Here is a 54729-nt window from a genome sequence, read left to right as displayed (position 1 = left end):
CGGCGCTGTTCGCGCTCTTTATCGTCACGCAGCGCGTGCAGCGCCGGCCGATGCTGGACCTGTCGCTGTTCCGTAACCCGCGCCTGATCGGCGCGCTGCTGGCGATGGCGGCCTACGCCGGCTGCGCGCAGGTGATGATGACGCTGATCCCGCTCTACCTGCAGACCGGGCTGGGCTTCTCGGCCATCGCCTCGGGCGCGGCGATGTTGCCGTTCGCGCTGACCATGCTGGTCTTTCCGCGCATCGGCGTGCGCCTGTCGCACCGGATCGACGCATCCACCATGCTGGTGACCGGCCTGGTGCTGGTCGGCCTGGGCAACCTGCTGAGCGCGTGGGCCGCCACCACCATGAGCTACCTGCCATTCGCGCTGGCAATGGCGGTCACCGGCAGCGGCGCGGGCCTGCTCAACGGCGATACGCAGAAGAACATCATGGCCTGCATCCCGCGCGAACGCTCGGGCATGGCGTCGGGCATCAGCACCACCACCCGCTTCAGCGCCATCGTGCTGTCGTTCGGCCTGCTCGCCGGCCTGCTGGCCTGGCACATGCAAGCGCTGTTCGATGCGGCCTTGCGCGCCCTGGCGCCCGGCGCCTTGCCGCAGGACGCCGCTGCCCGCGTCGTGGCGCGCGTGGCGGCCGGCGACCTCGACGGCGCGCTGGCCGCCTTCGCCCCGCCGCTGCGCGACACGCTGGCGCCGCTCGCGCGCGGCGCGTTCGCGGGCGGCTTTTCGTGGGTGCTGTGCGTGGCCGCGGCGGCGGCGCTGACGAGTGCCGTGCTGGTGCGCCTGCTGATGCGCGACAACACCGTGCGCCAGCCGGCGCGCGAAAAAGTGGCGGCGGAGGTAGCGAGTGATGCCGGCTAGTCGATGCGCATCTGCGCATCGTGCACGATCTTGCCCAGGCGCGCTTTCTCCTGCTGGATAAAGCGCGTGAACTCGACCCGCGTGCCGGCCACGGGCCGGTAGCCATAGGTCTCGAACTGCGCGCGCAGGGCCGCGTCGCCCTGGAACGCGGCCTGCGTGGCCTGCGCGATTCGGTCCAGCACCGGCCCCGGCGTGCCCCGGGGCGCGTAGATGCCGCCCCAATGCTCCATGCGGATGCCGGCAAAGCCCTGCTCCACCGTGGTGGGCACATCGGGCAGCGACGGCGCCCGCTGGTCGTCGGCCACCGCCAGCGCGCGCAGCTTGCCACCGCGCACGAAGCCCATCACGCCCACCGGCGCTTCCGAAGCCAGGTCGATCTGGCCGCCGATCACCGCGTTGAGCGTCTCCGATCCGCTCTTGTAGTGCACCAGCGTGACCGGCACGCCCAGCGCCGCCTGCACCATCTCCGCGACGAAATGCCCGGTGCTGCCCGCGCCCGCGGTGCCGAACGTGATGCCGCCCCTGGCCTTGCCATAGGCCCGCAGGGATTTGAGATCGCTGAACGGCGCGGCGCTGCCCGCCACCATCACCGACGGCGCGGCGTTGGTGCTGACCACGGGCACGAGGTCGCTGTCCGCATAGGGCATCTTCGGGCGCAACAGCGCGTTGGCCACCGCGCCGTTGCCGGCGATCAGCAGCGTGTAGCCGTCCGGCGCGCTCTTGGCGACGAACTCGGTGCCGATGATGCCGCCCGCGCCCGGCTTGTTGTCCACGATCACGCTCTGGCCCAGCTGCGCGCCAAGCGCGCGCGCGATCATGCGGGTGGTGATGTCGCCCGGACCGCCGGCCGCGAACGGCAGCACCAGGCGGATTGGCCTGGCTGGCCACCGTGGCTGCGCAAAGGCGGGCAGGCCCGCCAGCGCGAGCGCCAGGCACGCGGCGGCGCGCGTCATTGCGGCGCGCCGGTCGGTTGAATGCTTCATGTCTTGCTCCTGGTCGTTGCCTTGCCGTGCGGCATGCCTACTCGAACGGGTAGCGCTTGACCAGCGCGCCGAGTCGCTCGCTGTCCTGGCGCACCTGGGTCGCGAACTCGGCGGGCGAGTTGACCACCGGCTCGGCGCCGGCGGCGGCGATGGTCTTCTGCACGTCCGGGTCCTTCACGGCTTCGCGTAGCGCGGCCACCACGCCCTGCGTGACCGCGGCCGGGGTGCCCTTCGGCGCGAACAGGCCGTACCACGTGACCGACTGGAACTGCGGGTAGCCGGCCTCGGCGGTGGTGGGCACTTCCGGCAGCGCGGCCGCGCGCTTTTGCCCCTGGGTGGCCAGGATCCGCAGCGTGCCGGCCTTGTAGTGCGGCAGCGCCGCGGTGATGCCGGTAAACGACAGGTTGACGTTGTTGGCGATCAGGTCCGTGACGATGGGTCCGGTGCCGCGGTAGTTGACGATGATGAGATTGGGCAGGCCGGTTTCTTCCGCCAGTTGCCTGCCGGAGATGCGCGCCACGCTTTCGCCGGTGCCCAGCGAGCACGCCCTGCCCACTGCCTTGCAGTACTGCACGAACTCGGCCATGGTCCTCACCGGCAGCTTGCCGCTCGCCACCACGGCGGCGGGCGACTGCGAGATGGCCGTGACAGGCTCCAGCCGCGCGAGCGGGTCGATGCCTTTCAGGCCCGGCGTGTATTTGGTGACGACGATGGCGGGCACCTGCAGCAGCAGGGTGTAGCCGTCGGGCCTGGCTTCCATCACGCGGCGCGTGCCGATCAGGCCGTCGGCGCCGGGCAGGTTCTCCACCACCACGGGCTGTCCCCACAGCACGCCGAGCTGCTTCGAGACGGCGCGCGCGGTGGCGTCGGTGCCGCCGCCGGCGGCGTAGGGCACCACCAGGGTGACAGGTCGCTCAGGGCGCCAGGCTGCCTGCGCTGCGGCGGCCATCGCCGGTGCCTCGGCGCAGGCCAGCAGCCATGCCGCGCAGGCGAGTGCTGCCGGCGCCGGCCCCGGGCGCCGGCGGCCGGCTTGTTGTTCGGTACTGGGTTGCATGTCGTCTCCTTGTGTTTTTGTCGGGTACATCCGGGCGCTCACGGCAACGCCGCGGCCGGCGCCAGCACGCGGCCGCGCCAGTCGCGCTGGAACACGCCGTCGAGGCGGCCACGCGCGACGGCGTGCCGGCGCAGCCACGCCACCAGCGTGGCGCGCTCCAGCGCCGCGGGCGGCGAAGCCGACAGCGCGTAGAGCTGGAACACGTAGCGGTGCGGGCCGTGCCCGTGCAGGGGACGCGGGCCGTCATAGCCCGCCGCGCCCAGGCCGTTGAGCGCCAGCGTCACGCCTGCCGGCGCCTGCCCGCCGGCGAGCGCGCCTTCGGCCAGGCCGCGCCGCGCGGCCGGTCCCCACGCCAGCGCATGCACCAGCGCGCGGGCCAGCGGCACGTCCGGGTCTTCCACCAGCAGCAGCCAGTGCGTGGCGGCTCCCGGCAGCGGGTTCCAGTCCAGCGCGGGCGAACGGTTGGCGCCGACGCCGGTGCCGGCGCTGCGCAGCGGCATCGCGCCGCCATCGGAAAACGCGGGGCTGCGCAACGCCAGCGTGGCGGGCAGCGCCGCTAGCGATGCATCGTTGCAGGCCAGCGCGGTATCGCCGGCATGGCGCCCGCGCAGCAGCAGGCCGATCCAGCGCACTACCCAGGGGGGCGGCATCCGGCTTGTCATGGCGCGCTCTTGCGTTCCACCGTCCACGCCCATGGCCTGCGCGCGCGGTCCGCCTGCTGCCAGGCGCGGATCAGGTGATCGTCCTTGAGCGTGAGGCCGATATCGTCCAGGCCGTGCAGCAATGCTTCGCGCCGCAGCGGGTCGATCGGAAAGGCGATGACAGTGCCGTCGGGCGCGGTCAGCGTGGCTGTCACCAGGTCCACCCGCAGCGCAGCGCCGCGCGCGCACTGGGCGGCCAGCGCCTGCACCGCCTGCGCCGGCAGGTGGATCGGCAGCATGCCGTTCTGGAAGCAGTTGTTGTAGAAGATGTCGCCGTAGCTCGGCGCGATCACGCAGCGCACGCCCATGGCCATCAGCGCCCACACCGCGCCCTCGCGCGAGGAGCCGCAGCCGAAGTTGGCGCCGGCCAGCAGCACCGGCGCGCTCCGGAACACAGCCCGGTTGAGCACGAAGTCCGGGTCCTCGCTGCCGTCGGCGCGATAGCGCAGCGCCTCCAGCGCGTACGGACCCAGCGCCTCGCGCGACAGGCTGGTCAGGCGCTCGATGCGGATGATCACGTCGGTGTCGACGTTGGCCCGCATCAGGGGCGCGGCGGCGCCCGTTACCACGGTGAAAGGTTGCATTGTCATCGGAGGTTGCGCACATCGGTGATGCAGCCGGTCACCGCAGCCGCGGCGGCCATGGCGGGACTGGCGAGGTGGGTGCGGGCGCCCGGTCCCTGGCGCCCGACGAAGTTGCGGTTGGAGGTCGACACCGAGCGCTGCCCCGGCGGGACCTGCTCGCCGTTGGCGGCCACGCACATGCTGCAGCCCGGCTCGCGCCACGCGAAGCCGGCGTCCTCGAACACGGCGCGCAGGCCTTCGGCCTCCGCCGCGCGCTTGACGTTCTCCGAGCCCGGCACCACCCAGGCGGTCACGCCTGGCGCCACGCGGCGCCCGCGCGCCACGGCGGCGGCGGCGCGCAGGTCGGACAAGCGCGAGTTGGCGCACGAGCCGATGAAGACCCAGTCGACCGGCGTGCCGGCAATCGGCGCGTTGGCTGCCAGGCCCATGTATTCGAGCGCGGCATCGATGGCATCGCGCGCCGGCTGGTCGGCCGCGGTGGCCGGGTCCGGGATCGTGCCGCCGACCGGGATGGCGTGCTCGGGGCTGGTGCCCCAGGTGATGGTGGGCGCCACCTCGCTGGCATCGATCGCTTCCTCGTGGTCGAAGACCGCGCCGTCGTCGCTGACCAGCGTGCGCCAGTAGGCGGCGGCGGCCTCGAAGGCGTCGCCGGCCGGGGCATGGGGGCGGCCGCGCAGCCACTCGATGGTGCGTTCGTCCGGCGCCACCATGCCGAAGCGCGCGCCCAGCTCGACGCTGAGGTTGCACAGCGTCAGGCGCCCTTCCACATCGAGCGCGTCGATGGCCGTGCCGGCGAACTCGATGGCATGGCCCACGCCGGCGGCCGTCCCGAGCCTGGCGATGATATGCAGCGCCAGATCCTTGGCGGTGATGCCCTCGGCCAGCACGCCGTCGCAGCGGATGCGCATGCGGCGCGGCTTCTGCTGGCGCAGCGTCTGCGTGGCGAGCGCATGCGTGCTCTGCGACGAGCCCACGCCGAACGCCATCGCACCCAGGCCGCCGTTGGTGCAAGTGTGGCTGTCGCCGCAGATCACGGTCAGGCCCGGCAGCACGATGCCCAGCTCGGGGCCCATCACGTGGACGATGCCCTGCCCCGGCTGGCCGAGATCGAACATCGTCACGCCGGCCGCGGCCGACTGATCGCGCAGCGCGGTCCACAAGCGTCCGCCCAGGGGGAAGGTATGGCCGTCGCGCCCCGGCTGGCTGGATACCGCGTGGTCCGGCGTGGAAAACACCAGCGCCGGATCGTGCAGCGGCAAGCCGCGCGCGGCCACCTCGCCCAGCGCGGGCGGGCCGGACAGGTCGTGCAGCAGGTGGCGGTCGATATGCAGCAGGGCCCAGCCGTCCCCCAGTTCGCGCACGACATGCGCATCCCAGAGCTTGTCGAACAGAGTGCGGGCCATGGTCAGGCTGCCCTGGCGCCGGCCGGCGCGTCGGGGCTGGTGGCGCGCGCGCCGGCGTTGAAGCGCTGGCGCAGGCCGTCCCATTCGTCGGCGCCGAAGCGGCGGAAGGTCTGGCCCACGCTGGCCGATACGGCCGGCGCGGTGAAGCTCGACTTGAGTTCGGCCAGCGCGGCGTCCCCGGCCTCGATGGCCGCCTTGAGCATCAGGCCGGGCAGTATCGCCAGCTTGTAGCCCATCGCCTCGGCCTCGCGCAGGTCGAAGATCGGCGTGCGGCCGCCGGGCACCACATTGAGCAGGCAGGGGCCGCGCACCAGCCTTGGTACCGCGGCCACTTCCTCGAGGGTCTGCGCGGCCTCGACGAAGGCCATGTCGGCGCCGGCCTCGAGCGCGGCGTTGGCCCGCCACACGGCTTCGTCCAGGCCCAGCACGGCGCGCGCATCGGTACGCGCGATGACGACGAAGTCAGGCGTGCGGCGCGCTTGCACCGCGGCCCGGATCTTGGAGACGAACGCCTCGCGCGACACCACTTCCTTGCCGTCGAGGTGGCCGCAGCGCTTGGGCGCGACCTGGTCTTCGATATGGATTGCCGCCACGCCGCGCGCCTCGTACTCGCGCACGGTCCGGGTGACGTTCAGTTCATTGCCGTAGCCGGTGTCGGCGTCCGCGATCAGCGGGATGCCCGTGGCGCGCGCCATCACCGCGGCATTCTCGACCATCTCGCTCATGGTCAGCAGGCCAAAATCGGGAAAGCCGCGCGCGGCCGAGGTGCCGGCGCCGGTCATGTAGCAGGCGGCAAAGCCGGCCTGCTCGATCAGGCGTGCGCCGATGGCGTCATAGGCGCCCGGGGCGATGATCATGCCGGGCGCCTGGAGGCGCTGGCGGAGGGTGGCTGCGGGAGTCATCGGGTGGATCCTGTTCTGCCGTTCGGTGGGTGACGGATCAGCGGCTGCTGTCCGGTTCGTGTTTATGTGTTTATATTCTAGATACAACTACTCGGGTGCGTCAAGGAGGGGAAAAACCCGCAAGGTCCTTGTGCTATGCTCCCCACGCCACCCATCCGCCATCCCATGTCGCGCACCACCTCTACCGCCTCGCCGCTGGGCCATGCGCCCGGCACCTCGCTGCATCGCCAGTTGTTCATCGTGTTGCGTGACGAAATCACGCGCGGCGTCTATGCGCAGACCGGCGCGCTGCCGAAGGAAGAAGCGCTGTGCGAGCGCTTCGGGGTATCGCGCATCACCGTGCGGCGCGCGCTGGCGGACCTGGCCGCGCTGGGTATCGTCGAACGCCGGCACGGCCTGGGCACCTTCGTGCGTCCCGATGCGCCGGTGGGGCGCAGCAGCCCCAGCCTCAGCGTGATCGACGGCCTGCGCAAGGCCGCGCTGGAAACCGATGTGGAAGTGCTCGGCGTGAGCACCGCCGTGCCGCCGCCGGATATTGCCGGCCTGCTGCAACTCCAGCCGGGCGAGAGCGCCGTGCACGCGCTGCGCCTGCGCAGCATGGCGGGCACGCCGGTCATGCTGACCGATGCCTGGGTGCCCGCCACGCTGGGCAAGCGCGTGACGGCCGCGGCGCTGCGCAAGCACGCGCTCTACGAGATCCTGCAGGCCCAGGGCGTGAAGTTCGGCCGCGTGGTGCAGGAGATCACGGCGCAGGCGGCCGATCCCGCCTTCGCCGGCTGGCTGCGTACCGAGGTGGGAGCGCCGCTGCTAAAGCTGGTGCGGCTGATGCATGATCCCGAGTCGCGGCCGGTCCTGTACATCACGGTGCAGATGTCGCCTGAGCGAAGCCGGATCCTGATGGATATTTCGGCGGACCAGGTCAACACGCTCAGCGCCGGCCGCTTTGTTCACGACGCGCCCGGGCAATAGCGCCCCGGCGTCTTGGCGCCTTGGCGGCGCCAAGGAATCAAGGAATCAAGGACTCAGGAACGCAAGGGTTCAGGGTCCAGGGCTTGCAGGCTGCGGGCAACCCACCGCCCGCCGCAGCGCCGCCCTTGCGAGCAAGCGTGTCGAGTCCAGCGTGGGCAGCGGCGAGTTGGCGTCGTTGACGATCAGCGGGATCTCGGTGCAGCCGAGCACGACCGCGTCGCATCCCTTCGCCTTCATGTTTGCGATCACCCGCAGGAAGCAAGCGAGCGCTTGCGGCGTGACGACGCCGTTCACCAGTTCATCCATGATGATGCGGCCGATCTCGTCGCGCTCGGCGTCATCGGGCAGCATATGGCGCATGCCGCGCGCGGCGAGCTTCCCGGGGTAGACCTCGCTGTCCATGAGCCACGCGGTGCCGGTGATGCCCAGACAGGAAAAGCCGCGCTCGGCCGCGCTGGCGGCGACCACCTCGGCGATATGCAGCCAGGGCAGCGGCGAGCGCGGCGCCACGTACGCCATGGCCTGGTGGATGGTGTTGTCGGGGCAGATCAGGAAGTCGGCGCCCATGCCGGCGAGCTTGCTGGCGGAGGTGAGCATCAACTCACCCACGGCCTCCCAGTCGCCGCGCCCGAGGTGTCCGACGTATTCGGCCAGCGATGGCGTGTGCATCGAGATCTCGGGATGCGCGTGCGGCCCGAGCAGGGCCGCGCCCTCCATGCAGATAGTGCGGTAGCACAGCGCGGCGCCTTCGGCCGAGCAGGCGACGATTCCGATATGGCCAGGCATGGGGATCGGCTCCGTGGGAAGGTGCGGCATATCCTGTGCGCGGCGCGCCCGCGCGCGGTGCGTCGCGCGTGCGGCCCGTCAGCCGGCGATGCGGGGCTTGACGCGGCTGGCCGCGTCCTTGGCGCGGGCACGGGCGGTCTCCACGTCGGCGTCGTAGGCCAGCGCCACGCCCATGCGGCGCTTGGCGAAGCTTTCCGGCTTGCCGAACAGGCGCAGCTCGGTCTGCGGCACGCGCAGCGCCTCGTCCACGCCATCGAAGACCACGCCGGCGGCGTCCACGCCGCCATAGATCACGGCGCTGGCGCCGGGGCTCTTGAGCGCGGTGCTGACCGGCAAGCCGAGGATGGCGCGCGCGTGCAGTTCGAACTCGTTCTGCCACTGGGTGATCATGGTGACCATGCCGGTGTCGTGCGGGCGCGGGCTGACCTCGCTGAACCAGACCTGCTCGCCCTTGACGAACAGCTCCACGCCGAACAGGCCCTGCCCGCCGAGGTTGGCGGTGACGGCCTGCGCGATCTGCTGGGCGGTCTCCAGCGCGGCCGGGTGCATGGGATGCGGCTGCCAGCTCTCCACATAGTCGCCGCTCACCTGCACATGGCCGATGGGCTCGCAGAACTGCGTCTGGACCTCGCCGCCGGCGCCGACGGCGCGCACCGTCAGCAGCGTGATCTCGTAGTCGAAATCGATGAAGCCTTCCACGATCACGCGGCCGTGGCTGACGCGGCCGCCGGCCATGGCGTAGTCCCATGCCGCCTTGACGCCTTCAGGGCCGTCGATCTTGCTCTGGCCCTTGCCGGAGCTGCTCATCACGGGCTTGACCACGCACGGGTAGCCGATGCCGCCGTCGATGGCGGCCTGCAGCTCTTCCAGCGAGTCGCAGAACTTGTAGGGGCTGGTCGGTACGCCAAGGGTTTCCGCGGCCAGGCGGCGGATGCCTTCGCGGTCCATGGTCAGGCGCGCGGCGCGGGCGGTGGGAATCACGCGCACCGCGCCGCCGGCCTCCAGCGCCTCGAGCATCGGCGTGGCGATGGCTTCGATCTCCGGCACCACCAGGTCAGGCTTCTCGGCTTCGATCAGCGCCTTGAGCTGCTCCGGATCGCTCATCGCGATGGTGCGGGCGTGGTGGGCCACCTGCTGCCCGGGGGCGTTGTCGTAGCGGTCCACCGCAATGGTCTCGACGCCGAGCCGTTGCAGCGCGATCAGGACTTCCTTGCCGAGTTCGCCGGAGCCCAGCAACATGACTTTGGTCGCGTTGGGCGAGAGAGGGGTGCCGAGAGTGGTCATGTGAGAGCGTCGAAAGCGAGTCAAAAGCGGAATTGTACGTCGGCGTGGGCCGGCGCCCGCCGATCTGCGGATGCGCTTGCGGACTTCCTGCTGCCAGGATGGCTCGCCGCACCCGGACGGGTTCGCCGGACCGAGCGGCGTGACGTAGCCCCGGCCCCGCATGCACGCCGCATGGCCAGCCATCGTTCAACGCAGCCGAAAGGTGCTTTGTCCGGCGCTGCCTTGGAGGAAGGGCATGTGGCAAATACACTGTGTCAGACGGCTTCCAACCCGGACGCCACCAGACCAGGAGTTTCCATGAAGATCGACCTTTCGGGCAAGATCGCCCTTGTTTCTGGCTCGACCGCCGGCATCGGCTTCGCCGCGGCCAAGGGGCTCGCCGAGGCGGGTGCCCGCGTCATTATCAATGGCCGCAGCGAGGCCGGCGTCGACAAGGCGCTGGTAGCCTTGCGCGGCGCGGTGGCCGGCGCGGACGTCACCGGCTTCGCGGGCGACCTCGCGGACGCGGACGTGTGCGCACGGCTGGTGGCGCAACAGCCGCACGTCGATGTGCTGGTCAACAACCTGGGCATCTTCCAGTTGCAGGACTTCTTCGAAACGCCGGACAGCGAATGGACGCGTTTCTTTGAAGTCAACGTATTGTCCGGCGTGCGGCTGTCGCGCGCCTACGCGCCTTCCATGGTCGCGCACAAATGGGGACGGATCGTGTTCATCTCGTCGGAATCGGGCCTGAACATCCCCGCCGACATGATCCACTACGGTTTCTCCAAGACCGCGCAACTGGCCGTCTCGCGTGGCCTGGCCAAGCGGCTGGCCGGCACCGGCGTGACGGTCAACGCCGTGCTCCCGGGCCCGACCCTGTCCGAAGGCGTCGCGCAGATGCTCAAGGACGAGGTGCAGAAGACCGGCCATTCGCCCGAGCAGGTCGCCGCGGATTTCGTCAAGGCGCACCGCTCGACGTCGATCATCCAGCGCGCGGCGACCGTGGAAGAAGTCGCCAACATGATCGTCTATGTCTGCTCGCCGCAGGCTTCCGCCACCACCGGCGCCGCGCTGCGCGTCGATGGCGGCGTGGTGGACACCATCGCCTGACAAGTATCGACGAGGGGCCCGGTGCGCTTGCGCCGGGGATGCCTGCCGGGAATCCGCTACCATCATGGACTCGGATTCCGGCGAAGAAACCATGGACAGACTGGACGCGCTGCGCCTGCTGGTGGACGTAGCGGAGGCTGGCAGCTTCTCGGCTGCGGCACGCAAGCGCACGCTCGCCACGTCCACCGTGACGCTGGCGGTGCAGCAACTCGAGGATGAGCTCGGCGCCAGCCTGATCACCCGCTCCACCCGCCGCCTGGCCTTCACCCACGAAGGCGAGCGCTTCCTCGCGCATGCCCGCCGCCTGCTGGCGGACTGGGATGCCTCGGTCAGCGCCATGCATGAAGATGGCCCGTTGCGCGGGCCTATCCGCCTGACCGCCACCAATGATTTCGGCCGCGCGCACGTCGTTCCCCTGCTGGACCGCTTCCTCGAACTGCACCCTGCGGTCAGCATCACCCTGCTGTTCGACGACAGCGTGGTCGACCTGATCGACACCGCGAACTCGCGTCCGGCGAACTGGAAAGCGCGCTCGACGAGTTTATCGCCGAGCGCGTGGATCTCTATGCCGTGTATCCCGGCACCGCGCCGAGCCGGCGCGTGGCGGCCCTGATCGACTTCCTGGCCGCCGGGCTGGCGGGCTAGAGGCCCGTCGCATCCGGCCAGGGCGGATCCCCGTCCCGGCGCGTTGCGCAAACGGACTCGATGTGTTTCGCCCGGCGGAGCGCGCCGCACATCGCTGTGCTCGGGCAGGCCCCTTGTCGCCTGCGGTCTTGCCCTTTGCCCCGATTCCGTATAGGCTTAAACTACGATTCAATTCATCTTAGTTAAGCCATGTCATTCATCAGCACAGGGGTCGAGTACGGGCTGCATTGCATGCTCTTTCTTGCCGATACCCCCGCCGGCGTGAAGGAAGCCAGCGTGCGCGACCTCGCCGAGTTGCAGGGCGTGCCGGTCGAGTACCTGGCCAAGCTCTTCACCAAGCTGGCCAAGGCCGAGCTGGTGGTCGCCACGGAAGGCATACGGGGCGGCTTCGCGCTGGCCCGGCCCGCGTCCAGGATCACGGTCCAGGACGTCGTGGAAGCCATCGACGGCGACAAGCCGCTGTTCGACTGCCGCGAGATCCGCTCCCGCTGCGCCCTGTTCGACCCCGATGCGCCGCCTGCGTGGGCGACCCGCGGGGTCTGCTCCATTCACGCGGTCATGCAGTCCGCGGAAAAAACCATGCGGCAGGAGCTGGCCAGGCACACGCTCGCGGATCTTGCCGACAAGACGCTGGCCAAGGCATCGGCCGGCTTCGGCCCGCATGTGGTGCAGTGGTTGACCGACCGCTCGGTCAACCGGCGGGGGGACCGCGCGGAAGCGGCCCCCAAGGCAAGGAAGTAAGACCCGCTTGGTGCGGCGCCGGCAAGGGCCGGCCCGCACACCCCGCTGCCGCTACGCGGCGAAAGCGCCATGAACACGAAAGCCGGCCAGTCCACGCAAATGGACCGGCCGGCTTTTCTACTTGCTTCGCCCGCGGCGGCGCGAAGGCTCTGCGCACCGCCGCGGGCGAACACCCAACCCGCTACACAAGCACCCGCGCTCAGGCAACCACGATGCGCAGGGGATCCGCCGCCTCGAACACGTCGGCGCGGTTGGCGCTGGGCGGGTAGATCCATTCGGTGTTGATCCTGGTCTTGAGTTGCTTGGCGTCGGCGCCGGCCATCTTCACCTCGCGCTCCCATCCTTCGGTATAGACCGCCCCCCACGGGCCCAGGTCCAGGCAGGTCACGTACTTCGGCTGGCTGTAGGGAATCGGCTCGACACCGAGCAGGTCGGCGGTCACGTTGTGACCTGCCGAGCGTCCGAGGTTCATGGCGTGCTGGCACGACATGGCGGCGTAGTTGCCCTCGTCATCGGTGGCGGCGTAGGCCACGTCGCCGGTGGCGAAGATGTTCTTCACACCCTTGACCTGCAGGTTGCGGTCCACGTGCAGGCGACCGAAGTTGTCGCGCTGCGCGGGGATCTGCTCGGTCAGCGAGCTGGCACGCACGCCGGCCGTCCAGATCACGGTGCTGGCGTCGATGCGCTCGCCGTCGGCCGTGGTCAGGCCGGTGGCATCGACCGACGCCACCGCGGAGCCGAGCTTCCACTTCACGCCGAGCGCTTCCAGCGCTTGCGAGATGACGGGTCGCGGGCCGGCGCCGAGTTCGGCGGCGACTTCGGTATTGCGGTCGACCACGATCACGTTCACGTCGGCGCTTGCGCCCAGCGCGGCACGCAGGCGCGCCGGCATTTCCGCCGCGGTCTCGATGCCGGTGAAGCCGCCGCCGGCCACCACGATGGTGTTGCGCGCCGGCGTGTCAGGTTGTTCGCCGAGGGCCTTGATATGGGCTTCGAGCTCCGCCGCTTCATCGACCTGGTCCACGCTGAACGCATGCTCCTTCAGGCCGGGGATGCCCGGGCGGAACAGGCGGCTGCCGGTGGCCAGCACCAGGCGATCGTAGGCCAGGACCGACTTCGCCTGATCCGCGCCGACGACTTCGACTTCGTTGCGATCGTGGTGGACGCGTTCCACCGTGCCCTGGATGAAGCTCACGCCAACCGAGTTGAAGATATCCATCAGCGGGGCTTTCATCTGGCCGGGGGCTTCCTCATACAGGCGCGGGCGGACGTGCAGTTCCGGCGCCGGCGCGATCAGCGCGACTTCGACGTCCGTCCGCTTCTGCTGGTCGAGCAGACGCGCCGCGCTCAGTGCGGCCCACATGCCGGCGAAGCCGGCGCCAATTACCAGGATACGTTTGCTCATATGCATCTCCATTGATGTTTGCAAGTGTCACTGCGCCGGACCTGCAGCCGCGCCTCGCGCATGCCCGATCCGCCTTGGAAGGGTGTTGGGGATGGGCCGCACCGGTTTCGCGCCTGCGTCCGTAGCCTTCCCTCGTCCGGGCAGCCGGTGCGCCGGCCGCCCTTCGGACTCTGGCCCGGAACACTGCTTTGCCGCGGGCCCTTCCATAACTCCGATTCTAATTGTCGTAGTTTAAAGATTCAAGAATTTTTTTGCACCCCGCATGAAGGTGGCGCGTCCTGCTCGCGATCCCGGTGATCCGGTGGGCCCACGCGCCGACAGCACGCAAGAAAATCGCCTTGCGCGGTCCGCAGAAACGGACTACGCTCCATAACTACGATACCTCGAGTCGTAGTTATGGAGCAGCCGAACCCGCTTCAAGGCTGCAGCAAGGAGCCGAGACCATGAAATTCCAACCCGTGACGCTGGCGAATGTGCTGGCAATAGTGCTGGCCGGCTACGGCCTGGGCGGGACGCCCGCGCCCGCGGCCGCCGCGCCGGAGGTCGCCGCGCCGCGCGAGACCATCGCCCCGGCGTTCCGCTATCCGATCGCCAACGTGCAGGGCAAGACCATCACGACCATCGTGGTGGACTACCCGCCGGGCGGCAAGACGCCCGGCCACCGCCACGGCGGTGCCTTCGTGGTGGGCTATGTGCTGCAAGGCGCCATCCGCAGCAAGATCGACGACGGCAAGGAGCACGTCTTCCACGCCGGCGAGAGCTGGACGGAAACACCGGGCGTGGACCACCGCATGAGCGAGAACGCCAGCGACACCGAGCCGGCGAAGATGCTTGCCATCTTCATTGCCGACACCAAGGAAACGGACCTCGTGAAGTTCGGCAAGAAGAAGTAGGGAAGCGGAAGCGAAGGCAGCGGACTTTGAAACGGAACCCGGACCTCTCCGGGGCCCGCAACCCCGCCGGCAAGGCGGATCTATAGCAGCAAGGAGAGTATCTTCATCATGAACAAGCATCTCATTTTCAAGGACCTGCTGATCGCGGGCAGTCTCGTGGCCGCCTGTCTATCGGGCGCGGCACAAGCCACCGGCCCGCGCGAAAGCACGCATCCCGGGGACAGGTACGGCTACAACCTGCATCGGCCGGCCTCGGATGCCTTTACCGACAGGATGCACGACGGCAAGGCCGCACCTGCCGCGGACCCGGCACGCATCGTCGCCGGCCAGGACCAGAGCGGCGTGTCGGCGGCGCCGGCGCGCACCATGAGCCCGGCCGCCGAAGGCGCCGCCGGCCATCCGGGAACGAGGGGTGCCGAAGGCGGCCGCCTGCTTGCCGGGCGCGATCTTGCCTGGCCCTCTTCGCAACCCGAACATGCGCGGGTCCGGCCCGCCGGCGCATGACACCATGCCGGAAGCGCCCGCCCTTCAGGCCGGACGACCGCATGGCTCGCGCAACTTGCGGCTGGCTTGATTGAGCGTGGCGCGGCGTGCCATCGGCAACTGGCGGGCTGCGCGATCGATGCAGAAGCCGGGCATCGACATCGCCGGCTGCAACGGCACATCCGCCACGTCGTCGGCAGCCCGCGAACACCCTGGCACACCATGTCTGCCGCGAGCCACCACCTTGCCGCGGCGCTGCCGCCTGCGGCGCACAGTGCGGCCGATTTCCCGATGGCACATTCCATGCGTCTTGCCTGTGAGCGCACCTCTGCCGCTCGCAATCAAACCGTCTGGAGACTGTCATGCAAACCCTGTTGATCCGAGACCTGTCCCGTGCCGATGGCATGGACCGCCACGCCATGGCCGCCACGCGTGGCGGCATCGCCTATCTCAACCGCGACCTCGACCCCGGCTTTTCCCCGCCATCGGCGTCCTGTGGCTTTCCATGGCTGCCGCCGCAGATGCGCGACTTGCTCAAGTCGATGCCACTGCCAGTGACCCTGCCCGGCATGGGTCATGCGGAATCGCCGCCGCCCAAGGTCGTCCCGCTGTGATGCGCAACCGGCGCCGGCACCTGGTGTCACGGTGCCGGCGCCATATCCCGCTGACGGCGCACTCAGCGCCCGTACCTGCCGACCACGCTCTGTGCGCCGAGCGCGTGCCCCTTGAGCGCAGAGAACAATTCGTCCCGGCTCAGTCCCTGCGGTAGCGCGCCAGGCGCGAGGTCGCTGGCGACCACGCTCAGCACATAGTGATGCGGCACGTCGCCGACCGTCGGACAGGGGCCCCGGTAGGCCATGTCGCCAGTCACGTTCTTGCCCACCGTGATGCCATCCCCGCTGCTCCTCCCTTCGCCCTGCTTGAGCTGCCCGCGCTCGGCCGCGATGTTGTACGCGACCCAGTGCGAGACGCTGAGCCCGTTTGCGCCATCGGGGTCGAACAACAGCACCGCGACCGATTTCGCGCCGGCGGGAAGATTGGACCAGGAGACCTGCGGTGTCACCCCCTTGCCGCCGCAATTCTGCGTGTCATTGGCATGCAGCGAGGGTATGGAGGTGCCTTCCGCATACGAGGAAGAAGACACCTGCATTCCCGCCGCGCGAGCATTGCCGAGCCCGCAGGCGAGGCCAATCGCGATCAGTGCGCCGGCGGCCGGCGCGTGCCATCTGCATTTGAATTCCATTCGTGTCCCCTGCCGATCAGATAAGTGAAATGCATGGATCCGCGCGAACGGGAATGCGCGTGATTTCGTGCGGCGCGCGCGAGGAATGTGCGCGTATACCCTCTGGCCGTCCCGATTGCAGCGCGGAGGTTACAGGCATACCATGAACTCGAACGTGCTCAAGGCAGCTCTGCGTACGGACGGTGTCATTAGATATAACGTTAAAGATATAACGGCTAAGGGAGACATCAAATGCAAGATTATCAAAGCCTTGTCTTCGTGTGCGCTATTGTCCTGGTGTGCCTCTATGTCCTGCTCGGCACGCTCGCGCAATCCCGCGCCATCAAATTCGGCGCCCCCGCCATCGTCTCGGCCCTGATGGTCGCGTTCTCGGTCTCGCCATGGCACACCATGGGGTGAACGGGGCAAGCCGTTAGCACGGCCCCGATTCGCTGTCCGCTGCACTGCAGCGGCATGATCCATGCCGCGGTCTTCGCCTGCGCCCGGCTTCGAGCAGGAGACACACAATGCACCGCAGCATAGTGCAATGCGCCCTGGCGGTATTCGCCACCGCGGCGGCCTTGCCCGGCGCGGTCCATGCGCAACCCGGGCGGGCATTCACGGCCGGCCCCGTCAACCTGCTGGCCGGACCGGGACAGGAATACCCGGTGGTTGCCCAACTCGCGGGCGGCACGCCACTCTCGGTCATGGGCTGCATCGCCCAGTACACCTGGTGCGACGTGGCCTTGCCCAACCTGCGTGGCTGGGTCTATGCGGGCATGCTCAGCTACCCCTACCAGGGCAGCCAGGTACCGGTGCTCAACTACGGCACCATGATCGGCTTGCCCATCGTCAGCTTCACCATCGGTTCGTATTGGGGTAACTACTATCGCAATCGTCCCTGGTATCACGACCAGGGACGCTGGGCGCCGCGCCCGTCACCGTACGGACATGGCCCCGGCTATGCGCCGCCGCATGCGCGCCCGCCCGGCGGTCCTCCGCACGGAGAGCGTCCGCCGGGCTACGGCGGCGGGCATGGTGGCGGCGGAGGTGGTCACGGCGGCGGTAGCGGCGGTGGTCACGGTGGTGGTCACGGTGGTGGCCACGGCGGCGGTAACGGAGGCGGTAACGGAGGCGGTGGCGGTCACGGCGGTGGCAACGGAGGTGGTGGCGGCCACGGTGGCGGCGGTGGCGGCGGTGGCGGCGGTGGCGGCGGTGGCGGCGGTGGCGGCGGTGGCGGCGGTGGCGGCGGTGGCCACGGCAACGGCCACGGCAACGGTCACGGCGGCAGCCACTAGTCTCGTCCGACGGCGGCGCGGCAAACGCGCACTGGCAAACGGGTTCAGTCAGCGTGCGCGGCGAGGCCATTGCCGCGCACGCGGGCCTGGCCCAGAATTTCGCCAGACGCGGTCCGCACGCACGCCCGCCAATCACGAGAGACACCAAGGAGACCACCATGCGCGATTACGCCGAGGCCATCGCAGGCTTTTCCTATGAGGCATCGCTGGCGGAGCGCCTGAGCGGCACGCCGGACGCCCTCAACGCCTGCGTCGAATGTTGCGACCGCCATGCGCTGCCCGGACGCATCGCGCTGTTCTGGGAAGGCCGCGACGGTAGCAGCGAAACCTACACCTTCGCCCAGTTGCAAAAGCTCTCGGCGCAGTTCGCCGGGTTCCTCAAGGCGCAGGGCATCGGCCCCGGAGACCGGGTCGCGGGGCTGCTGCCGCGCACGCCGGAGCTGCTGGCCACCATCCTCGGCACGTGGCGCGCAGGCGCGGTCTACCAGCCGCTGTTTACCGCCTTCGGGCCAAAAGCCATCGAGCACCGCCTGCAGGCATCGGGAGCGCGCCTGGTCGTCACCGACGGCGCCAACCGCGGCAAGCTCGACGACGTGCAGGGCTGCCCCGCGGTGCTCACCGTGGCCGGCGCCAAGGGCCGCGGCCTGGTGCGCGGGGACTTCAGCTTCTGGGCCGAGCTGGACCGCCAGCCGGCGGACTTCGCGCCGGTCATGCGCAAGGGCAGCGACCCTTTCCTGATGATGTTCACCTCCGGCACCACCGGCCCCGCCAAGCCCTTGCTGGTGCCGCTCAAGGCCGTGGCCGCATTCGCCGGCTATATGCGCGACGCGGTGGACCTGCGCCCCGATGACGCGTTCTGGAACCTGGCCGATCCCGGCTGGGCATACGGCCTGTACTACGCGGTCACCGGCCCGCTGGCCCTGGGCCATCCGACCACCTTCTACGACGGCCCGTTCAGCATCGAAAGCACCTGCCGCGTCATCAACAAATACGGCATCACCAACCTCGCCGGCTCGCCCACCGCATACCGGCTGCTGATCGCCGCCGGGCAGGCGGTGTCCGGTCCGTTGCGCGGCAAGCTGCGCGCGGTCAGCAGCGCCGGCGAGCCGCTCAACCCCGAGGTCATCCGCTGGTTCGCCGACCAGCTCGGCGTCACCATCCACGACCACTACGGCCAGACCGAGCTTGGCATGGTGCTATGCAATCACCACGCCTTGCGTCATCCGGTCCACCTGGGCGCGGCCGGCTTCGCCAGCCCCGGCCATCGCGTGGTCGTGCTCGACGACGAAGCGCGCGAACTGCCGGCGGGCCAGCCAGGCACGCTGGCGCTGGACCTGGCGCAGTCGCCGATGTGCTGGTTCGGCGGCTATCACGAAACGCACACCAGCGCCTTCGTCGGCAAGTACTACCTGACCGGCGACACGGCGGAGCTGAACGAGGACAACAGCATCAGCTTCATCGGCCGCAACGACGATGTCATCACCACCTCGGGCTACCGCGTCGGCCCCTTCGACGTGGAGAGCGCGCTGATCGAGCACCCGGCCGTGATCGAGACCGCGGTGATCGGCAAACCCGATCCGGAACGCACGGAGCTGATCAAGGCCTTCGTCGTGCTGGACCCGCAATACCGCGCGGGACCCGAACTGGCCGAGCAACTGCGCCTGCATGTGCGCAACCGCCTGGCGGCCCACGCCTATCCGCGCGAGATCGAGTTCGTAGCCGAACTGCCCAAGACGCCGAGCGGCAAGGTCCAGCGCTTCATCCTGCGCAACCAGGAAGTGGCCAAGCTGCGCGAAGCCGGAACGCACGCCTAGCAGCGCACCGGCCCGCGCCGTCCATCTGCAAGAGGGCTCACGCGGACCGGGTGGCGCGAGCGGACGCGCTGCCGTCGCGGCCGTCCTCATCCTCTGCATGCCCGCGCAGCCGGGCGATGCGCCCGCGCGCCCAGCGCGCGCCCTGCAGCAGCCTGTAGCCCGCCAGCCCCCATTGCGTATGCGCGACATGGAGGCTGGCCGTGGCGTAAGCGACACCATTGCTCCAGAACTGCTTGTAGTGCTGCCGTCCGGAGCCGAAGTCGAAATCGAAGCGATGGTCGAAGGCCCATTTCACGCACCAGTCGATCAGCACCGTGCCCGGCGACAACTTCGCGTACGCGGCGTCGTAGGTGTTGATGACGAGGTCGACGCAATGGTTCTGGATGGCGAGCAGGTTGAGCGCTACCGGCACGCCGTCGAGCGTCAGCACAAAGAAGCGGAAGGGCTGGGCATGCCGGCTGGCATGCATGTCGCCGACCGCCATCAGGCGCATCAGGAACGCGTGGCTGTCGTCGGAGAACAGCCACGCGCTTTCTATCTCGCCGCGCTCGGCCCAGCGCCGCTTGTGCAGCAGCAACCAGTCGACGAAGAAGGCGGCCCGGCTGTCGTTGTGATCGACGATCAGGACCTCGGCCTTGCCCTGCCCCTCGAATCGCCGCAGCAGGTAGTCCGGCGGATTGCGCGAGCGGCCGGTGCGCGAACGGCAGAATGCGGTCCACCCGGCCTGCTCGCGCATCCGCGCCACGGGGGTGATCTCGTCCAGGCGATAGGCAACCCGGCCGCTTTCGCTTGCGCAGCGGTGCAGCAGCGAGCTGCTGCGCACGCGCGGCAGGTAGACGAGGTCCGGCCTGGCACTGGCGAGCATGGCGTGCCAGGCGGCAGACACGATCGCCGCGGCATCGGCGCCGGGTTCGACCAGGATGTCGTGAGGCGGGTTGTAGCCGGGCCCCAGCGGCTGCATGAAACGCCAGCCCGCCCTGCGGTAGACGACCAGCGGCCATAGCACCACGAGCCGGCCCTGCGAGCGTCCGGCCAGGCACTGCAGCTTGCGGCCCGCCATGGTGGCGGCCACCCCTAGGCTGCTTGCGCAATAGGCAAACGACTGGAAATGCGCGCCATTGGCCCTCTGCCACAGCGCATCCCATTCCGGCGCGAGCGCGTGAAAGGCCTGGGTATCGCTGATCACTTCGTGCTGGACGGCGCAGTGGCGCATGGCAGGTCCGTGCGTCGGGAAGAACAGCGGCATGGTAGCCGCCGATTCCGCCAGCGCGACGTGCGGTAGCCAACATAAGCCCGCCGGTTGAAACCGCTCCCCACGTCACGGGGGTGCGCTTGATGTCGACCATGCTGCACAGCAACAGCGATAAGCGCCAGATGTCCGGGTATGTCCCTAGGGGCTATCCAAATAGCCCCCTCTAGAATCTGCCCTTGGATGGTGCACTGCGCAAACCGGTGACGCCCATCCCTTCCGAACCAGACCCTCGACCCGATCCGCACGGCATCCACATCCAGTGCATGCCGGCCCTGAGTCGGCCAAGCGGCCGGGCGATTCACAGGAGAGCACGCATGTTCGTTTTTTCGTCCGACCAGTTCGCAGAAGCCCAGAAAGCCCATTTCGCCAACCTGTTCGCGCTGACGAATACGGCCTTCGACGGTTTCCAGAAACTGGCCGAGCTGAACCTGCAGGCAGTCAAATCGTCGATCGCCGAAAGCCAGGATAATATCCAGGCCGCCCTGTCGGGCCGCGACCTGCGCGACGTCTTCACCACGCGAGGCACGCTGGCGCAACCGGCGGCCGACAAGGCGCTGTCGTACGTGCAACACGTGTACGAGATCGCCTCCGACACGCAGACCGAACTCGCCAAGGCCGTGGAAGCGCAGTACGAACAACACACCCGCCGCGTGCAGGCTTTCGTCGACACCTTCGTGAAGAACGCGCCGGCCGGCTCGGAAGCCCTCACCGCGCTCCTGCAGTCGACGGTCGCGGCCGCCAACAACACCTATGAATCGGTGCAGAAGGCAACCAAGCAAGCCGCCGAGACGGTCAAGTCGAACTTCGAGGCCTCGACCGCGGTAGCCTCCGGCGCCGTGCAGCAAGGCGCCCGCCGCGCCGTCAAGGTAGCCTGACGGCGCATCGCGCGGCACAGCTCTCGTGCCGCGCGGCAGCAGACGCTCAGGTGGCAGGCGTCGCGCGACGACGCCGCGACCCGCCTGATCGTCCTGCCGGGAACAACAGGAACGCGCAGCGTTCCTGTTGTCATCCTTCTCCTGGACGAGAAAGAAGAAGAGCCCTTCGGACTCAGCGCGAAAGAATCGTCACGCAGGCAACTGCCTCTTCCACGCCGATCAGTCCGCCACCATTCTCGGCAATGCCCACCGCGGCATGTTCAACCTGCCGCCCCTGCGCCTCGCCACGAAGCTGGAGCACCAGTTCGTGTATCTGTGCCAGGCCTGTCGCGCCAATGGGGTGCCCTTTGGACTCCAGTCCGCCGGAGGGATTCACAGGGATCCGTCCGCCGAGCGCCGTGTCGCCGCGCTCCGCCAGCGCCCCGCCCTCGCCGAACGCGCAGAGGCCAAGGTTCTCGGTCTGGACAATCTCGCCCATCGCGGTGGCGTCGTGAACTTCGGCCACCGATACGTCCGACGGAGCGATGCCGGCCTTTTCGTAAGCTAGCCTGGCCGCGATCGCGGTGCAGGCGTTCTCGACATCGTTCACATCCCGATCGGCCCCGGTGCGTACGACCGACGCGGCGATGCGCACCGCCCGGGAGCGGCTCAGGCCGAGCCTTCGCAAGACGCTCTCGCTGCAGACGATCGCCGCGGCCGCACCGTCCGACACGGGCGAGCACATCGGCGCGGTCAGCGGATAGACGATCGGGGGCGCCGCCAGGATCTCCTCGACGGAGTACGGGTTCCGGTACTGGGAGAGCGGGTTGTACTGCGAGTGCTTGTGGTTCTTGGACGCGACGGCTGCGATCTGGCGCTGGGTGGTGCCGTAGCGCTTCATGTGCTCGCGTGCCGAAGCCGCATAGATGTCCATGAACACACTGTACGGCTTTGCAGAGGTGCTGCCCGGCGGGACTTCGACGCCCCGGCCGAGCTTGAGCAGCCGCTCCCTGGCGGCCTCGACCTCTGCGATGTCCCAGCCGCTGTCGAACGCAGAGAACATGCGCTCCCGGTCCTGCGAATACATCTTCTCGGCGCCGACGGCGAGCGCGATATCCCCCTCCCCCGACCTGACGAAGTTGTACGCCAGGTTCAGCGCGGTACTGCCGCTGGCACAGGCATTCTCGACGCTGGTGACCGGGATGCCACCGATACCCATATGGCGCAGTGCCACGGGGCCGCGGATCATATGCTGCCCTTCCATATGGCCCTGCACGCAATTCGCAAAGAATGCCGCCTGCAGTCTTTCCTTTTCAACGCCGGCATCCTTGAGCGCCGCGTCGACGGCTGCGCTTGCCATCTGCTTGATGCTCAGATCCAGCAAGCGGCCGAATGGCGTCATCCCGACGCCAATGACATATACGTTTTCCATGTTGTCTCCTGTTTCTCGTCCCGGTCACCGCGCTAGCCGGCGGTGACGACAATCTTTCCGAAATGCCCGTTCTGCGCCATGTGCTCCAGCGCGCCGGCGAGGTCGGCGAGCGGATACACCTTGTCCACCGGCATGCTGATCTTGCCCAGCTTCAATGCCGGCTCCAGGTCGTGCCTGGCGCGCGCCACGACGGCGGCCACCTCGGCCGGGGTCCGGGTGCGGAAGCTCACGCCGATGTAGGTGATCCTGCGCATCGAATGCAGGTCGAAGTCGAAGTCGCCGCTCTCGCCGGCGACCCGCCCGACATTCACCATGCGGCCGCCCACGCGGGTTGCGGACATCCCGCCATTCACGAACGGCCCACCGATCAGATCGACCAGCAGGTCGACGCCCATCCCTGCGGTGGCCTTGGTCACCTCCTGGACCCAGTCGCTCCTGCCGGTGTCGACCGGCAGGTTCGCACCGTAGTCGCGCAGCCTTTGCCGGCGCGCCGCGGAGGTCGAGGAGCCCAGCACCAGGCCCGCGCCAAGCAGCCTGGCAATCTGCATCCCCATCAGCCCCATCCCTGAACTCGCCCCCTGGATCAGGACCGACTGGCCGGCCTGCATGGCGCCGTGCGTCGAGATGGCGTCGTGCATGGTCTGCATGGCTACGGGCAATGCCGCGGCCTCTTCGAAGGGCATGCCCTGCGGGATGGCGTACATCATGGCCGGATGGGCCAGCGTGTACTCCGCGAATGCGCCGATGCCGGCGCCCATCACCCGGTCACCGATTTGCCAGGCCTTGACCTGGCTGCCGACAGCGACGACTTCGCCGGCCCATTCGACACCCAGAGGCACGCCCTGGCCACCCGCCGCGCCATGCCGTTTGCCCTTGGCCATCGTCAGGTCGATACGATTCAACGCGCTGGCGCGGACCTTGACGAGCACTTGCCCGTCGGCCGGCGAAGGGCGAGGCACGTCGGCCGGGACGACACTGTCGCCGTCAGATAAAAATGCACGCATGGTTTTCCTTGTGACATGAAGTTCCGATTGCCTTGGCCCGGGCTATGCCGCGCATGGCCATGCCGGCAATCCACACGATCCGGGCCGGCCCGCGCCGGCTAGCGGCGCAGCGTATAGCCCGCCTTTTCCCGGTCCCAGGTCGAAGGCGTGATCCCTTCTTCGCGCAAGCGATACTTTTCAACGCGATGCGTCGGCGTCTTGGGAAAGTCGCTGCGGAAGTCGACAAAACGAGGCACCGAGAAATACGGCATGAGCTTCTCGCAGTGCTGGATCAGCTCGAGCGCGGATAGCGCCGAGCCCTCCTTGCGCACCACGCAAACCATGACCTCGTCCTCGCCAACCTCGGATGGCACGGCAATGGCAGCGGACTCGAGAACCGCCGGGTGCGCGTTGACGACCATCTCGACCTCGAATGCGGAGATGTTCTCGCCGCGACGGCGGATCGCATCCTTCTTGCGGTCGACGAAGTAGAAGTAGCCGTCGCTGTCCCGCTTCATCAGGTCGCCGGTGTGGAACCACAGGTTCTGGCTCTGCGCCAGCGTCGCCTCGGGATTCTTGTAGTAGCCGTCCATCATGATGTACGGCTCCTGGGGCCGGAACACGAGCTCGCCGATCGCATCCACGCCAACCGGCTCGTCGTTGCCGTCGACAAGATCGACGTCATAGCCGCAGATCGGCAATCCCACCGAACCCACGCGCGGCGCGTCGATGGGGCTTGCGAGCGCGACACAGTTCTCGGTCTGGCCATACCCCTCGTAGAGCTTCAGGCCGAAGCGCTGCTCGAATGCTTCCCACAGGTCCCTGGGCGCACCGCCGCCCGAGGCAAACCTGACGGCGTGGTCGCGATCGGCGGGGCTGTCGGGCTGCTTCATCAGGATCGGGATCATGCCGCCGATGTAGTTGATCTGCGTTGCGCCGAAGCCCTTGAGACGCTCCCAGAAATTCGACGCGCTGAAGCGATCGTCCACGATCAGCGTGGCGCCGGCCATCAGCGCCGGCGTGACCGTCACCAGCTGGGCATTGGCGTGGAACAGCGGCAGGCAGGTGTAGAGGCGGTCATCGTCGCCGATGTGCCGCCCGTCGGCGGTCTTGCTGCCATGCCACCAGAAGTAGTTGTGGCAGAGCTGGATGCCCTTCGATGGCCCTGTCGTCCCCGACGAGTACATGATTGCCAGCGGGTCCCGGTTCGAGACGTGCACATCGGGCAGGGGCACGCCGGACGATTCCAGCGTTTCGAAGCGGACGCCCGGGATCGGCAAGTCCGGGAGCGCTTCGCCGTCCGCCCGCGGCACGATCATGGCCTCGAGCTTGCCGAAGCCGACGTGCGCATCCTGGAAGCGTTCGACAAACGCTTTCGAGACCACGGCCATGCGCGCATCCGAGTGCTCGATCACGTGCCGCAGCAGCGGGCCACGGTAGGCCGTGTTGACGGTCACCTCCAGCAGCCCGAGACGCGCGCACGCGAACCACAAGCCCATGAACTCGGCGCAGTTGGGCAGCATGATCGCGAGCTTGTCCCCCTTGCGCAGGCCGAGCCCGGTCAGTCCGCGCGCCAGGCGGGTCACCCAGGCATCGAACTCGCCGTAGGTATAGGTCCGGTCTTCGAAGACAAGGAATACCTTGTCGGGGCGCAGTGCCGCCTGCATGGCGAGGCACGCGCCCAGCGTCCGTTGCTCGTTCTTGAGTGAGAGCGCATCCACGGGATCAGTCCCCCGCACCGGTCTGCGCCGCTGCCGGCGGAACCTCGACGATGCGCACCGGATCGGATCCGTCCCACGCCAGCCCGGCCTGCCTGATCGCCTCGAAGTACTGCGCCTTCCCGCCCGCCATCTCCGAGATCTCGAACATCCCGCTCGGAAAGTCCGGGTGCACGAAGTACGCAAAGCGGCCGGCGCCACCCATGCGACCGCCATGCCCCTCCACATAGCCAAGTCCGAGCAAGGTTGCGACGATCTCGTCGTAGCGGTCCTCCGTCCAGTAGGCGACGTGCTGCGCGATTTCCCCGTTGCGCTTCAGGGAATCGTTATACAGCGACGGCGCATCGTCCCTTTGCTGGATCAGTTCGATCTGCAGGTCGCCCGAGTTCGCCAGCGCGATCGAGAGTTTCGGCAAGCGGGAGTTCTCGCCGAAGTAGCGAAACTCCCTGGTGCCGACGTCGTCCATGTAGAACCAGGGCCCGATCCCCAGGTTGACCCAATGCGCCATCGCGGCCTTGATGTCGCGCACGACGTACCCGACCTGGCGGACGCCGCCGAATTTCTGACTCATTCCTTGTCTCCTCGATCCTCGTTGATTCGCCCCCGGCACGCACCGGCCGGCCCTGACCGCCCGCCGTTGCCGCTCGAAGTGAGGCGAGTTTAGTTCGTTTCTGGAATCGATTCCCAATAGGGATAACCCTAGGATGAGAGACCGGCATTCCTCTCGCTGGCGAACGGATAGTGCAGCGATTGCGAAATACGCCGCATTTTTGTGGGTTTTGGCCGCCATCGAGACATGAGCACGCATCCGGCGACCGCAGATCGGTTCGTCCGATGCGCGCCCATGGTTATCCCTATGTGCAATCGATTCCAGTCGAACTACACTTGCCTCGGACAAGCCCCCGACAGTGCGGGCTGGTACCAAAACGAGGAGACAATTCATGCACTCAACATCGGGCGCCGGCCCCAGCGAAGCGGCAAGCGCTTCGACGCCATCCGCAGACGACGCGCTCTTCCGGCGCATATCCTGGCGATTGCTGCCGCTGCTGTTCCTGGCGTACTTCATCAACTACCTGGACCGCACGAACATCGGGTACGCGCAACTGCAGATGCAGGAAACGCTCAGGTTCGCGGACACCGTCTTCGGGCTGGGCGCGACCGTGCTCTTTCTCGGCTACGTGCTGTTCGAGATTCCCAGCAACTTGCTGCTGACGCGTATCGGGGCAAAGCGCACGCTGGTCCGGATCATGGTCCTGTGGGGGGTGGCGTCCGCGGCGACGGCGTTCGTCACCACACCCACCCAGTTCTACGTGGCGCGATTCTTCCTCGGCATGTTCGAGGCCGGGCTCGTGCCGGGCGCGCTCTACTACCTGACGCTCTGGTATCCGCCGGAACGCAGGGGCCGCGCCAACGCCATCTTCCTGATGGGCGCCGGCTTTGCGCCGATCCTTTCCGGGCCGATTGCCGGCGGCGTCATGACCTGGCTGCACGGCAAAGGCGGGCTCGAAGGGTGGCAGTGGCTGTTCGCGCTGGAAAGCCTCCCGGCGTTCGCCCTCGCCACGGTCACCCTGCTGCGCTTTGACGACCATCCCGGCCGCGCGCACTGGCTTGCGCCGGAGGAGAAGTCGCGCGTGCAGGCATTGGCGCGCTCCGGCAACGAAGGCCGGGCCGCCGGCCACCTTGGCACCGCACTGCGGCAGCCGAGGGCCTGGGGCTTCGGCCTGGTCTGCTTCCTGACCGTCCTGGGCATCTATGCCCTTGCCTTCTGGCAGCCGACGCTGCTGAAAAGCATGGGCTTGTCATTGATGGAAATCGGCCTGCTGTCGTCGCTGCCCGCCATCGCCGGCGCGACAGCCTCGTTCTGGATGGCCTCCCACTCCGACAAAACGCGCGAGCGCCGCGGACATTTCGCGGTTGCGGCGCTGGTGGGCGCGGCGGGCCTGACGACGGCGGCGCTGATGCAACAGCACCTGTTCATCGCCATGGTGGGCCTGGTGTTTGCAGGTGCCGGCCTGGCAAGCGCACTCACGCTGGTATGGGCGAGCGTCGGGGAAGTGCTGCCGCGCGAGGGGCTCGCGGCTTCCATCGCGCTGATCACCACCTGCTCGAACTGCTCCGGCCTGGTCGGACCGCTGCTGGTGGCGACCATCCGCCAGGCCACGGGCGGATTCGGATGGAGCCTCGTCATCTTGTCCTGCACCCTGCTCCTGGCGTGCGTCGTGATGCAGATCATCCTGTGGCCGTCGAAACGGATCGCCGCCTCCATGGGCGTCCCCGCCGGCCACCGCTAAGTATTTGAACAGCCAGAGACCAGCATGAACCGCATTGAAACCAGAACCATGACCGGGAAACTGCTTGCCGGGAAGACCGCCGTGATCTCCGGCGCGGGCCGCGCCAAGGGAATCGGACGGGCAACTGCCAGGCTCTTCATCGAACACGGCGCGCGGGTGGCGCTGCTCGACCTCGACGAGGACGAGGTCAGGGAGGCCGCGCGCGATGTCGCCCGGGGCGAGCCGGTGGCCCTGGGGGTTCGTTGCGACGTTACGAGCATGGAATCCTGCCTCGCCGCTATCAGCGAGGTGCGGGAATGGGGTGCTTCGGGCGGGCACATCGATGTCCTGATCAACAACGCCGGCCTCACGCAGAAGGTCTGCGCGGCCGACATCACGCTGCAGGACTACCTGCGGGTCACCGACGTTGTGCTCAGAGGCACCATGCAGCTCTCCCAGGCGGCGATCCCGGCCATGCGGAGCCAGAAGGCCAGCTCGATCATCGCCGTGTCGTCAATGTCGGCGCAGCAAGGCGGCGGGGTATTTGGCGGCGCGCACTACTGCGCGGCGAAGGCCGGCGTGCTCGGCTACATCCGTGCACTCGCCCGGGAACTGGGTCCCGACGGCATCCGCGCGAATGCGATCACGCCTGGGCTGATCGTCACCGACTTCTCTCGCACCAATACGCCGGAGGATGTCCTGCATGCCGCGGCGGGGAGCTGGCCGCTCGGCCGCGCCGGGAGCGCCGGCGAGATCGCGGGCGCGTGCCTGTTCCTTGCCTCGGACCTGTCGTCGTACATGACCGGCAGCACGCTCGATGTGAACGGGGGCGCCTATATGCGCTGAGCTTCCGGCGGCGGCATGCACGAGCGTCGCAGCAGGAGTTCGGTCGGGAACATCACCGTCCTGCTGTCGCCGCCGCGGCCCTCGATGCGATCCAGCAGCAGTTCCGCCGCCGTGCGGCCGAACTGCTTCAAGTCCCAGCGCAGCGCGGTGATGCCGGGCGCGGCAAACTGTGCCAGGACGGTGTCGCCGATACTGATGACCGAGATATCCTCCGGAATCCTGAGGCGACTCGCTTCCACTGCCGCCAGGGCACCCGCGAGCATCTCCGTGCCGAGCGAAACGATGGCGGTCGGCCGCGCTGGCTTCGACAACTCGTGCAGAACGTCGCTGAATACGCGCGTCTGCGAAGGGTCGGCATGCTCGATGACCGTGAGTACCGACAACGGCAGGCCGGCCGCCTGAACTGCCTCTTGCGCGCCCGCGATGCGCTCGCGGCCCGGCCGGACACTCGCCGGCGGCGTCTCCAGCAGGATATGCCGGTGCCCGAGGCTGAGAAGAAACGCGATCGCTGAACGCGCGCCTTGCCGATGATCCACCGTGACGCGATCGCAAGACAGGGGACTGTCGCGATCCAGCAGCACAAGGGGCGCTTCCGCACCCCGCATGGCATCGAGCACATCCTCACGCGTATCGTCATCCACGGTCAGCAGCAGGCCATCCATGCGCCGGCGCCTGAACATGTTCAGGAGTTCGAGTTCCTTCGTGCCATTGCGCGAATTCGCCACGATCATCAGGTATCCGGCTTCCTGGAACCGAAGCTCCGCCGCGCCGACGATCTCCGCGTACATTGGATTGGTCACGTCGGAAACCATGCATGCGATGGTACGACTGGACTGGTTGCGCAGGCTCTGGGCCAGCGAATTCGGCTCGTACCCCAGCGTTGCCACGGCGTCCGCAACCCGGGCGCGGAGTTCTTCGCTGGCGTAGCGGTCACGATTCAGGGCGCGCGACACGCTGCTCGCCGATACCCCGGCTAGCTTGGCCACATCGCGGATTTGGACAGGTCGCTTCATGCCGAAAGTATACCCCAGCGCACTGACTGGAACGCGCCGCAAAGCATAGGGCCGCACCCCCGGAGAGCTGCGGCCCGCTTGTGGTCGATCCGGCGTCTTCGACCTGATTTTCGCCCTGATTTCCGGCCTGATTTCCGGCCTGACTTGCGCCTGCCGATGTCGATCAATCGAGCGTGATATTCGCTTCCCTGGCAACCCGCTTCCAGACTTCGATCTCGCGGGCATTGACGGCTGCCTGCTCTTCGCCGGCCAGGTAGTCCGGGGTAATGCCCCAGTCAAGCATCCTGGCCTTGACGGCGGGGTCCTGCAGCGCATCCCTGAGCGCAGCCGAGAGCTTTTCGACGAACGGCTTCGGGACGCCTGCGGGGGCGTACATGGCCCAGCCGGTCCACTGGTCGAAATCAACCCCCTGCTCCTTGTACGTCGCCACGTTCGGGAAGTTCGACGTACGCCGGGTGCACATGGCAAGCGCCTTGATCTTGCCGGTCTTCACTGCCGCGGTTCCCGAGCCGATATCGAGCCAGCCCACCTTCACGACATCGCCCATCATCGCCGTCATGACGGCGGCGCCGCCCTTGAACGGAATGTGATCGAGCTTGATGCCGGTCTTTTGCGCAAGCACCTCCGCGCAGAAATGGCCGGTCGAGCCCGCACCCCAGGTACCGAACTGAATGGGCCTGGGACTCTTCCTGGCCAGCTCGATGAACTCCTTGAGGTTGTTTGCAGGCAGATCATTTGTCGCCACGAGAATGATCGGCGACGTGCCAACCCGCGCCAGCGTGGTGAGGCTCTTGACGGGATCGTAGGGCAGCTGATGATAGACCGCGGGCGCTAGCGTGGTAGTGGTCATCGTCCCCAGCGCAATCGTGTAGCCATCCGGCTTGGCATGAGCGAGCTGCGCGATCGCGATCGTGCCTGCGGCCCCTGCGATGTTCTCCACCACGAACGACTGCCTGAGTCGCTTGCCGAGCTGCTCGCCGAGCAGCCGACCGAACGCATCCGCGCCGCCGCCCGCCGCCGACGGCACGATCAGCTTGACGGGACGCGCCGGGTATTCATCGGGGGTTTCGGCCATGGCAGTGCCAGCGAACGCCGCGCATAAGGCCAAGAGACCCAAGCAGAGGGACTTCTTCATGACACTTGTCTCCGTTGTTTTCTTATCGGTGAGGATCGATCGACCACGCCTTGCGCAGCGTGCGCCGACCGCGCATGCCCTGTCCCAGGGCACGCATGGGGAAGCGCATTTCGAACTATCGAGAGTCAGTCCCGCGAAAACTCCGCGCCGCCCTTGGGCCGGATATAGCGGGGCACGGGGAGGCCTGCCTGCCGGGCCGCGGCAAGAATGCCTTCTTCGATGGCTCCGGCATCCCGGACACTCTGGTATTCCCCGTCGGAGAAGATGACGTTGGCGCCGTACACCACCATGAAGCCCTCGGCCGGCTCCTTGGCATCGGCCGGCACTGAAAACGTATGCGCCGAGCCACCGGGCTCGTAAAGGTAGCTACCCGCGGTTTGCGGGTCGGCCGGGTACTCTACATAGTTCCACTGCCCCTTGGTCGTAAAGAAATGCACGGTGCCGGTGTGGAAGTGCGGCGGCAGCGTCGTGCCCGGCTCGAACTTGCCATACAGCACCCAGACGCCGTTCTCGCGGTCGAGAAACAAGGGGATGATCGTGGAGCCCGGTTCGGATCCCGGGAACTCTTGCGACTCATGGATATTGACCGTCAGCAAACGGTCCTGATGCGTAACAACCTTCGGTAGTGCCATCTCAACCTCCTATGGAATGATCGCCTGCTGGTGCAGCACATGGCGGTGGCCAGCCACCCGGCGGCCCGGCCACCGCATCCGGCGCCTGCCTACTCCAGCGTGATATTTGCTTCGCGCGCGATCCGCTTCCAGACCTCGATATCGCGGGCGTTGATCGCGGCTTGCTCGCTGCCTGGCACGAAGTCCGGCGTAATGCCGAGATCGGCCATCTTGCTGGTCACGGCCGGATCCTTCAGCGCTTGCTGAACCGCTGCGGCAAGCTTGTCTGCGATCGCCCTGGGCAGGCCCGCCGGAGCAAACATGGCCCAGCCGGTCCATTGGTCGAAATCGACGCCCTGCTCCTTGTACGTCGCGACGTTGGGGAAATTCGCGCTGCGGCGGGTGCACATGGCCAGCGCCTTGATCTTCCCGGACCTGACCGCGGAAGTGCCGCTGCCAATGTCCAGCCAGCCCACCTTCACGATGCCGCCGAGCATTGCGGTAACCACCGGGGAGGTCCCCTTGAACGGAATATGGTCGAGCTTGATGCCAGTCTTCTGGGCAAGGACCTCGGCACAGAAGTGCCCGGTGGAGCCGGGCCCCCACGTGCCGAACTGGATGGGTGTCGGGCTCTTTTTCGCTACCGCCACGAATTCCCTCAGGTTGTTGGCGGGAAAGTCCTTGGTGGCGACCAGGATGATTGGCGATGTGCCAACGCGAGCGATCGTGGTCAGGTCCTTGACCGGGTCGTATGGCAAGGCCTGGTACACGGCGGGCGCGAGCGTGGTCGTGGTCATCGTGCCAAGGCCGATCGTGTAGCCATCCGGGGTGGCGCGCGCCAGTTGCCCGATGGCGATCGTGCCGCCGGCGCCGGCATTGTTCTCGACCACCAGTGGCTGCTTCAGGCGACGGCCGACCTGGTCCGCCAGGATGCGGGCAAACACATCGCCACCGCCGCCTGGCGCCGTGGGAACAATCAGGCGGATCGGCTTGCTGGGATACGCCACTTCGCCCTGTGCTTGAGCCGCAACGGACAGGGTGATCGCAGTGAGCAAGGTGAGGGCGCTGAGCTTCTTCATTTCTGTCTCCAACTTGTGGGGCGGTGCACCACTCTTTTCAGATTTCTGATCAGACTTCTGATCGTGGCACTTATCATGTCGATGGAACAAGGTAAAACGTTTCCACATATTTTGCGGTGACAGCCTTTACGATCAAATGGTGGTAAACCCGCGGGGAATTTGATGCCGGGTGCGCAAAGGCACTCCGGTGCAGGCGGCCAGGGAGATCCGGTATCCCCGCCCGGCCTGGGTCCGGAGACTATCGGCGGCGGACCGGCATTCGGGACGTCTGCCAGCCAGGTCGCTCAGGAATCCTGGGTGAGGACGATCTTCCCGAAATGTGTGTTCTCGCGCATCATTTCGCACGCCTGCGCCACGCGATCGAGCGGCAGCCGCACATCGATGGGAAGGCGCAGCTCCCCACGCGCGAGTGCGGGCCAGAAGTCCTTGCGCACGCGCTCTGCGATCGCCCCCACGTCTTCGACCGAGCGGGTCCTGAACGTCATGCCGAGATACTGGATCCGGCGCATCGAGTGAAGATCGAAATCGAAGGTTCCGCTCTCTCCCGCCATCCGGCCGATATTGACGATCCGCCCTCCTATGGCCACGGCGCGCATGCTGTCGTTGATCAGCGGCCCCGCCAGGAAGTCGACGAGAAGGTCGACGCCGCGGCCGTCCGTGAGCTCGAGCACCTTTTTCACCCAGCCCGGATCGTTGCTGTCGAGCGCGACATCGGCACCGAACCCGGCCAGCCGATCACGCCGGTCCGCTTTGGTCGAGGTGCCGATCACCAGGCTCGCGCCGAAGTGCCTGGCCACCTGGAGACTCATCAGGCCGACGCCGGACGATGCCCCCAGCACCATGACCGACTGGCCCGCTTCCAGTTGCGCGGTCTGCCGCATCGCCGTGTGCGTCGTTCGCAGCGCGACACAGAGACAGGCGGCGGTTTCATAGTCCATGTCGGCCGCCGGAAACGGGAAAGCGCGACGCCAGTCCGTGACGGCATACTCGGCGAACCCGCCGATGCCGGAGCACATGACCTTGTCGCCGGCTTTGTATGCGGTGACCGCCTCTCCCACTTCGACCACGTCACCAGACCACTCAAGACCCAGGACCGTGCCGGGGCCCCCGACGGAGCCGTGCGACTTGCCATCGACGAGCGACAGGTCTGCGCGATTCAGGGAACTCGCCCGCACCTTCACAAGGATTTCGGTGGCTTTGGGGCGAGGGATCTCGATATCTGCAATGACCAGTCCGGTCTCGTTGCGAATCGCAGCTTTCATGCATGTCTCCTGTCGAAATAGTTCTGGCGCGACCTCGTGTCCGAAGGCTACGACGCCGTTGGCATGATCATTGTAGAAACGTTTCTACCGTTTGGGCAAGTGGATGCAGGACAAAAAAACCGCTTCAGTTCGAAGCGGCGCTGTCCGGGTTCCGTCGGGGTCGGGAATGTCTATGCCGTGGTCTTCTTGCGGCTGGCGGCAACGGGCCCGCAAGACTCTCTGAGAACGAGCTGGGTCGTGATGGCGATCGTCTCCGGCTCGACCTCCGCATCCTTCTCCAGGCGCTTGAGCATGATCTGGGAGAGGACCGTGCCGACTACGTCGAGGTCCCAGGTCAACGAGGTGATCGATGGGCTGAACAGTTGCGAGAGATCGGTATCGCCGATACTGATCACGCTCACGTCATCCGGCACAACCCTGCCGGTGTGCCGCAGCGCCTGGAGCACGCCCGACAGGATCCGCGTCCCGAGACACAGGAATGCGGTGGGGGCATCCGGACCGGACAATAGCGACAGCGCTTCGCTGAAAGCGAATTCCATCGCCGATTTCTCCGAACGGATGAGCTTGGGCGCGGGCTTGAGCCCGCGCTCCTTGTACGCATCCGTGAATCCGGCAATCCGCTCCCGCCCGGGTCGAAGCGCACTCCCAGGCGTCAATAACGCGATGCGCGTATGCCCCAGGTTCAGCAGATAGCGGGTCGCCTGCATGGCACCGCCATAGTGATCGACATGAACACCGGTTCCGACCACGGAAAGGTCCCGGTCAAGGGCGATGACCGGCATTTCCTGCGAAAGCTGCTCCAGCATCCTTGGATTCTCTGCATCGCAAGGGGCAAGGATCAGCCCGTCCACCCGTCGCCGGCGAAAGAGGTCGATCAGGTTCTTCTCGCGCTTGCCATCGTTATGCGTACTCGCGATCAGCAGCGCGTAGCCCGCGGCCTGCAGGGACGCCTCGATGGAGATGATGATGCGTGCGTAAAGCGGGTTCGACAGATCGGAGACCAGGATGCCGATGGCTCCCGACGAGCGCGTGCGCATGCTCTGGGCAATGGCGTCCGGCTCATACCCCAGGCGGGTCGCGGCCTTGGTGACAGCGGCAATGGCGGCTTCGCTCACCCGCCCTGCACGATTGAGCGCGCGCGAAGCCGTGCCAATGGAGACGCCCGCTTCCTTTGCCACCTCCCGGATCGTGATGCGCGGCTTCATTTGGCGTGCATCGTTGTGCGCTGGCTGGCCAAAGCGCCCGGGGCCACGCGCATGCTCGACCAAACACCCGACACAGTCTGGTGCGACACGCTGCGCCACACATGTTCAGGCAGTGCACGGGACTGCAACATCGATTCTCTCCTTTTGCCCCAACGTGCGCCGCGAGGCAGCGGGTTCAGGCTGAGTAACGTCTTATATGAATGCCGAGCATTCTAGCTCACCGGATGACGCGCACTCGTGGAGGCAGAGATCGTCCCGCCCCGAGGTCAGAGCGCCCCTCGCGGAACGCTCCAGCCCCGGATGGCAACTATCGCGGGGCGCCGATCAGCCGGATGGCCTCGCCCTTGCCGTCCCAGGCGAGGCCGGCACGCCTCACCTCGGCAAAATATTCGGCCTTGCCGCCGGCCATTTCCGAGATCTCGAACATCCCGCTAGGCAGGTCGGGGTTGACGAAATAGGCAAAGCGACCCCGCGACCCCATGCGGCCGCCATGCCCCTCCACGTAGCCGGCGTCCAGAAGCCGGCCGACGATCTCGTCGAAGCGGTCTTCCGTCCAGTACGCGATGTGCTGCGCGCCCTCGCCGCTTCGCTTCAATGAGTCCAGGTAGAGCGAGGGCGCGTCATCTCGCTGCTGGATCAGTTCGATCTGCAGATCCCCCGAGTTTGCCAGGGCGATGGAGAGCTTGGGCGGCGTCGAATTCTTGCCGTAGTAGCGAAACTCGGTCGTACCAACGTCTTCCTTGTAGAACCAGGGCCCGACACCGAGCTTCTCCGTCCAGTGCGCCATTGCTTTCTCAATGTCGTTCACGACGTAACCAAGCTGCCGAACCGCGCCAAACAGATAACTCATCGGTGTCTCCTAGTGATCTTGAAAAGTCTGCCCTGCCCTTGCAGAAACGTTTTTACAATATATCATCAACAGGCCCGCCAACAAGGCTAGTGTTTACCATGATTGTTGCGATTTAAACCCGGAACAACAATGCAATCCATCTGTGGAAACGTTTCTTCAGTTTGACGAAAACGAGGCTCGCAAACTGGAAAGAGACTGCAGAACAACAAACAGGAGACAGGAAAATGGCGCAGTTCGCGGAGAAAGTAGCCCTGATCACTGGTGGCGCGTCCGGCATCGGAGCCGCCACGGCGCGCTTGCTGGCCCAGCGCGCGGCAACAGTGGTGATTGCCGACCTGGCCAGCAGCAACGGTGCAAAGGTCGCCGCGGAAATTGGCGGCGAGTTCGTGCCGCTCGACGTGACCAGCGAATCGAGCTGGGCGCACACCGTCCAAGCCATTCTGCACCGGCATGGCAGGCTTGATGTGCTGGTCAACGCGGCAGGCATCGTTGGCGACGTCGTCAATGGCACCTTGGCCAAGACCACGCTCGACGACTGGCGCCGCGTGCTTTCGGTCAACCTCGACGGGACCTTCCTGGGATGCCGCGAGGCGATGGCCGCGATGCGGCAGACCGGTGCAGGCTCGATCATCAACCTGGCTTCAGTGGGTGCCTACTACCCGACAACGCAAAGTGTCGCGTACGGCGCCAGCAAAGGGGCGGTCACACAGCTGACCAAGACGGTTGCCCTGGCCGGCGCGGAAAACGGCAACAAGATCCGCTGCAACTCAGTGCATCCCGGGAAGACGTCCACGCCGATGCTTGAGAGCATCTTCACCCAATACCAGCAACGCCAGGCCGCGGGCGGCGCAGACCCCAGGCCGAACGGACGCCAGATTCCGCTCGGCGACCAGGGACGGGCCGAGGATGTCGCCAATCTGATCGCATTCCTGGCATCGGACGAAGCAGGCTATATCACCGGCGGGGAGTTCACCGTGGATGGCGGGTGGCGTCTGCTTCGCTAAAAGCCGGACAGGGCCATGCCGTCGCGCGATCGGCCGACAGGCAACGCCCGGGCAGTTCAGCACCAATTCTCGCGGCGGCCCGACTCGAGCCGCCCATCATTACCCTAGACATATCCGACGGAGAACAAGGATGACCGATACTTTGAGCGCCGCGCGCATTCAGACCGTGCGCGACCACATGGCACTGGAATGCACCCACGAGTGGGACGCCGTGATCAACACATTCCAGCACCCCCGGTATGAAATGCACGCTACGGGGGTCGTGTTTGACGGCGAGGAGCAGGTCCGGGGTTACTTCGATTCCTCGCGCATCCCCTTCCCCGACCTTGCCAATGAGATCATCGCCATCGCCGCGGACGATGACACTGTTCTCGTTGAATTCTGGCTATCTGGCACGCACCTCGGCCCGCTGAAGGCGAACGGCAAGGTCTTCGAGCCAACCGGCCGGAAGTTCCGCGTGCGAATGGCGGCGACGTTCGAGTTTGCCGCGAACTCGGACAAGATCATCTGCGAACGGCCCTACTCGGCGGCGGACGCAAAGCTGCGCGCTCTTGGCCTGGTCTGAGGAATTGCTTCGACTGCCCTGGCCCGCGGCCGCCGGACAAACCCGGCAGACCGGTCACGCTCAGGCAGACCGCCACGGTGTAGCCCGGCAATCGCGGCGTGATCAGGATGCCAGCGCCCAGCCCCATCGGGGGTCGGCACCAGTAATCGCGAGCATGTGGCTTGCCTTTCCTTGAGCACGCGGACCGGCCCGCCGGGGCCGGCGCGATCCGCGCCGGGAAGGCCGTGCGCGGGACACGGCGGCAGGCGCCGGGCGGGAACCTGGTTCGCGCCCGCCGGCATCCGCCCGTGCTTACTTGCCCTTCATCAGGTTCTTGGCTTCTTCGATATTCTGCTCGGCGCGCTTGGTGATCACCGCCAGCGCTTCGGCCTGCGACTTCTGCGCCATCTCGGCCAGCTCGCGCATATTGTTGAAGGCCTTCTGCAGTCCCTGCTGCACGAACTCGCCCTGCTTGGCCATGGCTTCCGCCGGATTGCCGCCCGTGGACATATGCTGCGCGGCCGTCTGGATCTCCTGCATGGTCTTGCTCAGGATCTCCGTCTGTTTCTGCACCAGCGCCTGCATGCCCTGGTAGGCAACCTTGTTCGCTTCCGTCAGCGCATCGATATCCTTGCGCCGGGCTTCGATCACCGAGGTCATGTCGACGCCGGGAAGCTTGAACTGCTCTAGCAACTTGCTGAAATCGGTAAACGGATTTGAGGTCGTAGCCATGGTGCATCTCCTCGCAAGGGGGGGTGAGGTCGGGAAATGAGCCGCGCCAGGCGCAGGCTTGCCGCACCCAGATCGCGGGCGCGGCAGCTCAAGTGTAGCGCGTGCCGCACAAGGCTAGGAAATGAATGCGTCCGGGGCGCCCGGCTGTGCCCGGTTGCAGGCGCGCCTTCCTTCGAATTCCGCGAACGCTTCTTTCAAAACTATGAACTGGCCCGCCCGCGGGGCCGTCGCTACACTCGCCCGCATCATCACCATCAGTCTTGCGGAGAACCCATGCTTCATCAGGCTTTGGCCGGCATCAAGGTGCTGGATTTGTCCCGGATACTGGCCGGCCCCTGGTGCACGCAGAACCTCGCCGACCTCGGCGCAGAAGTCACCAAGGTGGAACGCCCCGGCCACGGCGACGACACGCGCGGCTGGGGGCCGCCCTACCTGCAGGATCCCGCCGGCGACGACAGCCTCTCCGCTTACTTCATCTGCTGCAACCGCGGCAAGCGCTCCGTTGCCATCGACTACACCACGCCCGAGGGCGCCGCGCAGATCCGCCAGCTCGCGCTGGAAGCGGACGTGCTGGTGGAGAACTACAAGGTCGGCACGCTGCGCCGCTACGGGCTGGACTACGAAACGCTCAGGGCACTCAATCCGCGCCTGGTGTACCTGTCGATCACCGGTTTCGGCCAGAGTGGCCCGATGGCCGACAAGCCCGGCTACGACTACGTCTTCCAGGGCATGGGCGGCCTGATGAGCTATACCGGCCACCCCGACGGCCAGCCCGGCGCCGGCCCGCTGCGCACCGGCGTGGCGGTGGTGGACCTGACCACCGGCATGTACGCCACCTCGGCCGTGCTGGCGGCGCTGTTTCGCCGGCACGCCACCGGCGCGGGCGAATACCTGGACATCGCGCTACTGGATGTCGCCGTGGCGCTCAATGCCAACCAGGCTTCGAACTACCTGGTGTCGGGTCGCGCACCGCGGCGCAGCGGCAATTCCCACCCCAACTGCGCACCGTACGAAGTGTTCCGCTGCGCCGACGGCTATCTCATCCTGGCCATCGGCAACGATGCCCAGTTCGCCCGCTTCTGCGAAGTGGCCGGGCTCGGCGCGCTGGCGACGGACGATCGCTACGCCACCAACTCCGCGCGCATCGCCAACCTGCCCGCGCTGCGCCAGGTCCTCACCGATGTCTTCCCGACGCGCGAACGCCAGGCCTGGACCGATGCGTTCGACGCCGCCGGCGTGCCGTGGGGACCGATCAACTCGATGGAGGAGGTCTTCGCCCATCCGCAGGTAGTGCACCGCCGGCTGGTGCAGACCGCCGAGCACCCCACGCTCGGGCCCGTGCCGATGATCCGCAATCCCATGCTGGCCAGTGACGGCGCACCTGCGCGCGCGGCACCTCCCCTGCTCGGCGAGCACGACATGCCGGCCCACGCATGATGCGCGACACCGCGCGGCAGCGGGCAACGCCGGACACCGGCGCCACAACACCAAGACACACCCTTATCCGGAGACAACGCTTGAACACACATATCCTCGCCGCCACCCTGGTCGGCGGCCTTGCCCTCGCCAGCGGCGCCGGCGCCTCCACGTATCCCGACAAGCCCGTCAAGCTGATCGTGCCCTACGCCGCCGGCGGCACCACCGACATCATCGCGCGCATCGTCGGCACCCGCCTCGGCGCCGTGCTCAGGCAGCCCGTGGTGGTGGAAAACCGTCCCGGCGCAGGCGGCGCGGTAGGCAGCGCCTACGCCGCCAAGCAAGCGGCGGACGGCTATACCCTGGTGATGGAGGTGGAAAGCTCGCACGCGGTCAATCCCAATGTGTACGCGAAGAACGCCTACGATCCGGTCAGGGACTTCGACCCCATCAGCAACCTGGCCGACGTGCCCAACGTGCTGGTGGTCAATCCCGCCTTCCCGGCCGCCGACCTGCCCGCCTTCGTCAGGCTGCTCAAGGCCAACCCGGGCAAATACTCGTTCGGCTCCTCCGGCAACGGCGGCCTGAGCCACATGAACGGCGAGCTGTTCATGAACGAGACCGGCACCACGATGCTCCACGTGCCCTACAAGGGCCTGGGCCCCGCGCTCAACGATGCGGTGGCGGGACAGATCCAGGTGGTGTTCGACAACATCCCTTCCTCTTCCAGCCTGATCCAGGGCGGCCGCCTGCGCCCGCTGGCGGTGGCGGCAAAGCAGCGCCTCAAGGCGCTGCCCAATGTGCCGACCTATGCCGAGGCCGGGCTGCCGGCGATGAACAACCCGTCGTGGTTCGGCCTCGGCGCGCCCGCGGGCACGCCCGCGCCGATCCTGGACCAGCTTAACGACGCGGTGCGCCGCGTGCTGGCCGATCCGGAAGTCGTCACCGCCATCGAAAAACAGGGCGCCATCCCCAGCCCGATGACCCGCAAGGCCTTCGGCGACCTGATCCGCGGCCAGAACGCGCACTGGAAAAAGGTCGTCGAAGAGATCCATTTCACCAAACTCCAGTAAGCCGGACCCATGACACAGACAGACACCACCCAGGACAAGACCACCGGCAAGCACGCCGGCGTCGAGGTCGACGAGCGCGGCATCGCCACCCTCACCATCCGCGAAGCCGGCTCGCTGAACATCCTCGGCACGCCGGTGATCGCGGCGCTCACGCAAGCCGTCGGCACGCTCGCCGGCCGCGCCGATATCCGCGTGCTGATCGTGCAGGGCGCGGGAGAAAAAGGCTTTATCGGCGGCGCCGACATCAAGGAAATGGCCAGCCTGACGCGCGCCAGCGGCGAGGCCTTCATCAGCGGCCTGCGCGGCCTGTGCGACGCGCTGCGGCACTTTCCCGCGCCCGTGATCGCCCGCATGCCGGGCTGGTGCCTGGGCGGCGGCCTGGAGCTGGCGCTGGCCTGCGATATCCGCATCGCCGCGGACAACGCCCAGCTCGGCATGCCCGAGGTCAAGGTGGGCATCCCCTCGGTGATCCACGCCGCCCTCATGCCGCGCCTGATCGGCAACGCGCGCGCCGCATGGATGCTGCTGACCGGCGAGATATCGGATGCGAAGGAAGCCCTGGCCTGGGGCCTGGTCAGCAAGGTCGTGCCGCTGGCGGAGCTGGATGCTGAAGTGCAGCGCGTCGCCTCGCTGCTTGCCAGCTTCGGTCCGACCGCGGTGCGCCAGCAGAAGCGCCTGCTGCGCGCATGGGAAGACGCCCCGCTGGATGTCTCCATCAACGACAGCGTGGGCGAGTTCGGCAGCGCCTTCGATACCGGGGAGCCGCAGCGCTTCATGAACGAATTCCTGCAGCGCAAGCGGTAGGCAGCGCCAACATATGCGCGCGGGGCCGGCCTGCCGGCACCACGGTGGCCAGGCCCCCGTCACGCGCCCGCCAGCTCCCGGACATGGTCGCCGAGCGCCAGCGAGGCGGTCAGCCCGGGGGACTCGATGCCGAACAGGTTGACCAGCCCGCGGACGCCGTGCGCCGATGCGTCCTGGATGACGAAGTCCGTCGCGGTGTTGTGCATGGACGAGCCGGGCCCTGCCAGGCGCGCACGGATGCCCGTGTAGCCGGGCTGCAGGTCCTCGTCGCGCAGGCCCGGGTAGTAGTGGCGCACGGCCTCCAGGAAGCGCGGCTTGCGGCTCTCGTCGAAGCGGTAGTCCACCCCGTCGCGCCAGTCGAGGTCAGGGCCGAACTTGCACTGGCCGCCCAGGTCGAGCGTGACATGGGCGCGCAGCGCGCCCTCCCTGCCCGTGGGATAGACCAGGCGCCGGAACGGCGACCTGCCCGCCAGCGTGAAGTAATGACCGATGGCGTAGTACAGGCGGGGAATCCGCTCCGCAGGCATCTGCGCGATGGCGGCGGCAACGCGCTGGGCGCCGAGCCCGGCGGCATTGATCACCGTGCTGCACAGCACCTCCATCGGCTCGGCGCCGCCCACCCGCAACACGATGCCGTCGCGCGTGCTTTCGCCGCCCTGCACGGGGCTGTTGAGCGCCAGCGCGGCGCCGTCGCCCTGCGCATCGCCCAGGTACGAGAGCATCAGCCCATGGCTGTCGACAATGCCGGTCGAGGGTGACAGCAATGCGCCGGCGCAGCGGACTTCCGCTTCCAGGTCGCGCGCCTCGCTGGCCCCGATGATGCGCAGGTCGGTCACGCCTTGCGCGCGGCCGAGCTCCACGTACTTCGGCAGTTCGCCCAGGTCCTGCGGCTCCACCGCGACGATCAGCTTGCCGATCTGCCGATGCCCGATGCCGCGCTCGCGGCAATACGCGTAGAGCGCGGCCTTGCCGGCCACGCAGAGCCGCCCCTTGAGCGATCCGGGCGCATACGAGATGCCGGCGTGAATGACTTCCGAGTTGCGCGCGCTGGTGTGGGTGCCAAAGGCCGCCTCCGCTTCGAGGATGACGACCTCACGCCCCGCGGCCGCCAGGGCCCTGGCGATGGCGAGGCCCGCCACGCCGGCGCCGATGACGGCGCAATCGATTCTGTCCATGGATAGGGATCTCCTGCTTCGGTGCTTCGGTGCTTCGGCCCGGCGCGCGCATGGTGCATCTCGCGCCGGGCCGCCATGCCGCTGCCTGCAATCTGCTGTCTGCAATCTGCAGTCCGCAGTCCGGCGGCTTGCTATTTGTGGTCGTTGCCGGCCGGCTTCTGCCGGATGGCCAGGCGGTAGATCTTCACCGGATACGTGATCTGCGCCGGGGCGCCCGCCAGGTTCGCCGAGGTGCGGTCGAGCTGGGCCGCCGGCATGTAGAGGTCACCGTCGTTGGAAACCCACATGGCATCGATCCAGGTCAGCCGCGGGTCCGCGACCAGCGTGGAAACCGTGCCGTCCGGCGCGATCTTCATCACGCTGCGGTTGGTGACCTTCGACATATAGATGTTGCCGGCGGCATCGATCGCGCTGCCCGCCGCCATCCATGTGTCGGCCACCTTTTCCACGGCCGCGGCAACGGCCGCCTTGGGCGCGCCCGGATCGTCGAGCAGCGCGGTCGGCACCCGTGCCAGCGGGCCGCCGATCGGCTGGAAGTACAGCCACTTGCCGTCGGGGCTGACTTCGAGCTGGTCGATGTTGACGTACTTGCTGCTGGTAGGCTTGCCGGTGCTGTCCGGGATCGGGTCCTTCAGCGTGATCACGCGCCCGCCGTCCGCGATCATCGCGTGCGCGGCCACGGTGGACGGATGATCTTCCAGCGTGCGGTGCATTTTGCCGCTGGCCAGGTCCAGCACGACGACGGCGGGATGGATGGCGGCGGCATCGCTGATATAAGCCGTGTTGCCGTTGAAGCGGATGTCGTTGAAGTAGCTGTATTCGCGGACCACGGCGGGGTCGGCCTGGTAGATGCGGCGGATGCGGTTGGTCCCGACGTCGATCTGCACGATCTTCGCGGCCCCGGGCACGGCCTTGCCGCCTACGCGCGGGCCGCCGGCGTCCACCACCCACAGGTCGCCGTCGGGGCCGATGCGCACCGTGTTGACGTGCAGCAGCGTAGTGCGGGGATCCGCGGCGTCCTTCCACAGGCTCCATTCCAGGTTCGGGTAGGGCAGGAACTTGCCGTCCTTCAGCTCCGCGACCTGCGCGCCGGGTCCCTCCACCTGCGGCATCGACACGAACAGGCGGCCATCCGGCGTGGTCGCCACGGCGTTGACGACGCGGTCCGAGCTGGCCACCTCGACCAGCCGCGGGTCCTGCGCGGTGGGCATCGGATCCGTCGCGGCCGCGGCGCCGAATACCGGACCGGCGAGCATCGCGCCCAGCAAGAACCGGCGCAGGGCGGCGCCGATGCGGGCAGGCGCGTGGCGCTGCGGCGTCGGTGCGTTGGCGTGTGTGCGTTGCATGGTCTGTCTCCTTTCTGGCTTCTTCAATTGCCTTGTGGTGCCGTGTCGCCGGCATCCGCTTCAGGTGAGCTTGATCTGTGCCTCGCGGATCAGCGCGCCCCATTTGGCGTGTTCCGCGCGGATATGGGCGGCGAACTGCGACGACGTGGTGGGCGTGGCGATGCTGCCCTCCTGCGCCAGCTTCTGCTGCACATCGGGGCGTGCCAGCACCTTGATGGTCGACGCGGAAAGCCTTGCGGTGATTTCGGCCGGCAGGCCCGAGGGGCCGACCAGCCCCAGCCATGTGGTCGCCTCGAAGCCGGCGAAGCCCTGCTCGGCGATCGTGGGAGCCGACGGCAGCGCAGGCAGGCGCTGCGCGGAGGTGACCGCGATCGCGCGGATCTTGCCTGCCAGCAGCTGCGGCATCACCGACACGGTATTGCCGAAGTACGCGTCCACCTGCCCGCCGAGCAGGTCGGTCATGGCGGGGCCCGCCCCCTTGTATGGCACCTGCAGGACCCGCACCCCGGCGCGCCGTGCCAGCATCTCCCCGGCAAGATGCCCGACCGTGCCGTTGCCGGCCTGGGCAACGCCCATCTCGCCATTGCGCGCCTTCGCGGCCTTGACGAAATCGGCCAGCGTGCGCAGCGGCGAGTCCTGGCGCACCACCAGGACCACGGGCTGCGCCGCCACGCCGACGATGGGCGTGAAGTCCTTGAGCGGGTCGAAGGGCATCTTCGGATAGAGCGCCGGATTGATGGCGAGGTTGGCCGCCTGGCCCATGCCGATCGTGTAGCCATCGGCTGCCGCCTTGGCGACCGCGTCCAGTCCGATGTTGCCGCCGGCGCCGGGCTTGTTGTCGACCACCAGGGTCCAGCGCTCCAGCACGGTCAGCTTCTCGGCGATCAGGCGCGAAGTGGCATCGGTGCCGCCGCCCGGCGGGAACGGCACCACCAGGCGAAGGGGCTTCTGCGGCCAGGGGCCTTGCGCGCGAGCCAGGCCCGCGGCGGCCAGCGCGACCGCGGCGCCTGCTTGAAGAAATCGACGGCGTTGCATGAGTGTCTCCGCTTGTGTTGGATGCGCCCCTCTGCGGGGGCGGACTGCCTTCAGACCGGCAAGCCCTTGGCGCGCAAGGTGGCGTCGAAGCGCTCGGGGTCCGACGTACCGGCGGCATTGCCGGCGCGGATCTTCGCCTCCTTCTCCAGGTGGGCACGCGTGCGCAGCAGGATGTCGGCGGCCTGCGCCGCCGGCACGGCAATCACGCCGTCCGCGTCGCCCACGATCAGGTCGCCCGGCATGACCGCCATGCCCGCGCACGAGACCGGCACGTTGATTTCGCCGGGGCCGTCCTTGCTCGGGCCGCGATGCGTGTTGCCGCGCGCGAAGACCGGCATGCCGTCCTCTGCCCATTCGAGGACATCGCGGATCGCGCCGTCGATGACCAGTCCGCCGAGCTTCTTTGCCAGGCAGGTGGTGCGCATCAGGCCGCCGACCAGCGCCTGCGTCACATCCGCGCCGCCGTCGATGACGAGCACGTCGCCCGGCCGGACCATCATCAGGGCCTTGTGGATCATCAGGTTGTCGCCGGGGCGCACGCGCACGGTCACGGCGGGGCCGCACAGCACAGTCTCCGGGCGCCGGTGATAGGGGCGCAGGCCGATGGTGCCGATATGGCGGCTCATGGCATCGCCGATGGCTGCCACCGGCATCTCGCGGAAGGCCGCGACGAGCGCGGGCGCGGGGCCATCGGCAACCGGGTTGATGCGGTATCCGGCCGGCCATGACGGCGTGGGGTTCTGTTCGGCGTTCATCGGGGTCTCCTTGGAATGCATTGCGTGGGGATTGGCAGAGGCGGCGGCCTCATGCGGAAAGCAGGTCTTGCGGGTCGAGCGCGCCCGGGTTGACGCAGGCGTGGATCGGCGGCGGGGTGCCCTGCAGGAAGCCGAGTACATTGCGCGCCGCTTCACTGGCCATCGCGGCCAGCGCCGCCGGCGTGGAGCCGCCCACGTGGGGCGTGAGCACCACGTTGTCGAGCGTCAGCAGCGCGCTGTCGGCGGGCAACGGCTCGACGGCCATGGTGTCCAGCCCGGCCGCATGGAGCTGGCCGCCGCGCAGCGCGTGGACCAGCGCCGCTTCGTCGACGACTTCGCCACGCGCGGTATTGATGAGAATGCCGCCGCGCTTCATGCGGGAGAACTGCGGCGCGCCGAGCATATTGCGCGTGTGGCGGTTCAGGGGAACGTGCAGGCTCACCACGTCGCTGATGTCGAGCAGCGCATCGAGCGCCTCGCAGCGCACCACGTCGCCGACAGGAAGCGGGCCCCGGACCAGGCCCGGATCGAAGGTAGCGACCTGCATGCCGAGCGCCAGGCACACGCGGGCGACCCGCTGCGCGACCTGGCCAAACCCGACCAGGCCGATGGTGCGGCCGTGCAGCTCCATCCCGTCCTGCGCACGCGACCAGCGGCCGGCGTGCAGCTCGCGGTCCATCCACGCGAGGCGACGCGCCGCGGCGAACATCAGGCCAAGCGTCAGCTCCGCGACGGACTGCGCGTTGGCGCCGGGCGTGACATAGACCGGGATGCCCAGCTCCGTGGCGGCATCGACGTCGATATTGCTGACGCCGACGCCATGCTTGGAGATCACCTTGAGCGTGGGACAGGAACGGATGGCAGCCCTGCCGAGCGTGACGGTGCGGGAGATGACGGCGTCGACGGGAAGACTGGCGAGCAAGCGTTCGACCTCGCCTGCATCGTCGGCATTGGCCAGGTAGTGCACGCGGGCATCTGCGGCCTCCAGCAGGCGCACGCCGGCGGGTGCGAGACGGGTTGCGGTGACAAGGATGGTGTAGGACATGGCAGCGAACGTTGGATCGATGCTGAATTCTTGTCCCGCAGACCGATGCCGTCCAGCTTATAATTTTTGTCGTTTGTTAAATAAAAGTAATCAGTTGGGGTATCGCCCCCGCGGCTGCAACCGAGGTGCCGAGATGGATCTGCGCGACCTGAAGTACTTTCTTGCCGTGGCCAATGCCGGCAATTTCCGCCGCGCCGCCGAGCTGGTGCATCGCAGCCAGCCAACCCTGACCAAGGCCGTCGACCGGCTCGAATCGTCCCTTGGGGCGGCGCTGTTCGAGCGTGAGGGCCGCGGCCAGAAGCTGAGCGCCGCCGGCATCGCGCTGCGCGCCCGCGCGGCCTCCCTGCTGCAGGAAGCGGACCTGCTGCGCGACGAGGTGGGCGCCATCGCCCGTGGCGTGGCCGGCACGGTGAGGCTGGGCAGCGGGCCGCTGGGCGCGGAGTACCTGCTGCCGCGCATCTGCAAGATGCTGCTCGGCCAGGCCCCCGACGTGGTGCTGCAACTGACCATTCGCAACAACTACGAATTGCGCGACGAATTGCGCGAAGGCCGGCTCGACGTGGTGCTCGGCTTCGTTCCCGAACAGGAAGACGAGTTCCACTGCGAGACCTTGCTCGAAGACACCGTGGTGGTCGCGGCGGTCAAGGGGCATCCGATCTTCCGGATCCGCAAGCCGGTGCCCGAGTCGCTGACCGGCTACCGGTGGGCGCTGCCGAACCGGGCCGTGGCAAGCCGTGCCTGGCTCGACCATGCGCTGGAATCGCGCAGCCTGCCGCGGCCCGTGGTGCAGATCGAAACCAACTCGATTCCGTTGATTCCGCGCGTGGTGGCGGACACCGAGCTGCTGACCTTCGTCTCCCGGCGCACCCTGCGCGCCAGCGGCGGCGACCTCGTCGAAGTCAGGCTGGGGGCTGCCACGCTGGTGCGCAATTTCGGCATCACCTACCGCAAGGACATCGCGCTCTCTCCGGTGGCGGACCGGCTGGTGGGACTGCTGCACGAGCACGGGAAGCTGCTGTTCGACCAGGTGGACTGAGCGCCGGCCGCGCTCAGATATTCCATTTGTCCGCGTCCGCCGCCAGCGCGTCCCTGAGCAACGCAAACTCCTGCTCCAGCCGCGAGTTCAGCGACATATAGCCCGCCCACGGGCCCGCTGCTTCCGGCGCTTCGCGCACGGCCTTGCCCCGCGCCTCCAGCCGCCCGGTCACCCCGTAGGCCAGGGCACGCGCCATCCCGATCAGCATGGCTTGCATGCGCCGCGCCCGCGCGCGCAGCTGGCGCCGGACCGCGGCCGCGTCATCGGCGCCCCCGTCCAGCGGCGGGCGGACCGCCGCCAGCACCTCGAGCAGGCTGATGCACACCCGCAGCGCATGCTGGATCGACTCCAGCTGTGCCATCGGCATCCTGGTCTCCTTGGCCACCGATGGCATCAGCGAGCGCAGCTGCACCAGCAAGCCGCCCTGCAGGACCATCGCACGTTGCAGGGCGGCCTGGTCCAGGCATGCATCCGTGGCGATGGCGCCATGCATGCGCGCGCAGCTGCGCAGCACCTCGGCCAGCTGGTAGCGCCAGGTATAGGTGGCATGCAGCGGCAAGGCAAAGGAGAACAGCAGCGCCACCGCGATGCCGATCAGCACATCGCCCGCGCGCCACAGGCCGTCGGCGACGGCGTTCTCGCCGTGGCCGGCGACGATGAAAATGGTGATGGCCGACAGCAGCGCGACATAGCCGCCCTTGCCGATCGCGTGATACGCGCAGACGGAGCAGGCGATCACGATCAGCGCATAGCTGAGCACCGGCATGTGGAAATAGGATTGCTGCACGATGATCGCCAGCCCCCCGGCCGCGCCGATCAGCGTGCCGAGGGCGCGCTCAGCCGCCTTGCGGCGGATATTGCCGTGGTGCTGCAGGCCACCGATGACCACCAGCAGGGTGATCGATGCCCACTCGCCGTGCGGGATGCGCATGCCGGTGGTCAGCACGATGGACGCCAGCAGCCCGAGCGCCACGCGCACCGCGTGGATCAGGCGGGCATGGCGGTAGCGCCTGGCCGGATCGAGCAAGGGGCGCAGCAGCCGGCGCAGCGGCGGCGGCAGGCGCGAGTGCAGCGGCGACGCCGTCATGCCGGCACGCGGCAACGGCCCGCGCGCCGCGGATCAATGCGCACCGGGCGCCTCGGCGCGGGCCAGCTCCGCGCGCGCATCGTCGAGCTTGCGCTGGCGCGAGGCGATCTTGGATGCGCTGCTGTGGTTGTCCTGGGCCTTCTGCAGGTCAGCCTCCCGCTCGCCTACCTTGGCGCGCAGCCGGGCGATCTTCTGCTGGTGCTTGTGTTCCTGCGCGGCGTCGGTGCAGTGCTTCCTGGTCTGCGCCAGCGCCGTTTCCAGCCCGGCGAGCTGCTCCTGGTTGCCATGCGCCCGCGCGGCGTCGATCTGGCGGCTGATGCGCTGCATCTTGTCCCGGCACGACTCGCCGGTGGACTGCGCTGAGGCGATGCCTGCGAACAGGCAGAGGACCACGGTCATGGCGGCGCGCTGCATTGTGTCTCCCCGGACGACGATGAACCAGCAAGATGCCTGCTAGTGTCGCGCGCCTTGCGCGGGAAGGCAACCCGGCCACCGAAGGCCGGCGCCGCGCACGCGCCAGCGCTCCCGGCCGCGGGGATCGGTCAGCAGCCAGGCGCGGCGCGGTATGGGCGCGGTATGGGCGCGGTATCGCCGCGGCAGGCCGTCAGCCGGCGTCGAACGCACGCTGTTCCTGCGCTACCAGCCTTGCCAGCAAGGGTGCCGGCGCCCAGTGCGCGCCATGGGCGGCCTCGAGCGCGCGGATCTTCTCCAGCGTCGGCGCCAGGCCGGCGGACTGCGCATGGAACATCGGGCCACCGCGCCATGCCGGGAAGCCGTAGCCGTGCACGTAGACCACGTCGATATCCGCCGCGCAGCGCGCGATTCCCTCCTCCAGGATGCGCGCGCCTTCGTTGACCAGCGCCAGCATGCAGCGCTCCACGATCTCCTCGTCGCTGATATCGCGGCGCCGGATGCCGGCCTCGGCGGCGCAGCCACGAATGATCTCGTCGACCACCGGATCGGGCAGCGGCACGCGGCTGCCCGGTTCGTAGCGATAGTAGCCGGCAGCGGTCTTCTGGCCAAAGCGGCCCATCTCGCAGATGCGGTCGGCCACGCTGGAATAGCGCAAGTGCGCGGGCCGCGCGGGCGCCAGCCGCTTGCGCGTGGCCCAGTTGATATCCATGCCGGCCAGGTCCGCCATGGCCAGCGGGCCCATGGCCATGCCGAAGCGCGTGAGCGCGCCGTCCACCTGCTGCGGCGAAGCACCTTCCTCCAGCAGGAAGCCGGCTTCGCGCCAGTATGGCGTGAGCATGCGGTTGCCGACGAAGCCCTCGCATACGCCCACCAGCACTGGAATCTTCCCGACCGCCCGGGCCAGCGTCATGCAGGCAGCGATCACCTCTGGCGCGGTGCGCTTGCCCTGCACCACCTCCAGCAGCTTCATCACGTTGGCCGGGCTGAAGAAGTGCAGCCCGATCACGTCCTGCGGGCGCGCGGTGGCCACCGCGATGACATCGATGTTCAGGCGGGAGGTATTGGTGGCCAGGATCGCGCCCGGCTTGCAGATGGCATCGAGCCGGCTGAACACGGCCTGCTTGACGGCCATGTCCTCGAACACGGCCTCGATGACCAGGTCGGCATGCGCCAGGTCCGTGTCGGCGAGCGTTGGCGTGATCAGCGCCATGCGCTGCGCGACCTCCTGCTCCGTGAGCTTGCCCCTGGCGGCGCTGACCCCGTAGTTGTGGCGGATCAGTGCCAGCCCGCGCTCCAGCGCGGCCTGCTGCTGCTCGCACAGGACCACCGGGAAGCCGGCGTTGGCGAAGGCCATGGCGATACCCGCGCCCATGGTGCCGGCCCCCAGGATGCCCACGCGCGCCACCACGCGCGGGGCGACTCCGGCAGGCAGGGCGGCGACCTTGGGCGCCGTGCGCTCGGCAAAGAACAGATGGCGCAGCGCCTTCGATTCCTGCCCCGCCACCAGTTCGTCGAAATGCGCGCGTTCCGCATCCAGCCCCGCTTCCACCGGCAAGCGCGCCGCCGCCTCCACGCAGGCGATGGCGGCGCGCTGCGCCCGTGCATTGCGCGCCCTGGGGCTCACCGCCGCCAGGCACGCGGCAAAGTCCACGCCCGCGGCATCGGCGCACGGCTTGCGCGAGATCACGAGATGGGCGCCCGGCAAACCCGCCACGCGCCCGGCAAACGCCACGGCGGCAGGCAGGGGCTCGCCCGCGATCAGTGCGTCGGCCATGCCCAGCGCCACGGCCTTGTCGCCGCGCACCGGCTGGCCGGACTGGATCAGCGCCAGCGCCGCGGCCACGCCGATCAGGCGCGGCAGCCGCTGCGTGCCGCCGCCGCCCGGCACCAGGCCGAGGTTGACTTCGGGCAGGCCCAGGCTGGCATCGGCGGTGGCGATGCGGTAGTGGCAGCCGAGGGCAAGCTCCATGCCCCCACCCAGCGCCACGCCGTGGATGGCCGCCACCACCGGCTTGGCGCACGCCTCGATGCGCGCGATGACCTCGCGCAGTGTGGGCCGTGCCGCGGCGGCAGGCGTGTTGAACTGGCGGATATCGGCGCCGCCGCAGAAGACCTTGCCGGCCCCGAGGATGACCACCGCCGCGACGGCTTCGTCCTGCGCGGCCATGCCGAGGCCCTCGAACAGCCCGCGCCGCACGGTGTCGCCCAGGCCATTGACCGGCGGGTTGTCGATCAGCAATACCGCCACGCGGCCATGGCGCCCGTAGCGCACGGCGGGGGTCAGGGCGAGGAAGTCCGGGCTCGGGGCAAGGACGGCGGGGGCTGTGGTACCGGCGGAATGCGAAGTCATGTCAGGCTCGGAAAGACCCAGGGAGAGATCAGAGGGCGGTGGAAAGAATGGCCGTGGCCTGGCTCGACAGCACGCCGCCATTGCCATGGACCAGGGCGACCTCGGCGTCCCGCACCTGGCGGGCACCGGCTTCGCGGCGCAGTTGCGTGACTGCCTCGATCACCAGGAAGATGCTGTACATGCCCGGGTGCGTGCAGGACAGCCCGCCGCCGTTGGTGTTCATCGGCAAGGCCCCGCCCGGCTCGATGCGCCCGCCGGAAACGAAGGCGCCTCCCTCGCCCTTGGCGCAGAAGCCGAGGTCCTCCAGGAACAGGATCGGGTTGATGGTGAAGGCGTCGTACAGTTCCACCACGTCGATATCGGCCGGCGTCAGCCCGGCTTCGGCGAAGGCGGTGCGCCCCGATGCCGCGGCCGGGGTCACGGTCAGGTCATCCATGCAGGAGATCTGGCGGTGCCAGTGCGCATGGCCGCAGCCGAGCACGTAGACCGGGCTGGCATGCAGGCCGCGCGCGCGGTCGGCGCGCGCGACCACGAAAGCCCCCGCGCCGTCGGTGACCAGGCAGCAATCGCGCACCGTGAGCGGGTCGGAAATCATTTTGGCGCTGATCACGTCGTCCACGCTCAGCGGCCCGCGCGAGAAGGCATCCGGGTTGAGCCGGGCCCACTTGCGCGCGGCCACCGCCACCTCCGCCAGCTGGGTGCGCGTGGTGCCGTACTGGTGCATGTGGCGCGCCGCCGCCAGCGCGTAGCTGCTCGCCGGGTTGAAGGGCTTGTACGGATGCTCGTAGGGCTGCGGGTCCAGCTCGGCGCGCATCTGGTTGATGCGCGAGCTGCTCGGCACGCTGCGCGGCGTGCTGCCGTAGCAGATCAGCACGTTGTCGCACTGGCCGGCTTCGATGGCCATCGCCGCGACGTTCAGGTCGGCGATGAAGGAGGAGCCGCCGAACATGGTGCTGTCGGAGAAGCGCGGCCGGATGCCGAGATACTCGGCCATGCGCATCACCCACCAGGGCGATGTCAGGCTGGAGGTGATGATGCCGTCGATATCCCGCATGCGCAGGCCGCTGGCTGTCACCGCCGCGCGCGCCGCCTGCGCGATGATCTCCTGCTCGGTGCGGCCGCCGGCGTGGCCCATGCCCGCCAGCCCGGTGCCGAGAATGGCGATGGCGCCGCGCCGCTTCGCTTGTGTGCTGCCCGTCATTGCGACTCCATGGGAATGAACTCCAGCAGCGGCCCGGCCGCCTCCTGCGCGACGCGCGCCTGCACGCGCAAGCCGATCCTGACGGCATCCGGCGCAACGCCGGCAACCCGGCTCATCATGCGCGGCCCTTCGTCGAGATCGACCAGGCTGACGTTGTAGTCGCCTTCCGGCCGGCGCACCGTGGTGGTGGAATAGACCGTGCCGCTGCCTGCGGGCGCGTGCCAGGCCAGCGCGTCCGAGCCGCAGTGCGGGCACAGCACGCGCGGGAAGAAATGCCAGCGGCGGCAGTCCTCGCAGCGGGGAATGACAAAGCTGCCCTGGGCCAGCTTGCCGAAATAGAAGGCGTCCGCGCCCTGGGCCGCCTCGCTTGCAGGGGCGCCGGGGCCATTCGGATCGTCACGCAGGGCATTCGCTGCGCGATTGGTGTTTTCCGCCGGCGTCATTCGTCCACCTTCACGCCCGTGACCTGTACCGTGCGCTGCCACTTGGCCACTTCGGCCTCCACGTACTGGCGGAATGCCGCCGGGTCCAGCGTGCCGCCGGGCTCGGCGCTCTGCTTGCGCAGCTTGGCGGCCATCTCGGGCGAGCCCATGATGCGGTTGGCCTCGTGGTTCAGGCGCGCCACGATCTCCGGCGCGGTGCCGGCAGGCGCGTACAGGCCGAGCCAGGTGTAGAGGTCGTAGTTCTTGAAGCCCGCTTCGGCGATGGCGGGCAGGTCGGGGAACAGCTTGCTGCGCTCGGCGCTGGTGACCGCAAGGGGCCGCAGCTTGCCGGCGGCAATGAAGGCGGACACGCTCATGGAATCCTGGAACACCATCGGGATCTGCCCGGCCACCACGTCGTTGGTGGAGGGCGATGCGCCCTTGTACGGCACATGCACCAGCGGCACGCCCGCCACTTGCCGGAACAGTTCGCCGGCCAGGTGGGTGGAGCCGCCCACGCCGGCGGACCCGTACGGCACGCTCGGCTGCGCCCTGGCCCACTTGATGAACTCCGGCAAGGTCCTGGCCGGCACCGAAGGATTCACGACCAGCATGTTCGGCGCCTTGGCGATCAGGGCGATCGGCTCGAAATCCTTCACCGGCTGGTAGCGCACGCTCTTCTGCACCGCCGGCCCGATCACATGGCCCGTGGCGCTGAGCAGCAGCGTGTAGCCGTCATTGGGCCTGCGTGCCACGTACTCGGTCGCGACCTGCCCGGCCGCGCCGGGGCGGTTCTCCACCACGAAGCTCTGCTTGAACGCCTGCGACAATTCCGCCGCCAGCAGCCGCCCCACGATATCCGTCATGCCGCCGGGCGCGAATGCCACCACGATGGTGACCGGCTTGGCCGGATAGGCGTCGGCCTTGGCCGGTTGCGCGTGCGCGTGGCCGGCGGCCAGGAGGCAAGCAAGGACACTGCAACACAAGACGGGCAGGCGCACGCGGCCCTGGATGGAATTCATGGCGGTCTCCGGATCGTTCGTTTTTGTATGTCGCCGAAGGACCGTCGCGAGACGAAGGATCCGCCACCGACAGCCTGAGGCTGGGGGCCAGTATATTTTTGGCCGCGCGCGTCAGGCCATCCGAAAAATTCGAACCGGCGGTTCGCGGAATTGGAACGCTGCCCTGGTGCCGCGGGAAATGCGCGCCATCGCGAGGCGCTGTCGCGGGCTATCGATGGGGGCTATCGATGGGGGCTATCGGCGGGTGCTATCGGCGGGCGGCCATCGGTCGCCTGCGGGCAGGCTGGATGGCGCGGGTGCCCGGCCCTGACGGGCCGGGGCGAGGCGGGGAACAGGCTTGCGGCGCATGGCGCGCCGCCGTCTTCAGCCTCCCTTGAAGATTTCGCTGGCGCCCACGTACACGCGGATGCCCCTGGCTTGCGCCAGTTCGGGAGCGATCAGGCTGAGGTCGAGCGAGGTGCCCCCGATCGCCTGCAGGAAGGTCCAGCCAACCGTCTTGTCGCCGGCGCGGAAGGCCACCGACTCGCCCGAGGCGACCTCGATGTAGTTCATGCCCGGCGTCAGCGTCACGGTGCGGGTGGTGGTACGCAACTCGGCGGGGCTGCCGAACAAGGCCGCGACCCGGCTGGCAATGGC

General features: G+C 68.0%; 56 protein-coding genes (2 of these 56 running past the window's edge). 20 read left to right on the top strand and 36 right to left on the bottom strand.

Annotated elements, in window-relative coordinates; translation table 11 throughout:
• On the top strand, nt 1-863 hold the 3' portion of the coding sequence (locus AB4Z48_RS02010) for an MFS transporter (RefSeq protein ID WP_441612153.1). It extends 706 nt beyond the left edge of the window; only the last 863 of its 1569 coding nucleotides appear in the window; its start codon lies beyond the left edge, outside the window; the stop codon is at nt 861-863.
• Here the strand turns inward: AB4Z48_RS02010 and AB4Z48_RS02005 are convergent.
• The 6 genes from AB4Z48_RS02005 to AB4Z48_RS01980 are packed head-to-tail and all read right to left on the bottom strand — an operon-like array spanning nt 860 to nt 6490.
• The gene (locus AB4Z48_RS02005; RefSeq protein WP_441612152.1) at nt 860-1846 is read right to left on the bottom strand and encodes a tripartite tricarboxylate transporter substrate binding protein; all 987 of its coding nucleotides are present in this window, start codon (nt 1844-1846) and stop codon (nt 860-862) included. The two genes, AB4Z48_RS02010 and AB4Z48_RS02005, sit on opposite strands and share 4 nt — an antisense overlap.
• A 37-nt stretch (nt 1847-1883) precedes the next feature.
• On the bottom strand, nt 1884-2900 hold the full coding sequence (locus AB4Z48_RS02000; RefSeq protein WP_441612151.1) for a tripartite tricarboxylate transporter substrate binding protein: 1017 nt from the start codon (nt 2898-2900) through the stop codon (nt 1884-1886).
• Nucleotides 2901-2938: 38 nt separating this feature from the next.
• On the bottom strand, nt 2939-3562 hold the full coding sequence (locus AB4Z48_RS01995; protein WP_441612150.1) for a YbhB/YbcL family Raf kinase inhibitor-like protein: 624 nt from the start codon (nt 3560-3562) through the stop codon (nt 2939-2941).
• Nucleotides 3559-4185 (bottom strand): 3-isopropylmalate dehydratase small subunit, encoded by a 627-nt coding sequence (leuD, locus tag AB4Z48_RS01990; protein WP_441612279.1) that lies wholly within the window; start codon nt 4183-4185, stop codon nt 3559-3561. Before leuD ends, AB4Z48_RS01995 begins: the two co-directional genes overlap by 4 nt.
• A gap of 2 nt (nt 4186-4187) precedes the next feature.
• The gene (leuC, locus tag AB4Z48_RS01985) at nt 4188-5588 is read right to left on the bottom strand and encodes a 3-isopropylmalate dehydratase large subunit (protein WP_441612149.1); all 1401 of its coding nucleotides are present in this window, start codon (nt 5586-5588) and stop codon (nt 4188-4190) included.
• A gap of 2 nt (nt 5589-5590) precedes the next feature.
• Complete coding sequence (locus AB4Z48_RS01980; protein ID WP_441612148.1) at nt 5591-6490, bottom strand: isocitrate lyase/PEP mutase family protein; 900 nt, start codon at nt 6488-6490, stop codon at nt 5591-5593.
• A 165-nt stretch (nt 6491-6655) separates the two neighbouring features.
• Between AB4Z48_RS01980 and AB4Z48_RS01975 the strand changes: the two genes are divergently transcribed.
• A complete protein-coding gene (locus AB4Z48_RS01975) occupies nt 6656-7459 on the top strand; it encodes a GntR family transcriptional regulator (protein WP_441612147.1) in 804 nt (267 codons plus the stop codon).
• 69 nt (nt 7460-7528) lie between these two features.
• Here AB4Z48_RS01975 and AB4Z48_RS01970 read toward each other — a convergent pair whose 3' ends face one another.
• Together AB4Z48_RS01970 and purT are read right to left on the bottom strand one after the other, a co-directional pair.
• A complete protein-coding gene (locus tag AB4Z48_RS01970) occupies nt 7529-8245 on the bottom strand; it encodes an aspartate/glutamate racemase family protein (RefSeq protein ID WP_441612146.1) in 717 nt (238 codons plus the stop codon).
• Nucleotides 8246-8323: 78 nt separating this feature from the next.
• Nucleotides 8324-9529: a formate-dependent phosphoribosylglycinamide formyltransferase gene (purT, locus tag AB4Z48_RS01965; RefSeq protein WP_441612145.1), complete on the bottom strand. Its 1206-nt coding sequence runs from the start codon at nt 9527-9529 to the stop codon at nt 8324-8326.
• 297 nt (nt 9530-9826) lie between these two features.
• Here purT and AB4Z48_RS01960 point away from each other — a divergent pair, with 297 nt between their 5' ends.
• From AB4Z48_RS01960 to AB4Z48_RS01950, 3 genes are all read left to right on the top strand, one after another.
• Nucleotides 9827-10621 (top strand): SDR family NAD(P)-dependent oxidoreductase, encoded by a 795-nt coding sequence (locus tag AB4Z48_RS01960; RefSeq protein WP_441612144.1) that lies wholly within the window; start codon nt 9827-9829, stop codon nt 10619-10621.
• A gap of 91 nt (nt 10622-10712) precedes the next feature.
• Entirely contained in the window at nt 10713-11234 is a 522-nt protein-coding gene (locus tag AB4Z48_RS01955; RefSeq protein ID WP_441612142.1) for a LysR family transcriptional regulator, read from the top strand.
• Nucleotides 11235-11455: 221 nt separating this feature from the next.
• Nucleotides 11456-12007: an RrF2 family transcriptional regulator gene (locus AB4Z48_RS01950; RefSeq protein WP_441612141.1), complete on the top strand. Its 552-nt coding sequence runs from the start codon at nt 11456-11458 to the stop codon at nt 12005-12007.
• 199 nt (nt 12008-12206) lie between these two features.
• Here the strand turns inward: AB4Z48_RS01950 and AB4Z48_RS01945 are convergent, their stop codons facing one another.
• The gene (locus tag AB4Z48_RS01945) at nt 12207-13412 is read right to left on the bottom strand and encodes an NAD(P)/FAD-dependent oxidoreductase (protein WP_441612140.1); all 1206 of its coding nucleotides are present in this window, start codon (nt 13410-13412) and stop codon (nt 12207-12209) included.
• Between the two features lie 443 nt (nt 13413-13855).
• Here AB4Z48_RS01945 and AB4Z48_RS01940 point away from each other — a divergent pair, with 443 nt between their 5' ends.
• Complete coding sequence (locus AB4Z48_RS01940) at nt 13856-14305, top strand: cupin domain-containing protein (RefSeq protein WP_441612139.1); 450 nt, start codon at nt 13856-13858, stop codon at nt 14303-14305.
• 108 nt (nt 14306-14413) lie between these two features.
• The gene (locus AB4Z48_RS01935) at nt 14414-14809 is read left to right on the top strand and encodes a copper resistance protein CopQ (protein ID WP_441612138.1); all 396 of its coding nucleotides are present in this window, start codon (nt 14414-14416) and stop codon (nt 14807-14809) included.
• A 24-nt stretch (nt 14810-14833) separates the two neighbouring features.
• Here the strand turns inward: AB4Z48_RS01935 and AB4Z48_RS01930 are convergent, their stop codons facing one another.
• Nucleotides 14834-15088 (bottom strand): DUF3175 domain-containing protein, encoded by a 255-nt coding sequence (locus AB4Z48_RS01930; protein ID WP_441612137.1) that lies wholly within the window; start codon nt 15086-15088, stop codon nt 14834-14836.
• A gap of 62 nt (nt 15089-15150) precedes the next feature.
• On the opposite strand from AB4Z48_RS01930, the gene AB4Z48_RS01925 reads away from it, so the two are divergent.
• On the top strand, nt 15151-15402 hold the full coding sequence (locus tag AB4Z48_RS01925; protein ID WP_441612136.1) for a hypothetical protein: 252 nt from the start codon (nt 15151-15153) through the stop codon (nt 15400-15402).
• A gap of 62 nt (nt 15403-15464) precedes the next feature.
• On the opposite strand, the gene AB4Z48_RS01920 is transcribed toward AB4Z48_RS01925, so the two are convergent.
• Nucleotides 15465-15938, bottom strand: a complete 474-nt coding sequence (locus AB4Z48_RS01920) for a YbhB/YbcL family Raf kinase inhibitor-like protein (RefSeq protein ID WP_441612278.1) — start codon at nt 15936-15938, stop codon at nt 15465-15467.
• Nucleotides 15939-16262: 324 nt separating this feature from the next.
• Between AB4Z48_RS01920 and AB4Z48_RS01915 the strand changes: the two genes are divergently transcribed.
• The 3 genes from AB4Z48_RS01915 (at nt 16263) to AB4Z48_RS01905 (ending at nt 19122) form a co-directional block, all read left to right on the top strand.
• A complete protein-coding gene (locus AB4Z48_RS01915; protein WP_441612135.1) occupies nt 16263-16430 on the top strand; it encodes a hypothetical protein in 168 nt (55 codons plus the stop codon).
• Between the two features lie 107 nt (nt 16431-16537).
• Complete coding sequence (locus tag AB4Z48_RS01910) at nt 16538-17308, top strand: SH3 domain-containing protein (RefSeq protein ID WP_441612134.1); 771 nt, start codon at nt 16538-16540, stop codon at nt 17306-17308.
• 158 nt (nt 17309-17466) lie between these two features.
• Nucleotides 17467-19122: an AMP-binding protein gene (locus tag AB4Z48_RS01905; RefSeq protein WP_441612133.1), complete on the top strand. Its 1656-nt coding sequence runs from the start codon at nt 17467-17469 to the stop codon at nt 19120-19122.
• Between the two features lie 37 nt (nt 19123-19159).
• Here the strand turns inward: AB4Z48_RS01905 and AB4Z48_RS01900 are convergent, their stop codons facing one another.
• Nucleotides 19160-20368 carry a GNAT family N-acetyltransferase gene (locus AB4Z48_RS01900; RefSeq protein WP_441612132.1) on the bottom strand — a complete coding sequence of 403 codons (1209 nt, stop codon included), beginning with the start codon at nt 20366-20368 and terminating at the stop codon, nt 19160-19162.
• 320 nt (nt 20369-20688) lie between these two features.
• Between AB4Z48_RS01900 and phaP the strand changes: the two genes are divergently transcribed.
• Complete coding sequence (gene phaP, locus AB4Z48_RS01895; RefSeq protein ID WP_441612130.1) at nt 20689-21249, top strand: TIGR01841 family phasin; 561 nt, start codon at nt 20689-20691, stop codon at nt 21247-21249.
• A 172-nt stretch (nt 21250-21421) separates the two neighbouring features.
• On the opposite strand, the gene AB4Z48_RS01890 is transcribed toward phaP, so the two are convergent.
• From AB4Z48_RS01890 to AB4Z48_RS01875, 4 genes are all read right to left on the bottom strand, one after another.
• Nucleotides 21422-22660, bottom strand: coding sequence for a thiolase family protein (locus AB4Z48_RS01890; RefSeq protein WP_441612129.1), 1239 nt, complete (start codon nt 22658-22660; stop codon nt 21422-21424).
• 32 nt (nt 22661-22692) lie between these two features.
• Entirely contained in the window at nt 22693-23664 is a 972-nt protein-coding gene (locus tag AB4Z48_RS01885; protein ID WP_441612128.1) for a quinone oxidoreductase family protein, read from the bottom strand.
• Between the two features lie 98 nt (nt 23665-23762).
• A complete protein-coding gene (locus tag AB4Z48_RS01880; RefSeq protein WP_441612127.1) occupies nt 23763-25364 on the bottom strand; it encodes an AMP-binding protein in 1602 nt (533 codons plus the stop codon).
• A gap of 4 nt (nt 25365-25368) precedes the next feature.
• Nucleotides 25369-25932 (bottom strand): VOC family protein, encoded by a 564-nt coding sequence (locus AB4Z48_RS01875; RefSeq protein ID WP_441612126.1) that lies wholly within the window; start codon nt 25930-25932, stop codon nt 25369-25371.
• A 463-nt stretch (nt 25933-26395) separates the two neighbouring features.
• Between AB4Z48_RS01875 and AB4Z48_RS01870 the strand changes: the two genes are divergently transcribed.
• Nucleotides 26396-27652, top strand: a complete 1257-nt coding sequence (locus AB4Z48_RS01870; RefSeq protein ID WP_441612125.1) for an MFS transporter — start codon at nt 26396-26398, stop codon at nt 27650-27652.
• 24 nt (nt 27653-27676) lie between these two features.
• Nucleotides 27677-28477, top strand: coding sequence for an SDR family NAD(P)-dependent oxidoreductase (locus tag AB4Z48_RS01865; RefSeq protein WP_441612124.1), 801 nt, complete (start codon nt 27677-27679; stop codon nt 28475-28477).
• On the opposite strand, the gene AB4Z48_RS01860 is transcribed toward AB4Z48_RS01865, so the two are convergent.
• The 7 genes from AB4Z48_RS01860 to AB4Z48_RS01830 form a co-directional block, all read right to left on the bottom strand.
• Entirely contained in the window at nt 28465-29490 is a 1026-nt protein-coding gene (locus AB4Z48_RS01860) for a LacI family DNA-binding transcriptional regulator (protein WP_441612123.1), read from the bottom strand. The two genes, AB4Z48_RS01865 and AB4Z48_RS01860, sit on opposite strands and share 13 nt — an antisense overlap.
• A gap of 163 nt (nt 29491-29653) precedes the next feature.
• Nucleotides 29654-30625, bottom strand: a complete 972-nt coding sequence (locus AB4Z48_RS01855; protein WP_441612122.1) for a Bug family tripartite tricarboxylate transporter substrate binding protein — start codon at nt 30623-30625, stop codon at nt 29654-29656.
• 125 nt (nt 30626-30750) lie between these two features.
• Nucleotides 30751-31257: a 2,4'-dihydroxyacetophenone dioxygenase family protein gene (locus tag AB4Z48_RS01850; RefSeq protein WP_441612121.1), complete on the bottom strand. Its 507-nt coding sequence runs from the start codon at nt 31255-31257 to the stop codon at nt 30751-30753.
• A gap of 89 nt (nt 31258-31346) precedes the next feature.
• A complete protein-coding gene (locus AB4Z48_RS01845) occupies nt 31347-32315 on the bottom strand; it encodes a Bug family tripartite tricarboxylate transporter substrate binding protein (RefSeq protein ID WP_441612120.1) in 969 nt (322 codons plus the stop codon).
• A gap of 284 nt (nt 32316-32599) precedes the next feature.
• Complete coding sequence (locus AB4Z48_RS01840) at nt 32600-33577, bottom strand: quinone oxidoreductase family protein (RefSeq protein ID WP_441612119.1); 978 nt, start codon at nt 33575-33577, stop codon at nt 32600-32602.
• A gap of 170 nt (nt 33578-33747) precedes the next feature.
• Nucleotides 33748-34782 (bottom strand): LacI family DNA-binding transcriptional regulator, encoded by a 1035-nt coding sequence (locus AB4Z48_RS01835; RefSeq protein WP_441612118.1) that lies wholly within the window; start codon nt 34780-34782, stop codon nt 33748-33750.
• Between the two features lie 307 nt (nt 34783-35089).
• On the bottom strand, nt 35090-35632 hold the full coding sequence (locus AB4Z48_RS01830) for a VOC family protein (RefSeq protein WP_441612117.1): 543 nt from the start codon (nt 35630-35632) through the stop codon (nt 35090-35092).
• A 224-nt stretch (nt 35633-35856) separates the two neighbouring features.
• On the opposite strand from AB4Z48_RS01830, the gene AB4Z48_RS01825 reads away from it, so the two are divergent.
• Nucleotides 35857-36636, top strand: a complete 780-nt coding sequence (locus AB4Z48_RS01825; protein ID WP_441612116.1) for an SDR family NAD(P)-dependent oxidoreductase — start codon at nt 35857-35859, stop codon at nt 36634-36636.
• 130 nt (nt 36637-36766) lie between these two features.
• Nucleotides 36767-37201, top strand: a complete 435-nt coding sequence (locus AB4Z48_RS01820) for an ester cyclase (RefSeq protein ID WP_441612115.1) — start codon at nt 36767-36769, stop codon at nt 37199-37201.
• Nucleotides 37202-37492: 291 nt separating this feature from the next.
• On the opposite strand, the gene AB4Z48_RS01815 is transcribed toward AB4Z48_RS01820, so the two are convergent.
• On the bottom strand, nt 37493-37912 hold the full coding sequence (locus AB4Z48_RS01815) for a phasin family protein (RefSeq protein ID WP_441612114.1): 420 nt from the start codon (nt 37910-37912) through the stop codon (nt 37493-37495).
• Nucleotides 37913-38185: 273 nt separating this feature from the next.
• On the opposite strand from AB4Z48_RS01815, the gene AB4Z48_RS01810 reads away from it, so the two are divergent.
• The 3 genes from AB4Z48_RS01810 to AB4Z48_RS01800 all read left to right on the top strand — a co-directional run bounded on the left by AB4Z48_RS01810 (nt 38186) and on the right by AB4Z48_RS01800 (nt 41205).
• Nucleotides 38186-39349, top strand: coding sequence for a CaiB/BaiF CoA transferase family protein (locus AB4Z48_RS01810; RefSeq protein WP_441612113.1), 1164 nt, complete (start codon nt 38186-38188; stop codon nt 39347-39349).
• A gap of 80 nt (nt 39350-39429) precedes the next feature.
• Nucleotides 39430-40401 carry a Bug family tripartite tricarboxylate transporter substrate binding protein gene (locus tag AB4Z48_RS01805; protein WP_441612112.1) on the top strand — a complete coding sequence of 324 codons (972 nt, stop codon included), beginning with the start codon at nt 39430-39432 and terminating at the stop codon, nt 40399-40401.
• A gap of 9 nt (nt 40402-40410) precedes the next feature.
• The gene (locus tag AB4Z48_RS01800) at nt 40411-41205 is read left to right on the top strand and encodes an enoyl-CoA hydratase (RefSeq protein ID WP_441612111.1); all 795 of its coding nucleotides are present in this window, start codon (nt 40411-40413) and stop codon (nt 41203-41205) included.
• Between the two features lie 59 nt (nt 41206-41264).
• Here AB4Z48_RS01800 and AB4Z48_RS01795 read toward each other — a convergent pair whose 3' ends face one another.
• The 5 genes from AB4Z48_RS01795 to AB4Z48_RS01775 form a co-directional block, all read right to left on the bottom strand.
• Nucleotides 41265-42380 carry an NAD(P)/FAD-dependent oxidoreductase gene (locus tag AB4Z48_RS01795; RefSeq protein ID WP_441612110.1) on the bottom strand — a complete coding sequence of 372 codons (1116 nt, stop codon included), beginning with the start codon at nt 42378-42380 and terminating at the stop codon, nt 41265-41267.
• Between the two features lie 131 nt (nt 42381-42511).
• Nucleotides 42512-43726: an SMP-30/gluconolactonase/LRE family protein gene (locus AB4Z48_RS01790; protein WP_441612109.1), complete on the bottom strand. Its 1215-nt coding sequence runs from the start codon at nt 43724-43726 to the stop codon at nt 42512-42514.
• A 60-nt stretch (nt 43727-43786) separates the two neighbouring features.
• Complete coding sequence (locus AB4Z48_RS01785; RefSeq protein WP_441612108.1) at nt 43787-44761, bottom strand: Bug family tripartite tricarboxylate transporter substrate binding protein; 975 nt, start codon at nt 44759-44761, stop codon at nt 43787-43789.
• Nucleotides 44762-44811: 50 nt separating this feature from the next.
• Complete coding sequence (locus tag AB4Z48_RS01780) at nt 44812-45516, bottom strand: RraA family protein (protein WP_441612107.1); 705 nt, start codon at nt 45514-45516, stop codon at nt 44812-44814.
• Between the two features lie 49 nt (nt 45517-45565).
• On the bottom strand, nt 45566-46561 hold the full coding sequence (locus AB4Z48_RS01775; RefSeq protein WP_441612106.1) for a hydroxyacid dehydrogenase: 996 nt from the start codon (nt 46559-46561) through the stop codon (nt 45566-45568).
• A gap of 133 nt (nt 46562-46694) precedes the next feature.
• Here AB4Z48_RS01775 and AB4Z48_RS01770 point away from each other — a divergent pair, with 133 nt between their 5' ends.
• A complete protein-coding gene (locus tag AB4Z48_RS01770; RefSeq protein ID WP_441612105.1) occupies nt 46695-47597 on the top strand; it encodes a LysR family transcriptional regulator in 903 nt (300 codons plus the stop codon).
• A 13-nt stretch (nt 47598-47610) separates the two neighbouring features.
• Here the strand turns inward: AB4Z48_RS01770 and AB4Z48_RS01765 are convergent, their stop codons facing one another.
• The 7 genes from AB4Z48_RS01765 to AB4Z48_RS01735 all read right to left on the bottom strand — a co-directional run.
• On the bottom strand, nt 47611-48684 hold the full coding sequence (locus AB4Z48_RS01765; protein WP_441612104.1) for an FUSC family protein: 1074 nt from the start codon (nt 48682-48684) through the stop codon (nt 47611-47613).
• A 33-nt stretch (nt 48685-48717) separates the two neighbouring features.
• Entirely contained in the window at nt 48718-49098 is a 381-nt protein-coding gene (locus AB4Z48_RS01760; RefSeq protein ID WP_441612103.1) for a DUF1090 domain-containing protein, read from the bottom strand.
• Between the two features lie 190 nt (nt 49099-49288).
• Entirely contained in the window at nt 49289-51448 is a 2160-nt protein-coding gene (locus tag AB4Z48_RS01755) for a 3-hydroxyacyl-CoA dehydrogenase NAD-binding domain-containing protein (protein ID WP_441612102.1), read from the bottom strand.
• A gap of 28 nt (nt 51449-51476) precedes the next feature.
• Nucleotides 51477-52649, bottom strand: a complete 1173-nt coding sequence (locus AB4Z48_RS01750) for a thiolase (RefSeq protein ID WP_441612101.1) — start codon at nt 52647-52649, stop codon at nt 51477-51479.
• Nucleotides 52646-53092: a Zn-ribbon domain-containing OB-fold protein gene (locus AB4Z48_RS01745; protein WP_441612100.1), complete on the bottom strand. Its 447-nt coding sequence runs from the start codon at nt 53090-53092 to the stop codon at nt 52646-52648. Before AB4Z48_RS01745 ends, AB4Z48_RS01750 begins: the two co-directional genes overlap by 4 nt.
• Nucleotides 53089-54093, bottom strand: a complete 1005-nt coding sequence (locus tag AB4Z48_RS01740) for a tripartite tricarboxylate transporter substrate binding protein (RefSeq protein WP_441612099.1) — start codon at nt 54091-54093, stop codon at nt 53089-53091. Before AB4Z48_RS01740 ends, AB4Z48_RS01745 begins: the two co-directional genes overlap by 4 nt.
• A 363-nt stretch (nt 54094-54456) precedes the next feature.
• On the bottom strand, nt 54457-54729 hold the 3' portion of the coding sequence (locus tag AB4Z48_RS01735) for a CzcE family metal-binding protein (RefSeq protein ID WP_441612098.1). Its footprint extends 114 nt past the window's final position; 273 of the gene's 387 nt are visible here — the last part of the coding sequence; its start codon lies beyond the right edge, outside the window — the gene reads right to left on this strand; its stop codon occupies nt 54457-54459.

It is taken from the genome of Cupriavidus sp. 2TAF22, from assembly GCF_052115045.1.
GTDB lineage: Bacteria > Pseudomonadota > Gammaproteobacteria > Burkholderiales > Burkholderiaceae > Cupriavidus.
Note: the sequence above shows the minus strand (reverse complement) of the source record. Positions and strands in the feature narration are given on the sequence as shown.

Bases quoted from the DNA above. Each gene is read 5' to 3' on its own strand.
- AB4Z48_RS02005 (WP_441612152.1), bottom strand. From the start codon at position 1,846: ATGAAGCATTCAACCGACCGGCGCGCCGCAATGACGCGCGCCGCCGCG.
- AB4Z48_RS02000 (WP_441612151.1), bottom strand. From the start codon at position 2,900: ATGCAACCCAGTACCGAACAACAAGCCGGCCGCCGGCGCCCGGGGCCG.
- AB4Z48_RS01995 (WP_441612150.1), bottom strand. From the start codon at position 3,562: ATGACAAGCCGGATGCCGCCCCCCTGGGTAGTGCGCTGGATCGGCCTG.
- leuD (WP_441612279.1), bottom strand. From the start codon at position 4,185: ATGCAACCTTTCACCGTGGTAACGGGCGCCGCCGCGCCCCTGATGCGG.
- leuC (WP_441612149.1), bottom strand. From the start codon at position 5,588: ATGGCCCGCACTCTGTTCGACAAGCTCTGGGATGCGCATGTCGTGCGC.
- AB4Z48_RS01980 (WP_441612148.1), bottom strand. From the start codon at position 6,490: ATGACTCCCGCAGCCACCCTCCGCCAGCGCCTCCAGGCGCCCGGCATG.
- AB4Z48_RS01975 (WP_441612147.1), top strand. From the start codon at position 6,656: ATGTCGCGCACCACCTCTACCGCCTCGCCGCTGGGCCATGCGCCCGGC.
- AB4Z48_RS01970 (WP_441612146.1), bottom strand. From the start codon at position 8,245: ATGCCTGGCCATATCGGAATCGTCGCCTGCTCGGCCGAAGGCGCCGCG.
- purT (WP_441612145.1), bottom strand. From the start codon at position 9,529: ATGACCACTCTCGGCACCCCTCTCTCGCCCAACGCGACCAAAGTCATG.
- AB4Z48_RS01960 (WP_441612144.1), top strand. From the start codon at position 9,827: ATGAAGATCGACCTTTCGGGCAAGATCGCCCTTGTTTCTGGCTCGACC.
- AB4Z48_RS01955 (WP_441612142.1), top strand. From the start codon at position 10,713: ATGGACAGACTGGACGCGCTGCGCCTGCTGGTGGACGTAGCGGAGGCT.
- AB4Z48_RS01950 (WP_441612141.1), top strand. From the start codon at position 11,456: ATGTCATTCATCAGCACAGGGGTCGAGTACGGGCTGCATTGCATGCTC.
- AB4Z48_RS01945 (WP_441612140.1), bottom strand. From the start codon at position 13,412: ATGAGCAAACGTATCCTGGTAATTGGCGCCGGCTTCGCCGGCATGTGG.
- AB4Z48_RS01940 (WP_441612139.1), top strand. From the start codon at position 13,856: ATGAAATTCCAACCCGTGACGCTGGCGAATGTGCTGGCAATAGTGCTG.
- AB4Z48_RS01935 (WP_441612138.1), top strand. From the start codon at position 14,414: ATGAACAAGCATCTCATTTTCAAGGACCTGCTGATCGCGGGCAGTCTC.
- AB4Z48_RS01930 (WP_441612137.1), bottom strand. From the start codon at position 15,088: ATGTGCCATCGGGAAATCGGCCGCACTGTGCGCCGCAGGCGGCAGCGC.
- AB4Z48_RS01925 (WP_441612136.1), top strand. From the start codon at position 15,151: ATGCAAACCCTGTTGATCCGAGACCTGTCCCGTGCCGATGGCATGGAC.
- AB4Z48_RS01920 (WP_441612278.1), bottom strand. From the start codon at position 15,938: ATGCAGGTGTCTTCTTCCTCGTATGCGGAAGGCACCTCCATACCCTCG.
- AB4Z48_RS01915 (WP_441612135.1), top strand. From the start codon at position 16,263: ATGCAAGATTATCAAAGCCTTGTCTTCGTGTGCGCTATTGTCCTGGTG.
- AB4Z48_RS01910 (WP_441612134.1), top strand. From the start codon at position 16,538: ATGCACCGCAGCATAGTGCAATGCGCCCTGGCGGTATTCGCCACCGCG.
- AB4Z48_RS01905 (WP_441612133.1), top strand. From the start codon at position 17,467: ATGCGCGATTACGCCGAGGCCATCGCAGGCTTTTCCTATGAGGCATCG.
- AB4Z48_RS01900 (WP_441612132.1), bottom strand. From the start codon at position 20,368: ATGCCGCTGTTCTTCCCGACGCACGGACCTGCCATGCGCCACTGCGCC.
- phaP (WP_441612130.1), top strand. From the start codon at position 20,689: ATGTTCGTTTTTTCGTCCGACCAGTTCGCAGAAGCCCAGAAAGCCCAT.
- AB4Z48_RS01890 (WP_441612129.1), bottom strand. From the start codon at position 22,660: ATGGAAAACGTATATGTCATTGGCGTCGGGATGACGCCATTCGGCCGC.
- AB4Z48_RS01885 (WP_441612128.1), bottom strand. From the start codon at position 23,664: ATGCGTGCATTTTTATCTGACGGCGACAGTGTCGTCCCGGCCGACGTG.
- AB4Z48_RS01875 (WP_441612126.1), bottom strand. From the start codon at position 25,932: ATGAGTCAGAAATTCGGCGGCGTCCGCCAGGTCGGGTACGTCGTGCGC.
- AB4Z48_RS01865 (WP_441612124.1), top strand. From the start codon at position 27,677: ATGAACCGCATTGAAACCAGAACCATGACCGGGAAACTGCTTGCCGGG.
- AB4Z48_RS01860 (WP_441612123.1), bottom strand. From the start codon at position 29,490: ATGAAGCGACCTGTCCAAATCCGCGATGTGGCCAAGCTAGCCGGGGTA.
- AB4Z48_RS01855 (WP_441612122.1), bottom strand. From the start codon at position 30,625: ATGAAGAAGTCCCTCTGCTTGGGTCTCTTGGCCTTATGCGCGGCGTTC.
- AB4Z48_RS01850 (WP_441612121.1), bottom strand. From the start codon at position 31,257: ATGGCACTACCGAAGGTTGTTACGCATCAGGACCGTTTGCTGACGGTC.
- AB4Z48_RS01845 (WP_441612120.1), bottom strand. From the start codon at position 32,315: ATGAAGAAGCTCAGCGCCCTCACCTTGCTCACTGCGATCACCCTGTCC.
- AB4Z48_RS01840 (WP_441612119.1), bottom strand. From the start codon at position 33,577: ATGAAAGCTGCGATTCGCAACGAGACCGGACTGGTCATTGCAGATATC.
- AB4Z48_RS01835 (WP_441612118.1), bottom strand. From the start codon at position 34,782: ATGAAGCCGCGCATCACGATCCGGGAGGTGGCAAAGGAAGCGGGCGTC.
- AB4Z48_RS01830 (WP_441612117.1), bottom strand. From the start codon at position 35,632: ATGAGTTATCTGTTTGGCGCGGTTCGGCAGCTTGGTTACGTCGTGAAC.
- AB4Z48_RS01825 (WP_441612116.1), top strand. From the start codon at position 35,857: ATGGCGCAGTTCGCGGAGAAAGTAGCCCTGATCACTGGTGGCGCGTCC.
- AB4Z48_RS01820 (WP_441612115.1), top strand. From the start codon at position 36,767: ATGACCGATACTTTGAGCGCCGCGCGCATTCAGACCGTGCGCGACCAC.
- AB4Z48_RS01815 (WP_441612114.1), bottom strand. From the start codon at position 37,912: ATGGCTACGACCTCAAATCCGTTTACCGATTTCAGCAAGTTGCTAGAG.
- AB4Z48_RS01810 (WP_441612113.1), top strand. From the start codon at position 38,186: ATGCTTCATCAGGCTTTGGCCGGCATCAAGGTGCTGGATTTGTCCCGG.
- AB4Z48_RS01800 (WP_441612111.1), top strand. From the start codon at position 40,411: ATGACACAGACAGACACCACCCAGGACAAGACCACCGGCAAGCACGCC.
- AB4Z48_RS01795 (WP_441612110.1), bottom strand. From the start codon at position 42,380: ATGGACAGAATCGATTGCGCCGTCATCGGCGCCGGCGTGGCGGGCCTC.
- AB4Z48_RS01790 (WP_441612109.1), bottom strand. From the start codon at position 43,726: ATGCAACGCACACACGCCAACGCACCGACGCCGCAGCGCCACGCGCCT.
- AB4Z48_RS01785 (WP_441612108.1), bottom strand. From the start codon at position 44,761: ATGCAACGCCGTCGATTTCTTCAAGCAGGCGCCGCGGTCGCGCTGGCC.
- AB4Z48_RS01780 (WP_441612107.1), bottom strand. From the start codon at position 45,516: ATGAACGCCGAACAGAACCCCACGCCGTCATGGCCGGCCGGATACCGC.
- AB4Z48_RS01775 (WP_441612106.1), bottom strand. From the start codon at position 46,561: ATGTCCTACACCATCCTTGTCACCGCAACCCGTCTCGCACCCGCCGGC.
- AB4Z48_RS01770 (WP_441612105.1), top strand. From the start codon at position 46,695: ATGGATCTGCGCGACCTGAAGTACTTTCTTGCCGTGGCCAATGCCGGC.
- AB4Z48_RS01765 (WP_441612104.1), bottom strand. From the start codon at position 48,684: ATGACGGCGTCGCCGCTGCACTCGCGCCTGCCGCCGCCGCTGCGCCGG.
- AB4Z48_RS01760 (WP_441612103.1), bottom strand. From the start codon at position 49,098: ATGCAGCGCGCCGCCATGACCGTGGTCCTCTGCCTGTTCGCAGGCATC.
- AB4Z48_RS01755 (WP_441612102.1), bottom strand. From the start codon at position 51,448: ATGACTTCGCATTCCGCCGGTACCACAGCCCCCGCCGTCCTTGCCCCG.
- AB4Z48_RS01750 (WP_441612101.1), bottom strand. From the start codon at position 52,649: ATGACGGGCAGCACACAAGCGAAGCGGCGCGGCGCCATCGCCATTCTC.
- AB4Z48_RS01745 (WP_441612100.1), bottom strand. From the start codon at position 53,092: ATGACGCCGGCGGAAAACACCAATCGCGCAGCGAATGCCCTGCGTGAC.
- AB4Z48_RS01740 (WP_441612099.1), bottom strand. From the start codon at position 54,093: ATGAATTCCATCCAGGGCCGCGTGCGCCTGCCCGTCTTGTGTTGCAGT.